The sequence below is a fragment of the Rhizobium sp. BK275 genome, assembly GCF_014193555.1.
Classification (GTDB): domain Bacteria; phylum Pseudomonadota; class Alphaproteobacteria; order Rhizobiales; family Rhizobiaceae; genus Rhizobium.
This window is the reverse complement of record NZ_JACHZL010000003.1, coordinates 674,665-719,714: the sequence shown is the minus strand read 5'-3', so window position 1 is coordinate 719,714 and position 45,050 is coordinate 674,665. Positions and strand designations below refer to the sequence as shown.

Genomic DNA, 45,050 nt, shown 5'->3' with positions numbered 1-45,050 from the left:
TGTCAGAACCAGTCGATCGACGATTCCAATGCCGATCTCGCCAAGGACCTGCGCCTGCTCGTGCGCGAGCGCATCACCGATGGCGACAGCGACGAGCAGGTGCTGAACTATATCGTCTCGCGCTATGGCGAGTTCGTGCTGCTGAAGCCGCGCTTCAGCCTGCACACACTGCTGCTCTGGGGTGCTCCCGTGCTGCTGATCCTCACCGGCGGGGTTTCGCTCGTCGTCTTTGCCCGCAGAAGAGCCGGCAAGCCGACCGGCAGCAAGCTCACCGCCGAAGAACAGGCCAAGCTCGAAGAATTGCTGAAAAAATAAAACCATTCCGCCGGCTGAGCAGCGGAATGGTCGATCCTCACGCCTTTCGATAGGGAAAAAGCGCCCGCACGGCCGGATCGCGCAGCCACAATCCACCCCACATGAACAGCCCCAGATAGATGCTGAACAATATATGGCTAAAGAGCGGGCTTCCGGCCCGGATCTGTGTCGCCATGGCCCCACCGAGCAGCCCCATCATCAGCACGGCACCGAAAACGCTCGTCTGCGGGATGAGGTAGAGCACGAGGCAGGTGAGCTCGATGAGGCCGATCATCAGCACATAGCCGTTCGGCCATCCAAGCTGCGTCATGATTTCCTCGGCGACCGGCATGCCGAGAAGTTTTGGCGCGATCGATGCGCCGAGCATGAAGAGCGCGAAGAGCCCGGTGAGCACGCGACCGGTCCAGAGCATGGCCTTTTCGTTCATGGCTGACCCGCCGGGATCGTGTTGACCATCCAGGGCGTGCCGAAGCGGTCGGTGAACATGCCGAAGCCCGGCGACCAGAAGGTGGCGTTATAGGGCATGGTCACCTTGCCGCCTTCCGACAGCGCCTCGAAGACCCGCTTCGTTTCCGCAGCGTCCTCGCTGTGATAGGTGGCGCTGAAGCCGCCCATATCCTCCTGATACCCGGGAGGGGCGTCACAGCCCATCAGGGACTGGTCGCCGACATCGAGCCAGGCATGCATGATCTTGTCCTTGAAGGACGGATCGATCGGCATGTCGCCGGGTGCTTCTCCGAAAGTGTGCATGCCGGTCAGCTTGCCGCCGAGCACTTTGGCATAGAATTCGAAGGCCTGACGGCATTCGCCTTTGAACACGAGATTCGTGACGAGTTTCATGATCCTCACTCCCTTTGATGTCCTTGCATTGCAATCCAGCTTTCCAGCCTGCCGAAAGTGCTCTCCCAGCCATATCTGTGTCCGGCAAGGCTCTCTTCGGACTTCAGGTCTGCATGGGTAAAATCCATCCGCGTGCGGCCATCGGCCAGTTCCTCGAAGAGGACGGTCACGAGTGTCACGACCGGTTCGCCGTCCTCATGCGAGCTCTCCCACTGGAAGGTGAAGGCGAGGCGCGAGGGCTCTTCTATTTCTCTGTAGACGCCGCTCTGCCACAACAGGCGGCCGTCCTTCGTATTCTTCAGGCAGGCCCTGTATGTGCCGCCGATGCGCAGATCCTGCACGACGCTGACCGCCGGCCACTCGACAGGGCCGAGCCAGGCGACGACCATTTCCGGCCGGGTCCAGGCGGACCATAGGAGCGCACGCGGCGCATCGAATATCCGCTGCATATGCAATGTGGGGCGCGATAGCTGATCGGCCATGATGATTTCCCTGTTTGATTGAAGATGCGCGTCGATCTTTTTAAGCATCGGATTCTCCGAAAACCGCTTCACACTTTTCGGTCCGATACTCTAGTTGCGCGAGCCGCGGTCATCCGCGCTTTGGATCTTCTGAAGGTAGCCGTCCAACCGGTCGAAGCTCGATTCCCAGAAGCGCCGGTATTGCTCCAGCCAGTCGGCGATGCTTTTCATCGTCTGCGGTTCAAGCCTGGCCGGTCGCCACTGGGCTTCCTTGCCACGGCTGATGAGGCCAGCCTTTTCCAGCACTTTGAGATGTTTCGAGACGGCCGGAAGGCTCATGTCGAAGGGGGCGGCGAGCTCGTTGACCGAAGCCTCGCCTTCGGCCAGCCGCGCGATGATTGCCCGGCGTGTGGGGTCTGCAAGGGCTGCAAAAGCGGCGCTCAGGGTGTCGGTCTGCATGATGTCCTCGTATGTAACTTTTTGGTTAAATACAGGGTGCCCACGCGCTTGTCAACCAATCGGTTAAATATGGATCGGCGAATTGGCATCGCCCCTCGCATGCAACCAAAAGAATGTCAGTACATTACGAATTTTTCATGGGCCGGACAGTTCGCAGTAAGGTCTGGCGTCCTATATCTCGATCATCAACGGATCCGGCATCGCCCGGAACGAGATCTGAACAAAAAGAGAAGGTGCTCTAATGCTCAAAAATTTCCGCGGACGTCCGTCCCTCAAAACGGTGCTTCAGGCATCCACCGTTGCCGGTCTGGCAGCCGCCGTGCTCGCAACCGGTATCCCTGTCGAGATCTCCCGTTCTTACGCCGAGGCTGTCAATGTCCAGTCTCCCTCGGTTCCGAGCTTCGCCAATGTCGTTGACGCCGTTTCCCCTGCCGTCGTTTCCGTTCGCGTCGAAAGCCGCGTGAAGCCCGCTTCCGATGACGGCAACGGTTTCTCCTTCGATTTCAACGGCCGCGGCTTTGACGATCTGCCGGACGCTCTGAAGCCGTTCTTCCGCCAGTTCGGCGAGCAGCAGAACCGTCAGGGCCAGAATCAGCAGCGCCGCTTCGGCCATCCGGGCGAGGGTCGCCTGCGCCCGGTCGCTCAAGGGTCGGGCTTCTTCATCACCGAAGACGGCTACATCGTCACCAACAACCACGTCGTGTCCGACGGCTCGGCCTTCGTTGCCGTCATGAATGACGGTACCGAGCTCGACGCCAAGCTGATCGGCAAGGACCCGCGCACCGACCTCGCCGTGCTGAAGGTCGATGGCAAGGGCCGCAAGTTCACCTATGTCAATTGGGCCGATGACAACAAGGTCCGCGTCGGTGACTGGGTCGTCGCCGTCGGCAATCCCTTCGGCCTCGGCGGCACGGTCACGGCCGGCATCATTTCGGCCCGCGGCCGCGATATCGGCTCCGGCCCCTATGACGATTACCTGCAGGTCGACGCCGCCGTGAACCGCGGCAACTCCGGTGGTCCGACCTTCAACCTCAACGGTGAGGTCGTCGGCATCAATACCGCGATCTTCTCGCCGTCGGGCGGCAGCGTCGGTATCGCCTTTGCAATCCCGGCTTCCACCGCCAAGGATGTCGTTGCCGATCTGATGAAGGACGGTACGGTTTCGCGCGGTTACCTCGGCGTGCAGATCCAGCCGGTCACCAAGGACATTGCCGACTCCCTCGGCCTCTCCGAAGCAAGTGGCGCTCTGGTCGTTTCCGCGCAGGACGGCACGCCGGGCCAGAAGGCCGGCATGAAGACCGGCGACGTCGTGACCGCCGTCAACGGTGAGCCGGTCAAGGATGCCCGCGATCTCAGCCGCCGCATCGGCGCGATGACACCGGGCAGCAAGGTCGAGCTTTCGGTATGGCGTTCCGGCAAGGCCCAGTCCGTCACCGTCGAGCTCGGCACGCTGCCGGCTGATCAGCAGGCTTCCGCAGGCGACGACAATGACCAGCAGGGACAGGCTCAGCCGCCGGCATCCGAAAAGGCGCTTGCTGATCTCGGCTTGACGGTCGGCCCCTCCGATGACGGCAAGGGTCTTGCCATCACCGGCATCGACCCGAACTCCGATGCTGCCGACAAGGGCATCAAGGAGGGCGAGACGATCACCTCGGTCAACAACCAGGAAGTCTCCAGCGCTGACGATGTCGTCCGCGTCATCAACCAGGCCAAGAAAGACGGCCGCACCCGCGCGCTGTTCCAGATCCAGTCGAAGGACGGCAGCCGCTTCGTCGCCCTCCCGATCAACGGCCAGGGCTGATCTTCTGGCCTCAGAAGGCAGGAGCCGCGCAGGTACACATGCTGCGCGGCTCCAAATTTTCCAACTTTGTCAAATTCTTCAAGTCCGCTGAATTCTTCAATTATGAAGGACGCCCGCAATGACCTCCGCACAACAGGAAGACGCTTTGAGCCTTGCCGAAAAGCAACCGGCGGGTAATGTCGGCCGCATGAAGATTCTCATCATCGAAGACGATCTCGAAGCGGCGGTTTATCTCACGAAAGCCTTTCGTGAGGCGGGCATCGTTGCCGACCATGCAAGCGACGGCGAAAGCGGTCTCTTCATGGGGTCGGAAAATACCTACGACGTCATCGTCATCGACCGCATGCTGCCGCGCCGCGATGGTCTCTCCGTCATCAGCGAGCTGCGCCGCAAGGGCATCCACACGCCCGTTCTCATTCTCTCCGCTCTCGGTCAGGTCGACGACCGCGTGACGGGTCTGCGCGCCGGCGGCGACGACTACCTGCCGAAGCCTTACGCGTTCAGCGAGCTGCTCGCGCGCGTCGAAGTGCTCGGCCGCCGCAAGGGCACGCCGGATCAGGATGTCGTCTACCGCGTCGGCGATCTCGAACTCGACCGCCTCTCGCATGAGGTCCGCCGCGGCGGCAAGGAGATCCCGCTGCAGCCGCGCGAATTCCGCCTGCTGGAATATTTGATGAAGAATGCCGGCCAGGTCGTGACCCGCACCATGCTCTTGGAAAATGTCTGGGATTACCACTTCGATCCGCAGACCAATGTCATCGACGTGCATGTCTCGCGCCTGCGCTCCAAGATCGAGAAGGACTTCAGCCAGCCGCTGCTGAAGACGATCCGCGGCGCGGGTTACATGATCAAGGACGAGGGATGAGCCGCTTCTGGGTTCTTTTCAAATCCACAGCAGTCCGCCTTTCGGCCCTTTATATCCTGCTCTTTGCCATCTGCGCCGCAACGCTCGTCTTCTATGTGACGGCGATGTCCGAGCGGCTGCTGTCCGGCCAGATCCGCGATTCGGTCGCCCAGGAGGTGACGCAGGTCCAGCGCGCCTATGATGCCGGCGGCATGAACCTGCTCCTGCGCACGATGGAGCGCCGCGCCCGTCAGCCGGGCGCCAATCTCTATCTCATCGCCGGTCCCTCGGGCGATATCCTTGCCGGCAACGTCGCTTCCGTGCAGCCAGGCGTTTTCGAGGAGCAGGGCTGGACCTCGGTACCCTTCATGTATCAGCGCTATACCGATAGCGGTCTGGTGCGGCATATGGCGATTGCCAACATCTTCGTTCTCGACAACGGCCTGCGCGTACTGATCGGCCGCGACCTTGGCGAGCCGGAACGTTTTCGCGTGCTGGTGCGCCAGGCCCTGATGATCGCGCTCGCTATCATGGGTCTCGGCGCCATCATCATCTGGTTCGGCATCGGCCGCAATGCGCTGAAACGCATCGACCGCATGTCGGACGCCGGCAAGAAGATCATGGCCGGCGATCTCTCGCAGCGCCTGCCGGTCGGCGGCTCGGGTGACGAGTTCGATCGTCTTTCCGTCTCGCTGAACACCATGCTGGAACGCATCGAAAAGCTGAACGAAGGGCTGCGGCAGGTCTCCGACAATATCGCCCATGACCTGAAGACGCCGCTGACGCGCCTGCGCAACAAGGCCGCCGATGCGCTCGACATGGAGGACCGCGAGCTGCGCCGCGGCGCTCTCGAAGGCATCATCTCCGAATCCGACCAGCTCATCCGCACCTTCAACGCGCTGCTGATGATCTCTCGCGTCGAGGCGGGTTCCGTCGCCGCCGAAATGTCGCCGATCGAGCTTTCCGCCATCGTCGCCGACAGCGCCGAACTCTACGAGCCGGTGGCCGATGAGGCAGGCATGGCGCTGACGTCCGAGATCGAGCCTGGCATCGAGATACAGGGCAACCGCGAACTGATCGGCCAGGCGATCTTCAATCTGCTCGACAATGCGATCAAATATTCCGCCGATACCCAAGGCGCAGGCGCCGTCTCGGTGAAGCTCCACCGCCGCCCCGACGGCATCTGCCTGTCCGTTGCCGACCACGGGCCGGGCGTCCCGCCTGATCGGCGCGAGGACGTGCTGAAGCGCTTCGTGCGCCTGGATGAAAGCCGCTCGAAGCCTGGCACCGGCCTTGGCCTCTCGCTGGTCGAGGCGATCATGGAGCTGCATGGCGGTACACTGGAACTGTCCGATACCGAACCCAACAATGCCGAGCGCCCCGGCCTCACTGTCAGCATGGTTTTCCCTGCTAAGGCAGTCTGATTTTCCGGATCATTTTCATATTGGCGCTTTCGTTTCGACACCCTAGTTTAAAGTCGCATTGCGGCATGGCAGGGAGAGCGAATGCTGACGAAATCGAAGCACGGCCTGAAGGATGTCACTGAGGGACTTCTGCGGCCGTTGAACCAGACGGAACTGAAAGCGGCGTTGGTTGACCTGCAGGATATCGGCAAGAGCGAGCCTGCTGTCGCCGATATGCTGAAGGCCGAGGGGCCGCTCCGCGATTTCATCGCCGCCGTTCTGACCCTCTCTCCCTACCTGCGTGAGATCGCCAATCTCGATCCGGCCATCCTTGCCTCCGCCATCAGCGATCCGCTGGAACCGCAGATCGAGGCGCTGATATCAGAGGCGCGCGATTGCTGGAAGCCGAACAGTGACGGAAACGCGCCGGGCGAAGGCCAAGTGATGACCAGGCTTCGCATCGTCAAGCGCAGAGTGGCCTTCCTCGTCGCCCTTGCCGATCTCGCCCGCATCTTCGACGGCCGGGCGACGACCGGCTGGCTCAGCGAACTCGCCGAGGCCTCGGTGACGGCCGCCATCAATCACCTGCTGCTGTCGACGCATGAAAGCGGCAAGCTGAAACTGAAGAATATTGCTGCACCGAGCGAAGGTTCCGGCCTCATCGTTCTCGGCATGGGCAAGCTCGGCGCTTCCGAGCTCAACTATTCCTCCGATATCGATCTCGTCGTCTTCTTCGACGAAGAGGCCGGCATCGTGCCTGATCCGGACGATGCGATCGAGATTTTCCCGCGTATGATGCGGCGGCTGGTGCGCATCCTGCAGGAGCGCACGGCGGACGGTTATGTCTTCCGCACCGATCTCAGGCTGCGGCCGGACCCCGGCTCGACACCGCTGGCAATGTCAGTCGATGCCGCCATGATCTATTACGAGGGCAGGGGGCAGAACTGGGAGCGAGCCGCCTTCATCAAGGCCCGTGCCGTCGCCGGCGATATTGCCGCTGGCGAGCAGTTCCTGCGCGGCCTTGCTCCCTTCGTCTTCCGCAAATATCTCGATTATGCGGCGATATCAGACATCCACTCCATCAAGCGGCAGATCCACGCCCATAAGGGGCATGGCGCCATTGCCGTGAAGGGCCATAACGTCAAGCTCGGCCGCGGCGGCATCCGCGAGATCGAATTCTTCGTGCAGACCCAGCAGCTGATCGCCGGCGGCCGGATGCCGGCACTGCGCTCGCGCGTCACCGAGGAGACGCTGGCGGAGCTCACCAAGGCAAAGTGGATCGATGCGGAAACCCGCGACGAGCTGACGGAGGCCTACTGGTTCCTTAGGGATGTCGAGCACCGCATCCAGATGGTGCGCGACGAGCAGACCCATCTCCTGCCGGAAACCGATGCAGAGCTGAAGCGCATCGCCTTCATGATGGGCTTTACCGATACGCCGAGCTTTTCCGAGCGGCTGGTCGAGGTGCTGAAGACGGTCGAGCGGCGCTACGCCGACCTTTTCGAGCAGGAAACGAAGCTCTCCGTTGGAACCGGCAATCTCGTCTTCACCGGTCAGGGCGACGATCCCGATACGCTGGAGACGCTGAAGAAGCTTGGCTTCGAACGGCCATCGGATATTTCACGCGTCATCCGCACCTGGCACTACGGCCGCTACCGCGCCACGCAATCGGTCGAGGCGCGCGAACGTCTGACGGAACTGGCGCCCGAGCTTCTGCGCGTCTTCGGCGAAAGTAAACGGGCGGACGAGGCGCTGCTGCGCTTCGACAGCTTCATTTCCGGCCTGCCGTCAGGCATCCAGCTCTTCTCGTTGCTCGGCAGCAATCCGGCGCTGCTTTCCCTGATCGTCAACATCATGTCCTCGGCGCCGAAGCTCGCGGAAGTCATCGCCGCCCGCCCGCATGTCTTCGACGGCATGCTCGATCCCGGCCTGATGGCCGAGCTGCCGACGCGCGACTATCTCGGCGAGCGGCTGAAGGGCTCGCTGGCGCAGGCCCGACACTATGAAGAAGTGCTGGACCGGCTGCGCATCTTCGCCTCCGAACAGCGCTTTTTGATCGGCATCCGCCTGCTGACCGGCTCGATCAACGGTGACATGGCCGCGCGCGCCTTTACCCATCTCGCGGACCTCATTATCGAGGCGGCACTTGATGCTGTCATGAAGGAGATCCGCGTCGCGCACGGCGATTATCCCGGCGGGCGTATCGCCATCGCCGGAATGGGCAAGCTCGGCAGCTTCGAACTGACGGCGGGTTCCGATATCGACCTCATCCTGCTCTACGATTACGACGATGCGGCCTCCGAATCCGACGGGCCGAAGCCGCTCGATGCGACACGATACTTCACCCGCATTACCCAGCGCCTGATCGCCGCCTTCTCGGCCCCGACGGCCGAAGGCGTGCTCTATGACGTCGACATGCGCCTTCGCCCCTCCGGCAACAAGGGACCGGTCGCCACCCGCATCAATGCCTTCGGCAAATACCAGCGCGAAGAGGCCTGGACCTGGGAGCATATGGCGCTCTCCCGCGCCCGGCTGATCTGCGGCGACCAGAGCCTGGTCGGCGAGGCGGAAGGCATCATTGCAGATGTGCTTTCGGTGAAGCGCGATGTCGCCAAGGTGACCCATGACGTGGCTGAGATGCGCGAGCTGATCGAAAAGGAAAAGGCACCGGAGAATGGCTGGGATCTGAAGCTCATTCCGGGCGGCGTGATCGATGTTGAATTCATCGCCCAATATCTCGCCCTGATCGCGCCGGCCAAAGGTGTCGAGATCAGGATCAACGGCCTGACAACGGGCGCGGCACTGAAGGTGCTGGGCGAGAAGCTGATGGGTTCGGCAGACCTCGATACCTGCCTTGAAGCTTTTACCCTCTATACCGAGCTTTCACAGCTCATCCGCCTCTGCATCGATGGAATGTTCGATCCGAAGGAGGCGCCTGCGGGCCTGACCGAGCTCGTCTGCCGGGCCGGAGACTGGCCTGACATCAAGACTTTAGAGGGTGAGGTGAAGCGGCTGTCCAAGGCTGTCCGCAAGGTCTTCCAGACAGTTGTAAAGGCCTGAGCCTTTCCGCGTCAGCCGTGATCGGGAATACGCAGCGAGATGACCGTTCCGACCGACTCGCGCGAGCGGATCTTCATGCTGCCGCCGTGGAGATTGGTGAGCGAGCGGGAGATGGAGAGGCCCAGGCCGGAGCCGCCCTTGCTCTTGGCATATTGGCTCTGCACCTGCTCGAAGGGCTGGCCGATCTTGGTCAGCGCCGAGCGGGGAATGCCGATGCCGGTGTCGGCGATGGTGACCATGACGCCATCGGCGACGCGGCGGGTGCGCACGGCAATGCGCCCGCCCTCGTTGGTGAACTTCACGGCATTGGAAAGCAGGTTCAGCAGCACCTGCTTCATGGCGCGGCGGTCAGCCATCAGCGTCATGCCCGAGGAGATGCGCTGCTCGATGACGATGTTCTTTTCAGCGGCCGGAATGGCGGTGAAGCGCAGGCTTTCCTCGATCAGCGGTGCAAGGTCGGTGCGCTCGCGCGACAGCAGCATATGGCCCGCCTCGATCTTCGACATATCCAGGATGTCGTTGATGACGTTCAGGAGATGTTTGCCGCTGTCATGGATATCGCGGGCATATTCATTGTACTTGGCTGAACCGAGCGGGCCGAACATCTGGTTCTGCAGGATCTCCGAGAAGCCGAGGATGGCGTTGAGCGGTGTGCGCAGCTCATGCGACATGTTGGCGAGGAATTCCGATTTCGCCTTGTTGGCTGCTTCCGCGCGTTCCTTCTCCACGAGATAGTTGGAGTTGGCGGTCGAAAGCTCGGCCTTCTGCGTTTCCAGCGTCTGGCGCGAGGCGGAGAGATCGTTGATCGTCGCCATCAGCCGCCGCTCGGAGTCGCGCAGGCGCTCCTGGTGACGCTTCAAAGGCGTGATGTCGGTGCCGACGGAAACGCGACCGCCGTCGCGGGTGCGCCGCTCGTTGATCTGCAGCCAGCGTTCGTCGGCAAGCTGTACTTCCGTCGTGCGCGAATAGCCGGAGCCGTCTGCATCGGCGATGCGCCGCTCGATGACGGGACGGGCCGCAGCGGCATGGACGACCGTGCGCTCCGTGCCGGGCACGAGCACGCTGTCGGGAAGGCCGTAGGCCTGCTGGAAATGCGCGTTGCACATGACGAGCCGGTCGTTCTTGTCCCATAGCACGAAGGCTTCCGAAGTGCATTCGATGGCATCGGCCAGACGCTGGTCGGCCTCGGCATAGCGCTGGGCAAGGCGATGCTGCTCGGTCACGTCCATGGCAATGCCGATCATGTGCACGCGGCCGGAATGGCTACGGATCACCTGGGCGCGGGCGCGCATCCAGACGTAGTGGCCGGCCGCATGGCGCATACGGAAGATCTGGTCGACCTGGCCGGAATCGCCCTTGGCGACGGCCCGCGCGATCTCATGCAGGCCGTTGTCTTCGGGGTGCATCAGTCGTGCCGCATCGGCAAAACTCATCGTCTTGTCGGAACCGGCAAGCCCGAGCATGTCGTACATCGAGCGCGACCAGAAGAATTCACGGCTGTGGAAATCGAAATCCCAGAGGCCGCAGCGGCCGCGCGAAAGCGCGGTCTCGACCCTGAGATTGGATTCCAGGAAGATGTCGTCGGCATCGCGTGCCCGCTTCACCTGCATGTAATAGGCGTAGAGGATGACCAGCAGAATGGAGGAAATGCCGGCAAACAGCGTGACGTTGAGCGTCAGCTCTTCGCGCCAGAGGCGGTTGATCTCGTTGAGAGAGGTGGCGGAAATGATATAGCCGCCGGCCGTGCCCATCAGGGCGATCTCGGCATAATGCAGCTCGCCGCCGATGCTCGTCTCGATGACATCGGTGCGGTCGCCGAACCGGCGGATGGCGGATATCTCGGGAAAGAGCGTCGAGACATCGGCGCCGACATAGGCGGCACCCGCCGCCGTTGCCGCGAAGACCTTGCCGCTTGCCTGCACCAGCAGCACGAAGGCACCGTTTTCCAGCCGGTCCTGCGGCAGGAACTTCGCAAGACGCGCCTGCGCTTCCGCAGCGTTGCCGCCGTCGAACACATCGGTCGCATCGGAAAAGACGGCAGCAGCAGTCGCAGCGGAAAGCGCCGTCGCATGGCGCGCGGAGGCGGCCATGCGGCTGTATTCGCTGACCATGCCGAAGAAATGCGAGGTTGCCACCACGGCAAGGAAGGCGACGATCAGAACGGGGATGGCGCGCTTCAGCAGAAGCTCGGCCTTTGGCAGGTGGCGCAGCAATGGCTCAGGAGCTTTTGCAGTCTGTCCGGACAGGCTGTCGCGCCAGGCTTTGAGCCCGCCAAAATCGACACGCAGCCGTCCTTCGGCCGCGGTTGCCCGCCGCACGTCCATCATCTCTGAACCTAATCCCTCGTGTGATTCGCGCGCCGCTCGCTCGAACTACACGTAGAGAATCATGCGTGATTCGCCTTGTCCAGAGCCGATGGTAAAATTTTGTTAACCATTTGTGATTGCTGGTTTTTCAAAGAGATTCGCAGATGGCACAGCCTGGCTGCTTCATCCGATGAAGGCAGCCAGGCGGCAAATCACTTGCGCAAGTCAGCCCTTGAGGGTGCGCTCGACGATGTCGCGGACATCGGTCGAAAGACTGGCTGCCTTTTCGATTTCCATCAGGGCCGAACGCGCGTGATCGGCGCGGGCCGATTCCAGCGAGCGCCAGGAGCGCATCGAGGTCAGCAGACGTGCGGCAAGCTGCGGGTTGCGCTGGTCGATATCGAGGATCTCGCCGGCGAGGAAGCGGTAGCCTTCGCCGTCGGCGCGGCCGAAGCCGGTCGGATTGCCGAAGGCGAACGTGCCGACCAGCGAGCGCATGCGGTTCGGGTTCGTGCGCTTGAAGAGCGGGTTTTCCATCAGCGCCTTGACGCGATCGAGCGCGCCCGGTCCGGGAATGCCGGCCTGGATCGCAAACCACTTGTCGACGACGAGCGCGTTTTCCTGGAAACGGCTGCGGAAGGTTTCGAGCGCCGCCTTGGCCTCTGTGCTGTCGGGGAAACGATGGGCGAGGATCGTCAGCGCATGGCTGAGATCGGTCATGTTGTTGGCGCCGTCGAAGGCGGCCCTGGCGCGAACGGGGCTGCCCTCGGCATAGGAGAGGTAGGTCAGCGCAGCGTTGCGCAGCGCACGGCGGCCGGCGCTCTTGGCATCCGGGCTGAAGTTGCCGGGTGTGGTCATCGCGTCGTAGAGGGCCGCGAAGGTGGCTTTGCCGGCTTCGGCGATCTGCTTCATGACCGCCTGGCGGCCGGCATGGATGGCATCGGGGTCGATATTGCTGCCGAGTTCGCGCGCGATGTCGGATTCGCTCGGCAGAGCCAGCGCCTGGGCGCGGAAGGCAGGCTCGAGGCCCTCATCGGCAGCCGCCGCAATCAATGTGTCGACGAAGGTCTGTTCGCAGACGATCGCGGTGCCCTCGCGTGCATCGCGGGCAGCCTTCAGGAGGTTCGGCAGCGCGAGATCCGTCAGCGCCTGCCAGCGGGCGAAATGATCCGTCTCATAGCGGGCAAGCAGGGCGAGATCCGCCGGGCTCTGGTCGAAATGCAGGTTGATCGGCGCGGAGAAGCTGCGGTTGATCGAAACCACCGGGCGCGAGCCGATGCCGTGGAAGACGGCCGTCTGCGTGCGCGCCGTCAGGTGCAGCACCTCGCCGGCATATTCGGCGCCTTCGACGGTAACAGGCTCGATCTTGGAACCGTCCTCGGCAAAAAGCGCAAGGCTCAGCGGAATATGCATCGGCTCCTTGGTCGGCTGACCTGGGGTGGCCGGGACCATCTGTTCCAGCGACAGGCTGAAGCTCTTGGCGGCTGCATCATAAGTGCCGGAGGCGGTCACCAGCGGCGTGCCGGCCTGATGGTACCAGAGCGAGAACTGCGAAAGGTCACGGCCGCTTGCATCCTCGAAGCATTTGACGAAGTCCTCGATCGTAACGGCCTGGCCGTCATGGCGATCGAAATAGAGGTCCATGCCCTTCTTGAAGGTCTCGCGCCCGAGCAGGGTCGCGATCATGCGCGTGACTTCGCTGCCCTTCTCATAGACCGTCGTCGTATAGAAGTTGTTGATCTCGCGATATTTGGTCGGGCGCACCGGATGGGCGAGCGGGCCGCCATCTTCCGGGAACTGCTCGGATTTCAGGTGGCGCACCTCGGCAATGCGCTTGACCGGGCGCGAGCGCTGGTCCGACGAGAATTCGTGGTCGCGATAAACAGTCAGGCCTTCCTTGAGGCAGAGCTGGAACCAGTCGCGGCAGGTGATGCGGTTGCCGGTCCAGTTATGAAAATACTCATGCGCGATGATCGCCTCGATATTGGCGTAGTCGGCATCCGTCGCGGTCTCGGGATCGGCGAGCACATATTTGTCGTTGAAGATGTTGAGGCCCTTGTTCTCCATGGCCCCCATATTGAAGTCGGAGACGGCGACGATCATGAAGATGTCGAGATCGTATTCGCGGCCGAACACCTCCTCGTCCCACTTCATCGAGCGCTTCAGCGCATCCATCGCATAGGCTGCACGCGGCTCCTTGCCATGTTCGACATAGATCTTCAGCACGACCTCGCGGCCGGACATCGTCGTGAACGTGTCTTCGACGACACCGAGATCGCCGGCGACCAGTGCGAAGAGATAGCTCGGCTTCGGATGCGGGTCGAACCAGGCGGCGAAATGCTTGCCCGGGCCGTAGCCGGCGCCGCCGAGGAAATTGCCGTTCGACAAGAGCAGCGGATTGGCATCCTTGTCGGCGATGATATTGACCGTGTAGGGCGCCAGCACGTCCGGCCGGTCAGGGAAATAGGTGATGCGGCGGAAGCCTTCGGCCTCGCACTGCGTGCAATAGATGCCGCTGGTGCGGTAAAGGCCCATCAGCTGAGTATTGGCTTCCGGATTGATGATCGTGGTGACGGTGACTTCGAAGGGCACCGTTTCCGGCAGGTCGCGGATTGTGAGGCTCTCGGGCGTAACCGTGTAGCGCTCCGGCGCCAGTTCGTTCTGGTCGAAGAGAAGGCTGGAAAGCGTGAGTTCGTCGCCGTCGAGGATAAGGGGGGCGGAAGGATCGGCGCCTTCGCGGCGGTGGAAGATCAGCCGCGCTTCCACCTTTGTTTCTGTCGGATCCAGTTCGAAAGTCAGGTCGACGCGTTCCAGTACGAAATCTGTTGGGCGGTAATCTGCCAGATTGATGACCTGACCGGTATCTGTTCGCATGTTGCCTGAAGACCTTTATTAGACAATGGCCGACTACAGAGGCGGGCGCACTCTGCTGAAATTTGGCCGCCATGATTACATTAAAGTCTGAACTAAAGTTAAAGCAAATCGGCTGCGAACGCGAAGTTCATAGCCAAATTATTATGGTCAAATTGTCGTGCATATGCAGCCGAAAGCGGAAAACTGCTATTTGAGATTGAGTGCAATCTTGATCTCGGCATCGCTTTCCGTCTGCTGGATGACGACGCCATACCAGCCGAGCCCGTCATAATCCTCGTAGCCGAGCGTGCGGGCAAAGGCGACGATCGAGCCGCTATTGTCGTAATAGCTGCCCTTCGGCTGGCCGGTCTGGTTGGCAAGCGCGAAATGAGTGAAGAGCATGGCCGGATTGGTGCTGGCAATCACCCGGCTTGCGCCGTCGAGCAGCATGACGGTGGTCTTTTCCGCAAGCTGCGGCGGCAGGTTGGCTTCCTTCTCGACGATCGCCTGACCCTGGTTCTGCCAGTCGAAATAGACGCCCAGCGTGCCGATGAGCTTGCCGTCAACCTTGCCGCCTTCGCGGATGCCGGTCGCATAGACGAGTGCATGCCTTTGGTCGTGAAGCGGGCTCGGCTTCACCTGGTCGACGATATAGTCGTCGCCGGATGCGCAGCTCGCTGCGGCCCGGAACCAGGGATCGGCGGCAAGCGACGAGCCTGATATCTTGCGCTGGAAGGTCGGATTGGCCGATGCGATCACCCGGCCGGAGAGATCGGTCATCACGAGATCGAGATAGACGGTATAGAAGCGGTTGATGGTGCCGAGCCGTTCGGCAGCGAAGGCGACGCTGTCTTTATCCGGCTCCTGCAATGCCTGCCAGAGCGCCGGATCCGTCGCCCACCAGCGCACGTCGGCGGTGCGCTCGAAGAGGTTGCGCACGATGAGCTGGACCAGCGTCTGCGCGAGATCGGTCAGCCGCACGCCTTCCATCTCGGTAACGAGCGAATCCGCCATCGCACGGCTGAGGCCGATGCGTCCCAGCACATTGCTCTCGAACTTGTTGGTGATCTCGGTGGCGATCTGCGCCAGCCGCTGCACTTCATTGGCGACGACGGCAAAGCCCTTGCCGGTTTCACCGGCACGCGCCGCCTCGATCAGCGCGTTGATGGCAAGCAGCTTGATCTGCTTGACGATGCTGGTGTTGTCGGTGCTGAAACGCTCCAGATCCGTGCTGATGCCGTCGGTGACGACACGCATCGAGCGGGGCGTTGCGTTCTGCGACTGGGATATGATCTCTGCGCTGAGCGGCTTCATTGAAAAAGATCCTGAAAATAATCTGACGCGGCTGGCTGCGGAACGAATGCTGGTCTTTTGTATGACTAATTAACTGGAAACGATGCGGCGGCATGGTTTGCAACCGGTTAACGCAGTGGGCGCAGATGTGAACATTTTCGGGGGAATGAGCGTAAAAAGTGAAGTTTTTTCACCAGAGAGTGGGGTTGCATGGAAAATAGGCAAATAAAAGCAGGTAAATACTTGCTTCCTGGTGGGTGCAGATTTTTTCCCACCGGCGCATTTCTTCGGTTACGATGAAAAAATCGTCCGTTGCGTTCGAGTCGAACGCGTCTCCCCCGCTCGGCATACCCGCATAAGAGCCTGGATCATGGAATCGGTTCTCAGAAACCCGATGAGAGGCATTGCGCTGAAAGTCTCGTCGGTCGTGGTCTTCCTGGCCATGCAGACATTCATCAAGCTGGCTGGGTCGGAGATCCCGCCGGGGCAGGTGACCTTCTGCCGCTCCTTCTTCGCGTTGTTTCCGATCATGGCCTATCTCGGCTACCGGCATCAACTGCGCTCCGCCTTCTACACCGCCAATCCTGTCGGCCATCTGAAGCGCGGCACGCTCGGCATCATCTCGATGGGGCTCGGCTTCTACGGGCTTCTGCATCTGCCGCTCCCCGAAGCGATCGCACTCGGTTACGCGACGCCGCTCGTCGCCGTCATTTTCGCAGCCGTCTTCCTGGGCGAGACGGTGCGTGTCTATCGCTGGAGCGCCGTCTGCTTCGGCATTATCGGTGTTGCCATCATCTCCTGGCCGAAGCTCACGCTGTTCCGGGAAGGCGGCATGGCGGCCGAACAGGCGGTCGGCGCGCTTTGCGTGCTGCTCTCGGCCGTGCTCGGCGGAATGGCGATGATCCAGGTTCGCCGCCTCGTCGAGGAGGAGAAGACGGCGACGATCGTGCTCTATTTCTCGATCACGGCTTCGGTCTTCTCCCTGGTGACCGTGCCGTTCGGCTGGCTGCTGCTCGGCTGGTCATCGGCTCTCTTTCTGATCGCTGCCGGTTTCTGCGGCGGTGTCGCACAGATCCTGCTCACCGAGAGCTACCGGCACGCGGACGTTTCCACCATCGCCCCCTTCGAATACAGCTCGATCCTGCTTGGCGGCATCGTCGCCTATTTTGTCTTCGACGACGTTCCGAGCAATACGATGCTTTTCGGTACCGTTATCGTCGTCGCTGCCGGCATCTTCATCATCTACCGCGAGCATCAGCTTGGCCTCGAACGCCGCGAAGCACGAAAAGCCGGCACACCGCAGTCCTCCTGAGCGGCCAGGAAGGCTCCCAAGGGGGCATCACAGGTCGTGTTTTTTATCGCATTGATTGAATAATTCAGGCATTCGCCCCTCAAAAGAAAATGAGATGGCGAAATCTTAGGATATCGCTTTTCGCAAAAATATGGTTATGAAAGTGAATTACTTTCATTTATTCAAAGCTGTGCATATTCGATAGGCCATGGATGCCGGGGGAGTTTCGGTATCGCTGCTCCGAACGCTGGCTTGCGAGCGGGGGTTGAGGAAAAGCATCATGGCGTTCACGGCGGAACAACTGGCGCAGCACCCCTCTTTCGTCGTGAGCATTCGCTTCCTGGCCGGGCAAATGCGTAGCATGTTTGATGCGGGGCCGCGGCTGGCGCGCCTGCTGGCCTCGCATCAACGCTGGCTCTTGACGCAGACGGCATATGCGTTGCATCTGGAATACGATCCGCAGGACGTGACTTCGGGCCTCACCGCCGTTCGGCTGACCGGCAAGATCACCGCGCACAAGATCGCCAGCCGCAACACGGTGCTTGCCTTCATCGAAGAGCTCTTCACCTATCGCTTCATCACCCATACGCCCGGCGATGAACGCCGCCGCCCGCGCCATTTCGAGCCGGCCGAAGTCAGCCACCAGGCAATGTTCGGCTGGTTGCTCGCCAATCTCGGTGCGCTTGATCTCATCGATGGTGGAAAGCGGGCGGCATTCCTGCAGGAAAATCCCCTGCTTTTCCGCCAGATCCAGCCACGTGTCGCCTATAATTGCCTCGAGGATATCAACTGGCGCGAACCGCCTGAACAGGTGGCGCTGTTCCTGTGGACGGAAGCGGGCGGAATGGTCATCGATCATTTCATGTCCCGGCTCGATCTCGAAGGAACCGATCCGGCACGGCTGTTGATCGGCAAGGTGGAAACCCGCCCGCTTGCCGGTGATTTCATGATGTCGCGCACACATCTCCAGCGGCTGCTCGCAAAGGGCGCGCAGCGCGGTTGTCTCGGCTGGTACGACGAGCCGAAGAAGTCGCAACTGTGGCTGTCGCGCGATTTCCTGAGGGAATATGTCGGCTGGCAGGCGATCAAGTTCGCCTATGTGGACGAAGCTTTCGAATGGGCAAAGGCGCAGTTCGAAGCCGGGAATGCCTGACTAAAGCGCGATGGCGCAAGCCGGGGTCTTGACCTCGGATGGCGTATCGCAAAGCTCACGACGATATTCGTGCGCGGCGCAGACGGCAGCACGGATATGCTCGAAAGAGTCGAGGTGACGCAGCAGTGAAATGAGAATTGTTGACATCGGTCGTTACTTTTTGAAATGCGAAAAGGCAGGCGAACCGCCTGCCGGATCATCACTCCGGAATTTTCAATATTCCTGGAAATCGGCGAAAATCGCGGCCGGACGCGAGGTGCGGCTGCTGATACCAGTACCGCGGGCGATCATCTGTTCGTTCGTGGCAAAGCCGAAACGGCTGTAGCCCTGGGTGCTGCGAACCTGATCGCTTGCTTGGCGCAGGGTTTCAAACCCGCAATGTATAGGACGAAAACGCTTGCTCATGGCCTTGGTTCCTGTTCATTCCTCCCAAGACACGCCTTCTATATTGCAGTGCAGCATTGATTCTTCAATGCACCCTTGCAGGATGCAGCCATGCGTATATTGCATGGACCAATTCATAATATTTTCAAACTTGGCTAATTTGTAAGCAAGGAAAGCGACCTAAGTCTAGCCTGGAAGGCCAGAAGATCGCTCCAGGCGAGCCGCTTATTGACGGGTGCGGTTAACAGGTCCTGCGGATGCAGGCTGGCGATGGCCGGAATGACCTGATCTGCGACAGCGATCTCCTTCCACCGGCCGCGAAGCCCGTGAATCGTGTCATTTTCGCCGAAGAAGAATCGCGCCGTGTAATTGCCGAGCAGCAGAATGGCACGCGGCTCGGCGAGCGCGATCTGCCGCTCGATGAAGGGACGGCAGATCTCCGTTTCGGCCGCCGAAGGCATGCGGTTGCCCGGCGGACGCCAGGGAATGATCTGCGTCAGGAGAATGGCTGATCGATCGAGGCCGATCGAGGCCAGCATCCGGTCCAGCAACTGGCCCTGACGACCGGCAAAGGCCGTGCCCTCGCGCTCGTCATCGGCACCCGGCGCCGGACCGATCACCATGATGCCGCTCGCCGGATCGCCGCTCGCGAAGATGGTCGAGCGGGCGCTGTTTTTCAGATTGCAGCCGTTGAAGGCTTCGAGCGCCGTCTTGAGTTCGGCGAGCGAACGTGCGCTCTCGGCCGCAAACCGCGCCTGCTGCACCGCTTCGCCGTCGGGGATAGCCGGCTGCGGGCGCGAGGCAGGGGCGGGGGTTGCTGCACGTTGCTGCGGGGCGGCCGGGCGCGAAGGCGCCTCACTTTGCGATTGTGCCAGTCTTTCCGGCTGCGCGGGTGCTGCCGCCCGGCGTGCCGCCTTCATCGCCTCGAATTCGGCGAACCGGTCGACCGCCTCGTCCTCCAGCAGCCAGTCCACGCCCGCTTCCGCATGGAAATGCAGAAGTGCGGCAAGTTCGGCCGGTGTCAGGTCGTTGGCGGAGATCATGGTGAGACTTTAGCGGAGCGAAAACGGCAATGAAAGGGCGGGCAGAGCGGCCCGCGCCCTTTCGGCCCTTATTGCACAGTCCATTGGTCGATGTCGTCGCGTTCGCCGATCAGCGCCAGACCGTGGGCGATGGAGAGCAGTTCGCCGCCGCTCTCGATCTTGTCGCTGTCGAAGCGCTCGGTGAAGATGCGCCGCAGCGCCGGCACGAAAGATGTGCCGCCCGTCAGGAACACCTTGTCGATGCCGGACGCATCCGTGTTGGTCTTCTCCAGCACCTCGTCGAGTGCGCCCTCGATGCGGGCAAGGTCATCGACGATCCAGCTTTCGAAATCGCTGCGCTTGATCGTCCGGTGACCGGCCCGGCCAAGCGGAGCGAAGTCGAAGGGAGCTTCCTCGGCGGCGGAAAGCGCCATCTTCGTTGCCGAGACCGCCTGGTAGAGCGGATAGCCTTCGTCGTGGTCGATGAGATCGATGAAGATTTCCAGCTTCTCCGGTTCCAGCGCCGTTCGCACCAGCTTCTTCAGATCCTCGAATTCCCTTGTGGTCTTGAAGATCGACAGCTGGTTCCAGCGGCTGAAGCTCGCATAATAATTTGATGGAACCTCAAGGATCTTGTCGAAGCTCTTGAAATGACTCCCTTTGCCGATCTGCGGCGCGACGATGTTGTCGATCATGCGCGCGTCGAAATGGTCGCCTGCCACACCGACACCCGAATGGCCGATCGGCGTTGCCGTCAGCTTGCCGGCCCTGGTCTCGAAGCGGATCAGCGAATAGTCCGTCGTGCCGCCGCCGAAGTCGGCGACAAGCACGGTCGCATCGGACTTCAGGTTCTGCGCGAAGTAGAAAGCGGCGGCAACCGGCTCGTAGACATAGTGAATTTCCGGAAAGCCGAAGCGCGTCAGCGCCTCGTTGTAGCGCTGGACGGCGAGCACCGGGTCCGGACTGGCGCCGGCAAAATGCACCGGGCGCCCGGCAATGATGCGGGTAACGTCCGCAGGCCAATTCTCGCCGGCATAGTGGCGCAGACGTCGTATGAAGATTTCCATCAGGTCTTCGAAGCTCTGCCGCTTGCCGAAGATGATCGTGCCCTGGAAGAGGGCGCTTGCCGCGAAGGTCTTGATCGACTGCAGGAAGCGGCAGTCGCCGGGATTGTCGATGAACTGCTGGATCGCCGCATGGCCGGCCTCCACCTTCAGCGCCGAAGCGCCGAGCTGCGCGTCCTTCATGAAGGAGAGCGCGGTCCGCATGCTGTCGGCTGTGCCGGCGCTGCTGGTGAGCGATATGGAATGAGTATCGGCGCCGCTATCTGCCAGCGCCAGAACAGTATTGGTCGTGCCGAAGTCAAGCCCGAGCGCCTGTGCCATGGCCGTGCTCCTTATCAGATCTGTCGAAAATGACTGAACCGGGGCAGGTGCCCCGAAATAGGAAAGGGCGCCTTATGGTGCGCCCCTGACATGTTGTGAGAGGCGCGTGATCGCACAGCAGGAGCCGGAAAGCAACCCGCCTTAACTAGTTTCCAAGCTGCGCGCGCGTCTCCTCGGCCATCTTGCCGATCCACTTGCGGAACATCTCCATGGCAGGCGTGACAGAGCGCGATTTGAGACGCGTCAGCCAGTAACTGCCCTTGGAAATCCAGATCGGGAAGGGTTGTTCCAGTTCGCCTGCCGCAAGCTGGCGAGAGAACATCAAGGGCGGCGCCAGCGCCACGCCCGCGCCCTGCAGCGCCGCCTCGATCATCAGCACGGAGGAATCGAAGACCATGCCGCGGATCGGCGGGGAGGTGACGTTAGCCTTCTCGAACCAGCCCGGCCATTCGTCGGCGCGGTAGGAGCGCAGCAGCGTCTGATGGGCGACGTCTTCGGGGGAGGAGAGCTGGCGGGCGATCTAGGGAACGCAGAGCACCGAAAGCGGCGCTTCGAACAGGGCTTCGGCCTCTATGTCGTGCCAGGCGCCGTTGCCGAACTTGATCGTATAGTCGAGACCCTCGGCGGCAATATCGACGCGGTTGTTATTGGTCGAAAGCCTGAGATCGATGAAGGGATATTGCTCGCGGAAATCGGCAAGCCGCGGCAGGAGCCAGCCGACGGCCAGCGTGCCGACCGCGCCGAGCTTCAGCACTTCGCGCACATGCCCGCCCTCGAACCGCTCCAGCATATCGGCCATGCGGTCGAAGGAATCCTGCAGCGCCGGTAAGAGGGCGAGCCCTTCCTCCGTGATCATCAGCCCGCGCGGCAGGCGGCGAAACAGGCTGGCCCCGAGCCGCTGTTCCAGAAGCTTCACCTGATGGCTGACGGCAGCCTGCGTGACGCAGAGCTCGATGGCCGCCCGGGTAAAGGAAAGATGCCGTGCCGCCGCCTCGAAGGCGCGCAGCGAATTCAGCGGCAAATATGGTCGAACCATGGCAATGGCCTAATCTGATTTATGCCTGACCGGAAATATCATCGTTTGATCGGGCCTTCCAGGCCGGCCTAGAAAGCTGAGGTCGAACCATATGGAGAACGAAAGTGACTTTCGAAAGACTTCTTCTTCTGGCATTTTCCATAAGTATTACAGCAATTTCCATCACTGCATCACCGGCCGATGCCGCCGATCCGATCCGTTGCATCGTCATCATCGATGAGAAGACCGGCGAGACGATTTACCGTCAGGGCAATTGCGATCAGGGCTTCTATCCGCAATCGACGTTCAAACTGCCTTTGGCCATGATGGGCTACGATTCCGGCATTCTCGTCGATGAGCACAATCCGCTCTGGACTTATGATCCGAAGCTCAAGCGACCCGAGCGCGAGCAGAAGGACACCGACCCGACCATCTGGGAGCGGGATTCCATCGTCTGGTTCTCGCAGGCGTTGACCCGCAAGCTCGGCAAGCGCGCCTTTGCCGATTACGTCAAGCGCTTCGGCTACGGCAATCAGGATGTCTCGGGCGGTCCTGGCAATACGGATGGGCTGACCGAATCCTGGCTCATGTCGTCGCTCAAAATCTCCGCCGAGGATCAGGTGCAGTTCCTGCGCCGATTCCGCACCGGCCGCCTGCCGATCTCGGAGCGCGCGCGGCAGATGACGGAGGCGATCGTCCCGCATTTTCAGGCGGCCGACGGCTGGGATATCCAGGGCAAGACCGGCGCCGGCTGGCTGCGCAATGCGGCCGGCAAGACCAATTACGAACGGCCGCTCGGCTGGTTCGTCGGCTGGGCGACGAAGGGCGACAGGCGGCTCATCTTCGCGAGGCTCTCCATCGCCAATCACCGCTACGGCGACAATCCGATCAGCTTCGAGACGCGGGATACGCTGGTCGCGGATTTTCCAAAGCTGGTCGAAAGCCGCTGATACGAAAAGGGCGCCGGAGGGCGCCCTTTCTGTCTCTTTATTCCGCAGCGATCGCCCGCGGTTCCTCTGCCACATGCACTTCCGTCTTCCTGCGGCTGAGCAGGCGGTGGAGGAAATTGCCGAAGCGGTCCATCTCGACGAAGATGACCGGGGTGATGAACAGCGTCAGCATCTGCGACACGATCAGGCCGCCGACGACGGCGATGCCGAGCGGCTGGCGCAGTTCCGAGCTCGCACCCGTGCCGAGCGCGATCGGCAAGGCGCCGAGCAGGGCGCAGAAGGTCGTCATCATGATCGGGCGGAAGCGTCGCACGCAGGCTTCGTGGATCGCTGCCGTCGCCTTCTCGCCCGTCGTTCGCATCGTCTCCACTGCCACGTCGATCATCATGATCGCGTTCTTCTTGACGATGCCGATCAGCATCAGGAGGCCGATGAGGGCGATGATCGACAGGTCGAAGCCCATGATCTTTAACGCCAGCAGTGCGCCGAAGGCCGCCGCCGGCAGGCCGGAGAGGATGGTCAGCGGGTGGATGAAGCTTTCATAGAGCACGCCGAGCACGACATAGATGGTCAGCACCGCCGCCAGGATCAGATAGGGCGTATTGCCCTGCGACTGCTGGAAGATCTCCGCCGTACCGCCATAGGATGTGAAGACGTCGGCCGGCATGTCGAGGTCCTTCTTGATCTGGTCGATCCTCGCCGTCGCGTCGCTGAGCGATACGCCTTCCGGCAGGTTGAAGGAAACGGTGGTCGAGACGAGCTGGCCCGTCTGGTTGATGGTGACGGGTCCGACCGTGCGCTCGACATGCGCGAAGTTCGAAAGCGGCACCAGGCTGCCATTGGAAGAGGCGACGCGGATTTCAGAGAGTTTCTGGTCGTCCCAGGGCTTGCTCGTGTCATATTCGACGATGACGTCGTAGCTGTCGCCGGTCGACTGGATTTCCGCGGCCGCAAAGCCGCTGAAGGATTCCTGCAGCGTCGTGCGCAGCGTGTCGTTGTCGATCCCGTAGGCGGCTGCCCGCTCGGTATCGATGACGATACTGGCCTGAAGGGCATTGTTCTGCGCATCCGAGGTCACATCCGTGAACAGGCGGTCGGCGCGCATCGCCTGCTGGATCTTGCCGGCCCACAGGTTGGTCTGGTCGGCGTTCAGCGCCTGTATGACCAACTGATATTGGCTGGCGGTCTGGCGCCCGCCGAAGCGCAGGCTCTGGTTCGGGGTCACGAAGGCCTGCAGGCCGGGGATCTTGTTGATGTCAGTGCGCAGCTCGCGCAGCGTCTGGTCAAGCGGTTCACGCTGATCCTTGTCCTTCAGTTCGACGAACATCGAGCCGTTGTTCTGCGGCTTGTTGGGGTTGCCGCCGATGGTCGACATGACGTGGTTGACGGCCGGGTTCGCCTTGACGACGGCCGCGGCCTGCTGCTGCAGGGCCTCCATCGCCGAATAGGAAATATCCTGCCGTGCCTGCGTGCTGATCGTCAGGCGGCCGATATCTTCCTGCGGGAAGAAGCTCGTCGGCAGCGTCATGAAGAAATAGACGGTCAGCGCGACGGACGCGAGAAAGACTCCAAGGATGAAGGGGCGATGGCGAAGGCACCAGCCGACCGCATTGTCATAACCGCGCAGCGTCCGCTCGAAACCGGCATCGAAGATGCGGATGACGAGTGGCGGACGGCTGTGATTGCTGGAAAGACGCGAGCCGAGCATCGGCGTGACCGTCAGCGACACGATCGCCGAAGCAATGATGGCGATCGCCACCACCATGCCGAATTCATTGAACACGCGGCCGACGACGCCACCCATCAAGAGGATCGGGATGAAGACCGCAATCAGCGAGACCGACATGGAGATGATGGTGTAACTGACTTCACCGGCACCCTTGATCGCCGCCTCGCGCACCGGCATGCCTTCCTCGACATGGCGCAGGATGTTTTCCAGCATGACGATCGCATCGTCCACCACGAGGCCCACCGCGAGCGTGAGGCCGAGCAGCGAGATATTGTCGATACTGTAGCCCAGCACATACATCATGCCGAAAGTCGAAATCAGCGACAGCGGAACGGCAAGCCCCGGAATGATCGTAGCCGTTGCATGGCCGGTGAAGAGGTAGATGACGAGAACGACGAGGCCGATCGTCAGGAGTAGCGTGAACTTCACGTCGGCGATGGCATCGCGGATCGGCTTTGCGGCATCGTTCATGACGACTGTGTTGACCGAGGGCGGGATTTCGGCGTGAAGCTGCGGCAGCTTGGCGTTGATCGCGTCGACGACGTCGACCGTATTGGCATCCGGCTGGCGCTGGATGGCCAGGATGATGCCGCGCTGGCCGTCATACCAGCTTCCCGTATATTGGTTCTCGACGCTGTCCTGCACGTCGGCGATATCGCCGAGATGGATCGGCGCACCGTTCGGATTGGCGATGACGAGCGAGCGGAACTGCTCGGCATTGGTGCGTTGCGTATTGGCCGTAATCGTCATGGCCTGCGAATTGTTCTGCAGCGTGCCGACCGGCTGCTGACTGTTGGCAGCCGCCAGCGCCTTGTTGACGGTATCGATGCCGATACCGCGGGTGAGCAGCTTGTTGGGATCGACCTCGACGCGCACGGCATAGGTCTGCGCACCGAAGACGCTGACCTGGGCAACACCTGGAAGCGTCGACAGCGACGGCGAGATGATGTCTTCGGCGATCTCGTCGAGCTTGCTGCGCGGCATGGTGTTGCTCTGCACCGAAAGCAGCATGATCGGCGCATCGGCCGGGTTCGTCTTCCGATAGCTCGGCGGTGTCGTCATGTTGTCGGGCAATTGCCGCGTCGCATGCGAAATGGCCGCCTGCACGTCGGCGGCGGCCGCATCGATATCGCGGTTCAGGTCGAATTGCAGCACGATGCTGGTACTGCCGAGCGAACTCGACGCGCTGATCTCGCTGATGCCGGGAATCGTCTCGAACTGTTTGATCAGCGGTGTCGCGACCGAGGTCGCCATCGTCTGCGGCGAGGCGCCGCTCAACTGCGCCGAAACGTTGATGGTCGGAAAATCGACCTGCGGCAGCGCCGCCACCGGCACGAGCCGGTAGCCCGCAAGACCGGCCAGAATGACGCCGATCGCAAGCAGCGTCGTTGCGACCGGGCGCTGGATACAGAAATTCGGGATCATTGCTCAGTCCCCACCGCGATCGTTTCGGCCTGCTGCTGTTGCCGAGGCGCCTCGGCGGAAGCGACATCAAGCGTCTTGTCGTCGAATTGCTCGCTGACCGCCTGCTGGTCGTTGAGCTGGCCCTGGCCTTCGACAACCACGTGATCGCCTTCCGCGATGCCGGACGCAATGGCGGTGAAGCCGCCATTGGCGCGGGCGACGGTCACCGGCGTCAGGTGCGATTTGCCGTCCTTGGCAACGAAGGCGAAGAAGCCGTCGGGACCGGGGCTGACGGCAACCGTCGGCACGACCACCTGCTGCTCGTCATTGTTGAAATGCACGACGATATTGACCGACTGGCCGGGCCACAGAGCGCCGGAGGCGTTTTCGAACTTCGCCTTGGCAAGGATCGTGCCCGATGCCGTATCGACCGTATTGTCGTAGAAGCTGATCTCGCCTTTGCGCACTTGCCCTTTGGTGGAATTGGGTGCCGTGCTGACCTCGACCGGGCCGGCGGCCAGCGCCTTCTTCAGCACACGCAGGTAGCGTTCCTGCAGATGGAACTTCACGTAGATCGGATCGTATTTGGCGATGGTGACGATGGCCGCACCCGCATTGACGAAGGCGCCCTTGCTGAGGGTGATATCGCCGAGCCTGCCGTCGAAAGGCGCACGAATATCGGTATGCTCGAGGATGACCTGGTCGGAGGCGAGCGTGGCCTTGTCGGCTTCGACGGTCGCGGCGGCGGTATCGCGGGCAGCCTTGGCCTGATCGAGGCTCTGCTGGGTTCCGGCCTTCTGGTCGAAGAGGTCTTGCGCCCGGGTCAGCGCCGTCTCGGATTCTGCGAGCGTCGCCGTATCGCGCACGATCATCGCATTGTCCTTGTCGACGGCGGCCTTGGCCGTCCGGTCGTCCAGCTTGGCGATCAGATCGCCTTCCTTGACCGTCGCACCGTCCTGAGCCTCGATGCTGACGACGAGGCCCTGTTCCTGCGCGGCGATGGTCGTATTGTCCTCGGCATCGGCCCAGCCGGTCGCCGTCACATCCATCGGCAGCGTCGCCGTCACGGCTGCCACGGTCTTGACCATGGTCGGGCCTGTCGCGCCACGCCGCCGCCCACCACTCTGCTGCCCACCACCCTGGGCCTGATCGCTTTGCGCCTGCTGATGGCCGCCATTGCGGGTGCCCTCAGGCTTCCTGATGAACTGCGACAGGTAGGGGATATCAGAGGCATAGGGGATCCTGTCCCCGAACTGCCAGACGCCAACGGCGGCCACGGCTGCAATACTGACGGTGATCCAAAATTTCTTCATGGGTGAGACCGGTCTTGTCTTGGAAAATTGCGTGATTTCTGCCGTGATTGAGCCGCCTGTATTGCGGCGCAAAAAAGACATAATCACCCCGGCGGCGATCACTAAGCGGTTATGGCGGCTTAAATTTTCGTAATGAACAATCTGTAATATTCAGGTTATTCTAATATATAGTCAGGTAGGCAGCGTCGTCGATCGTAGAGACCTGCCAGCGCAGGCTGTACCGGCGAAACACTATTTGATCCGCATGGCAGATCCTGCGCGGGATAGACCCTGGAAAATGCAGAGGCAGGCAGCCATGGCCGAGTTGAATGCTGGTGAACTTCGCTCACTCATCACAACCACTTTTCCCGAACTGACGGGCTCCGTCTTCAAGCTGGCGACCAAGGGTTGGGATTCGGTGGCCGTCGATGTCGACGACCGGCTGATCTTCAAGTTTCCCCTTAATCCGCATGCCGAAAGGGCGCTGGTGAGGGAAGCGGCGTTCCTCGGCGTCATCAGGCCATCTTTAACGATGGCCGTCCCCGACATGCGCATCCACGACGGCCCATCGATCTTTTCGAGCCATTCCAAGCTGCGCGGCGAACATCTCATGACGGAGGATTACGAGGCTCTGCCGGAAGCAGCCCGTCAGCGCCTTGGCGACGATCTCGCCCGTTTCTATGCCGAACTGCATGACCTTGATGCCGACCGTATGCGCGCGCTGGGCGCCGGGCCGATCCTGCCCTGGCAATTGCCGGAGACTGTCAGAGACAAGGCCCTGCCGCTGCTGCCGTCCGAACTGACAAGCTATGCGGAAACCGTCATCTCGGATTTCCAGTCCCTACCGCCCGACCCCTACGGCATCACCTTCGGCTTCTTCGACGGCCACGGCTGGAACATGGCCTTCGATCACGGGCAGGGCAGGCTGAACGGCGTCTATGACTTCGCCGATTCAGGCTTCGGCCCGCTGCATCAGGAGTTCATCTATTCGAACTTCATCTCGCCCGATCTGACGGCGCGCATCGTCTCGGCCTATGAGACGCTGACGGGTCGCCAGCTCGACCGCCGGCGCATCGCGATCCTGACGGGCTTCCATCGCCTGTCTGAACTCGCCGAACTTGCCGACGATCCCGCCTATATCGGCTCGAAGATCGACAGCGTCGCGGCATGGGCCGCTGCCTCGGCCCATACTGGATGATGCCGGCGATCAGACGGAGCGCGCAGCACCGCCGTCGCAGCGGATCAGCGAGCCGGTGATGTAGCTCGCCGGCTCACTGCAGAGGAAGGCCGCCGTTGCAGCGAATTCCTCGACCTTGCCGTAGCGCCCGACCGGAATGCGCGCTTGCTTTTCCACGCGGATGTCTGCGACGCTTTTGCCGGTCCGTTTGGCGGCGGCACTATCGAGATCGACGAGGCGCGCTGTCAGGATGCTGCCGGGCAGCAGCAGGTTGGTGGTGACGCCGTGGCTTGCCACTTCCGACGCCAGCGTCTTGCTCCAGCCGGCCAGCGCCGGGCGCAAGGTGTTCGACAGTGCAAGATTGGCGATCGGCTCGATCACGCCCGACGAGGCGACCGTCAGGATGCGGCCCCAGCCCTGCGCCTTCATGCCGGGCAGCAGCGCATTGGTCAGCGTGATGACGCGCGCCACCATGGAAAAGAAATAGGTCTCCAGCTTGTCGGCAGTCATGTCCTCGGTCGTGCCGGGCGTCGGGCCGCCGGTATTGTTGACGAGAATATCGAGCCCGCCGAATTTCTCCTGCACGGCAGCCGTGACGGTGCCGACGAAATTGTCATCGGAGAGGTCGGCCCAGATCCAATCGGCCTTGCCCTTGCCTTGCGCATTGATCGCCTTGCAATTGGCTTCCAACTCGTCGCCGCTGCGTCCGCAGAGAAGAACATTCGCACCCTCCTGTGCCAGGGCCTTGGCGATGCCGAGCCCAAGACCGCGCGAGGAAGCCAGTACCAGTGCGCGTTTTCCCTTGATGCCGAGATCCATGATTTTTCTCCATTTCCTGTTGCTCTTTTTATAGGGCGCAAGCCGTGCGGAAGAAAAGGACGAAGGTGAACCCGATCGGCTTCAATAATTGACGTTAACGTAAGCGTCATATAATCTTTTGTGTGGAGGACACTCATTGTGCGAATTGGAGGATCGCCTGTCGCTTCCCGGCTCGACAATGTTTTCTGATTTTGACAAGACAGTTACCCTGATTAAGGAAAAACGGCCGTCAAACGGCCGAGCGGAGACGGATGGATGACCGAAATGACTGAGCTGCCGGAACGCGAGAGCATGGAATTCGACGTGGTGATCGTCGGCGCCGGTCCGGCCGGCCTTTCGGCTGCCATTCGCTTGAAGCAGGTCAATCCGGAACTATCCGTCGTCGTGTTGGAGAAGGGTTCCGAAGTCGGCGCCCATATCCTCTCCGGCGCCGTCGTCGATCCCATCGGCATCGATCGCCTGCTGCCCGGCTGGCGCGAAGAGGAAGGTCATCCCTTCAAGACCGAAGTGACGGACGATCACTTCCTGCTGCTCGGTCCAGCCGGCTCGATCCGCCTGCCGAACATCATGATGCCGCCGCTGATGAGCAATCACGGCAATTACATCGTCTCGCTCGGAAATGTCTGTCGCTGGTTGGCGACGAAGGCCGAAGAACTCGGCGTCGAGATCTATCCGGGCTTTGCCGCAGCGGAAGTCCTCTACAATGACGAAGGCGCCGTCATCGGTGTCGCGACCGGCGACATGGGCGTCGAGAAGAACGGCGAGCCCGGCCCGAACTATGCGCGCGGAATGGCGCTGATGGGCAAATATGTGCTGATCGGCGAGGGCGTGCGCGGTTCGCTCGCCAAGCAGCTGATCGCCAAGTTCGATCTGCAAAAGGACCGCGAACCGCAAAAGTTCGGCATCGGCATCAAGGAACTCTGGGAGGTCAAGCCGGAGAACCACCGCCGCGGCCTCGTGCAGCATTCCTTCGGCTGGCCGCTCGGCATGTCGACCGGCGGCGGCTCCTTCCTCTATCACCTGGAAGACAATCTCGTCGCCGTCGGCTTCGTCATCCACCTGAACTACAAGAACCCCTATCTCTACCCCTTCGAGGAGTTCCAGCGCTTCAAGACCCATCCGGCAATCCGCGGCACCTTCGAGGGCGGCAAGCGCCTCTCCTATGGCGCGCGCGCCATCACCGAGGGCGGGTATCAGTCGGTGCCAAAACTCTCCTTCCCCGGCGGCGCGCTGATCGGCTGTTCGGCGGGCTTCGTCAACGTGCCGCGCATCAAGGGCAGCCACAATGCCGTGCTCTCGGGCATGATGGCGGCTGACCGCATCGCTGACGCCATTGCATCAGGCCGCGCCAATGACGAAGTGGTCGAGATCGAAGCCGACTGGCGCAAGAGCGATATCGGCAAGGACCTGAAGCGGGTGCGCAACGTCAAGCCGCTCTGGTCGAAGTTCGGCACGGCGCTCGGTGTCGCTCTCGGCGGCCTCGACATGTGGACCAACCAGCTCTTCGGCTTCTCCTTCTTCGGCACGCTTGGTCACGGCAAGACCGACGCCGCCTCGCTGGAGCCCGCCTCGCAGCATAAGCCGATCGCCTATCCGAAGCCCGATGGCGTGCTCACCTTCGACCGCCTGTCCTCCGTTTTCCTGTCCAACACCAATCACGAGGAGGACCAGCCGGTCCATCTCCAGGTGAAGGACATGGCGCTGCAGAAGTCGTCGGAATTCGGCATCTATGCGGGCCCCTCGACGCGCTACTGTCCGGCCGGGGTCTACGAATGGGTGGAAAAGGATGGCGAACAGACCTTCGTCATCAACGCCCAGAACTGCGTCCACTGCAAGACCTGCGACATCAAGGACCCCAACCAGAACATCAACTGGGTGCCGCCGCAGGGCGGCGAGGGGCCGGTCTATCCGAATATGTGACACGAGATGATCGTTCGGTGCCGCGAATTCGGCGCCGAACCGGTCGCAGGGAAAATTTGCCGCAGATCAATAGGTCGCGCTGCTTGGCAGACTTGAGCCTATAGCCGAGTAAAGCGTCGCCTATACCTGATAACGCATTCGTTATCTCTATTCGCAACGTCGGTTTAGCGTTTCATTAACCATAATCTCCTTAGCTTGCGACATCTTCTTGACGCACTAAGGACACGTTCATGACGATCTCGCGCCGGGGCTTCCTGATCGCTCTGCCTCTTTTCGTTGCCGGCTGCTCTTCGACAACCCTGAACAGCCAGACGAATTACGCCGCACTTCCGGATGAGAGGTTTCCGCTGAGGCAGGTGCCGATCGATCAGATCAAGCCGGAGCTTCGCCGCACCGAAGTCGCTTACGAGGGCAGCTATGCGCCGGGAACGATCATCATCGATACGCCGGCGCGGCGCGCCTATTTTATCCTCGGTGATGGCAGGGCGATGCGTTACGGCGTCGGCGTCGGCCGCGAAGGCCTCACCTTTGCCGGCAATGCCTATGTCGGCCGCAAGGCGGAATGGCCGAGCTGGACGCCGACCGAAAACATGCAGCGCCGCGAGGAGCGTTATCGCAAGCTCGCCGGAGGCATGCCGGGCGGCCCGAACAATCCGCTCGGTGCCCGCGCCATGTATCTTTATCGCGGCGGCAACGACACGCATTTCCGCATTCACGGCACCAACCAGCCGCAATCGATCGGCCTTGCCATGTCGAGCGGCTGCATCCGCATGATGAACCACGACGTCATCGACCTCTACAACCGCGTCGAAGTCGGCGCCAGGGTCGTCGTCATCCAGGCGACAGCCTGATGTAAAGTCACACAAAAAAGCCGCCGCAGCGGATCGCTGCCGGCGGCTTTTGTTTTTGGCGAATGTTCAGCGGCGCTTGGCGGCAATGCCGGTCGAAAGCGCCACGCCGATGCCGGTGATCACGGCCGCACTGATTTCGGCAAAGCCCATCTGCTCGCCGAGCAGGAGGCCGCCGCCGACCGTTGCCAGCACCGGCGTCAGCGCGGTAAAAGCCGCAGCCTGCGTGCCGCCGAGGATGCGCACCGCCGTGCCATAGGCGACCATGGCGACAAGGCCGGAAAGAATGCCCTGGCTCAGCACCTGCAGGCCGATGTCAGGAAGCGACGCCTGCGGCAAGGAGATGCCGAAGACCAGCGCCAGTACCGCCATGATCAGGAAGGACCAGACAGCGATCAGCGCACTCGCCTGGACGGCCGTCAGGCCGGAGCGGCGGAAGGCGTGGGTATAGCTCGCCCAGAGCATGGCGCCGGCCGGCAGCAGCACGAAGCTCGTCCAGGGCAGGGAGGCATCGGCAAGGCTGCGGACGAGGAGGATCAGCACACCGGCGACGATCGCCAGCAGCCCTGCAACCCGCGTGGCATCCGGCCGTTCGCCGAACAGCAGAACGCCGATCAGGGCAGTGGCAAGCGGCATGGAGCCGCCGAGCAGGATGCCCGACGAGGCGGCCGGTGTGGAGTGAATGGCAAGCGTGGTCACCAGGAAGAAGATCGCACCGCAGCCGGCGACCATGATCGCCAGCAGGTGTAGCGGGAGACCTTTTGGGAGCAGGCCTGTACGCAGCCAGACAGGCGAGAGAGCGAGCGCCGGTATGCCGAAGCGGATCAGCCCGATATCGATCGAGCCCAGCGGCGTTGCAGCACTATGGCGGGTTGCCAGAAACCATGTCGACCAGATCAGTACGGTGATCGTGCCAGCGGCATAACCCAGTGTCTGCGAAGGCGATTTCTCGTTTGAAAATGCGATCGTGCTCATCGTCCTGTCCTCTCTTCCGTCCGGATGTCATCCGATTGACAAGAAGATTAGCGCCGGAGGCCGAGGCATGTCCTTGCTATCTGTGGCGCAGAAATCGTGCTATGCGCAATGATCTGCCAATTCATGCTGATGGATTTCGCAATTATGCCAAATCTCGATAAATTCGATATCGCCATCCTGAAATGCCTTCAGGAGGATGCGCGTGCCACCAATGTCGAGATCGCAGAGAAGGTGAACCTCTCGCCGTCGCCCTGCCTGCGCCGCATCCGCAATCTCGAAAAGCTCGGCGTCGTCAGGCGCTACACGGCCGATATAGACCGCAAGGAGGTCGGGCTCGGGCTTACCGTCTTCGTCGAGTTCAAGGTCGCCCGTCACAGCAAGGAGAATTCCGAGGCGCAGCAGGCAGCACTGCTCGCCATTCCCGAGATCGTTTCCTGCTTTCTGATTTCAGGCACGGCGGATTTCCTGGCCGAAGTCGTGGTCGAAGATCTCTCGGCCTATGAACGGCTGCTGACGGAGACATTGCTGACGCTCCCGAATGTCACCGATATCCGCTCGAATTTCGCCATCCGCAGCATCAAGACGCATGGACCGCTGAAGCTGCCGGAGCGCAATTGACACGCCTTAGGACACCAGAGGCGGATGGTTTTAGCCCAGCCTAAATCATCCGCCTCTGATCAAAGAACTACAGCAGCGTCCCGCTGAGGATGAGCAGCGCCACCGAGAAGTAGATGACGAGCCCGGTGACATCGACCAGCGTGGCGACGAAGGGAGCCGATGCCGTTGCCGGATCGAGCCGCAGTTTCTGCAGCAGGAAGGGCAGCATCGAACCCGAGATGGAGCCGAAGGTGACGATGCCGACCAATGCGGCAAAGACCGTCAGGCTGACCAGCTGCCAGTGCGGACCGTAATCATAGAGCCCGGCCGTCTGCCAGAAGATCACGCGGATCATGCCGACCAGCCCGAGGATGGCGCCGAGCGTGATGCCCGTCGGCAGTTCGCGCAGCAGCACCCGCCACCAGTCGGTCAACTTCAACTCGCCGACAGCAAGCGCCCGGATGATGAGCGAGGTTGCCTGCGAACCGGAATTGCCGCCGGAGCTCATGATCAACGGAATGAAGAGCGTCAGCACGACGGCCTTTTCCAGCTCGCCTTCGAAATGCTGCATGGCGCTTGCCGTCAGCATTTCGCCGAGGAAGAGGGCACAGAGCCAGCCGGCCCGCTTGCGGATCATGCCGCCGAAGCCGATCTTCATATAGGGCTTGCCGAGCGCTTCCATACCGCCGAATTTCTGCGCGGCTTCGGTCGTATCGGCAATCATCGTGTCGATGACGTCATCGACGGTGACGATGCCGAGGATCAGGCCATGATCGTCGATCACCGGCAGCGCCAGCAGGTCGTGCTTGCGGATCAGCCGTGCGACATCTTCCTGCTTCATCAGCGCATTGGCCGAAACCGGCATGCCTTTCTGCGCGACCGAGAGGATCGAGGCGTCGGGCTCCCCGGTGATGAGGCGGCGAAGGGTGACGACATGCATCAGCGCGCCGGAATTATGGTCCAGCACATAGATGGCATAGACGGTCTCGCGCGAACGTTCGACCTGACGCACATGGTCCAGCGTCTGGGCAACGGTCCAGTCGTCGGGCACGCTGACGAATTCCGTCGTCATGATGCTGCCGGCCGTGCGCGGCGGATAGCCCATCAGATGCTGGATGGCGATGCGGACCGGTTCTTCCAGGCTGGAGAACAGGCGCACGCGGTCGTCGACGCCGAGCTCCAGCAGGACGTCGGCGACGCGGTCGTTCGACATGCCGTGCAGCAGGCGGGCCGAATCCGTGCCGTCCATCAGCGCCAGTATGGCCGATGCGTTGCGCAGCTCCGGACGGTCGAGAATGTTGACGGCATGGTCCTGCGGCATCCGCGAAAGGATGCGGCCGGCTTCAGCCGGGGCGAGCCCGTTCAGCGATTCCACGCGCTCGGCAATGGTCGCGACACGGCTGTTGTTCATGAAGGCACGGGCGGCATAGCCGGCCCGCAGGGGGAAGCGATTGATATTCATTGGCTCGCCTTTCCGTCGATCCGCCGTAGCGTCCGAACGGGCGAGCCTGGAGCATCCAGGTCAGCGCGCGACGGCCGCGTACGGCAAAGGCAATCGACTGCTACTGTCGCTTGGCATCGTGATGATGGCTCCGTTGATATCCGTGCATGACGTACGTCATCCACGTGTCATAGTAGGTGGTCTCGAATGCGGAAAAAGTCAAGTTGCTTAAATGCTTAACGCCAGAATGCCGCACCCTCGGCGCGGCATTATAAGTCAGCATCGTTTACGCAATATTTCGAGCATCGGAAAAGGCGGATTTTCGACCTCAGAAGCCGGCGAGAACGACCTTGCCCCTCATCCTGCCGCTTTCGACCATGGCATGCGCCTTTTTCAGGTTCGTGGCATTGATTGAACCGACCGTTTCCGACAGCGTCGTGCGGATCTTGCCGGCGTCGACCAACTCAGAAATCCTGTTCAGGATCTTGTGCTGCTCGATCATGTCGGGCGTGCCGAAGAGCGGGCGGGTGAACATCAGTTCCCAGTGAACGGACGCCGCCTTGCGCTTGAAGGGAACGATATCGAAGGTCTTGGGATCGTCGATCAGCGCGAAGCGGCCCTGCGGCGCGAGCGCCTCGACGATATCGGCGACATGCTTGTCCGTGTTGGTGGTCGAGAAGATGAAACCCGGTGCGCCGATACCAAGCGCTGCGACCTGCGGCGCGATCGGCTGCGAATGGTCGATCACGTGATGGGCGCCGAGTTCCCTAACCCAGTCCTGTGTTTCCGGGCGTGAGGCCGTGGCAATGACCGTCAAATCCGTCAGCGTCCGGGCGATCTGGATAGCGATCGAGCCGACGCCGCCGGCGCCCCCGATGATGAGCAGGGCAGGAGCGGCACCCGGAACCGGATCGGTCACGCGCAGCCGGTCGAACAAAGCTTCGTAAGCGGTGATGGATGTCAGCGGCAGGGCGGCGGCTGCAGCGAAGTCGAGAGTCTTCGGCTTCCTGCCGACGATGCGCTCGTCGACGAGCTGAAATTCGGCATTCGAGCCAGGGCGGTTGATGACGCCGGAATAGAAGACTTCATCGCCTGGCTTGAACAGCGTTACATCGGATCCGACAGCCTTGACGACGCCGGCGGCATCAAAGCCAAGCACTTTCAACTCGTCGACGGGCGGCGCCATATGGGCACGAACCTTTACGTCGACAGGGTTGACGGAGACCGCCTTGATCTCGACGAGCAGGTCGTGGCCCTTGGCCTCAGGTGTGGGCAGTTCGACATCGATCAGCGAGGTTTCGGCAGCGATCGGCTGCGGGGTCTTGTAAGCGACGGCGCGCATCTTGGTAACTCCTGTGTCTGTTGTGCAAGAGCTAGATGCGACCTATGTTCCAGCAACGCAAGAATGCACAAATTCTGTACGTAGTACCAAAAAGGATACCGTAAATGTCACGCCCGCGCGCCAAACTGGTCACGAATTTTCCGGGTTGCCCGGTGGAGGCGACGCTGAGCTATCTCGATGGAAAGTGGAAGGGCGTGATCCTTTTCCACCTGATGGACAAGACCTTGCGCTTCAACGAGCTCAGGCGCCATCTGCCTGCCATCACCCAGCGCATGCTGACCAAGCAGTTGCGGGAGCTGGAAGGCTCCGGCCTGATCTCACGAACAGTTTACCCGGTCGTGCCGCCGCGCGTCGAATACGCGCTGACACCGCTCGGCTCCACGCTGAAACCGGTCATCCGTGCGCTTGCCGCCTGGGGTGACGAATTCGTCTTCTGCAGCCCGGAAGGCCGCGAACTGCGTATCGCAAGGGCCTTAGGCAGTTCGGCTGCGGAGCTCCAGGCGTAGCGAAGCGGCAAAAACGAAGAGGCCGAGGAAAGACAGGACGGCGCCGACATAGCCAGTCGCCGCAAAGCCGTAACCCCAGGCAATGACCAGACCGCCGAGCCATGCGCCGAGCGCGTTGGCGATGTTGAAGGCCGAATGGTTGGAGGCGGCAGCCAGCGTCTGCGCATCGGCCGCGACATCCATCAGGCGCGTCTGCAGCGCCGGACCGGCGGCAAAACCGCAGCCGACCAGGAAAACGCAGAGCCCGAGCATATAGGGGTTGGAAGCCGTCAGCGAGAACATCGTCAGCACGACGATGTTATAGACCAGCGAGCCGCCGATCGTGCCGAGCAGCGATTTGTCTGCAAGCCAGGAGCCGATGACATTGCCGGCATTCATGCCGACGCCGAACAGCACGAGCATGAGCGCAACGGCCGTCTCCGGCAGCATCGCCACCTGCGTCGTCGTCGAAGCGATATAGCTGAACATCGCGAACATGCCGCCATAGCCGACAGCGGCAATGGCAAGCGTCAGCAGGATCTGCGGACGGCGGAAGGCGCTGAGTTCGCGCAGCGCGCTTGCCCCTTCCGAGACCTTGTCATGCGGAACGTAGAACCAGATAAGCGCGACCGTCACGAGGCCGATGATGCCGACGGTCAGGAAGGCCACCTGCCAGTCGAGCGCCTGGCCGAAGAAAGTCGTCAGCGGCGTGCCGAGCAGGGTGGCGATGGTCAGGCCGAGCATGACACGGCCGACGGCCCGAGCACGGCGATGCACCGGCACCATGGAAGCGGCGACGAGGGCGGCCACACCGAAATAGGCGCCATGCGGCAGGCCGGTGATGAAACGCAACACCGTGAAGCTCTCGAAGGTCGGTGCGACGGCGCTTAGGATATTGCCGACGGCAAAGAGCAGCATGAGGCAGAGCAGCAGCGTGCGTCGCGCCATCTTGGCAGCGAGCACGGCAATGACCGGTGCGCCGATCACCACGCCGAGCGCATAGGCGCTGATGACATAACCTGCCTGCGGGGTCGTGACCGAAAAAGTATCGGCCACGTTCGGCAACAGACCCATGATCGCGAATTCGCCGGTGCCGATGCCGAAGCCGCCGGCGGCAAGTGCCAGCTGCACCAGCGCGACGGTCATGGAAGAGGGAAGCTCTGCCTCTGGCCCGGAATCGATAGAATCATCGATGGAATCGTTGACGGCAACCTGGCTCACGGGCGGTCCTCGGAGAATCTGGGCTTGGTGACGGCCGCTGGCGGCACGCGCCGGGCCGGTCATTTGCAATTGGTGGGCAGAAATGGCGGGAGGCGGAGATATGATCTCCAATATCCCATCTATTGAATGCGAAGTCGGAAGCGTCGAGTGCTTTTTTTGCAGTGCAGCGTCCTGCTATCTGCATACGTCCATTGCAATATTTGCGTTTCGGCGATGTGACCGGGCAAACCATCCTGCTTGAAATCGCAGGCGCGCCAACCATTTCTTGAGGGCAGGGATAGATAGGAACAGACACCTCATGAAGCTCGTCGGTTTTTTCAATCGCGACGGCGGTACCTTCAGAACGACGGACATGCAGGCTTACGAGAAGCGCGCGGAGCAGGTCTTCCGCGATGCCGGGCATGATTTCGAAGCGATCGTCTTTTCCGGCAGCGAGATCGTTCCGGCCATGGAGCGTGCCGCACGGCGCGACGATATCGACGGCATCGTCGCCGGCGGTGGTGACGGCACAATTTCGGCGGCCGCATCGATTGCCTGGAGGAACGGCGTGGCGCTCGGCGTCGTGCCGGCCGGCACCATGAACCTCTTTGCCCGCTCGCTGAAAGTGCCGCTCGATATCTGGCAGGCGCTCGACGTGCTGGCTTTCGGCGAGCTCGACAATATCGATATCGCCAGCGCCAACGGCCGGCCCTTCATCCACCAGTTTTCCGCCGGCATGCATGCGCGCATGGTGCGCTATCGCAATTTCTACAGCTATCGCTCCCGCATCGGAAAGTTACGGGCGAGCGCCCGTGCGGCTTTCGGCGTCGTTTTCAATCCGCCGGAATTCGAGGTTGAGTTCGAGGCGGCCGGCATGAAGGAAACCCGCCGCGTCTCCGCCATCTCTGTCTCCAACAATCCCTTTGGCGAAAACGCGCTGCTCTATGCCGACAATCTGCGCAGCGGCGAGCTCGGCTTCTACACGGCAAAACCGCTGAAACCGCTCGGCGTCGCACGATTGGCGATCGACATGCTGCGCGGCAGGTTCCGCGAAAACGATGCAGTCATGGTCTTGCATCCGGCCGAGGTGCACTTGCACTTCCCGAAGCTGCGCGCCAAGGCGAACTGCGTGATGGATGGCGAGCTTCTGCCGCTGGAGCGTGATGTCACCGTCAAGCTGCATCCGGGCGAACTAAAGGTATTGGTCAAGCAAGGTCTCGCCGCAGAGGAAGGCGAACGGGAACGGCGCGAGCCGGCAGCCTGACGCTCAGAGCGAAGCGGCACGCCTGGCCCTGAAAGGAATGAGAGCGCTTTCGACGATATCCCGGTCCGCCTCGTCGCCGAATACACAGGTGCGATTGCGTCCTTTCTTCTTGGCGCAGTAAAGCGCCTCGTCGGCCGATGCGATGAGTTGGCGCCACCCGCTTGCACCGCACGCGCCGGAGGCGACGCCGACGCTGACGGTGATAGAGAGATCAATACCGGTTTCAGCGTCACGGATGACATGCGCCTGAATGCGGCTGCGAAGTTCTTCGGCAAAATCCAGGGTGTTCGAAAGATCCGATGTGGAAACGAGAACGGCGAATTCCTCGCCGCCATAGCGCGCGACGATGTCAGTCGAGCGCATCGCGCCCTGCAGCAGGGTGGCGATTTCGATGAGCACGGCATCGCCCGTCAGATGGCCATAGGTGTCGTTCACCGCCTTGAAGTGATCGATATCGATCAGCATCAGGCAGACATCTTCCCCGCGCTCCGAAGGGGCATTGCCGAAGCCTTCCAGCGCCCGGCGGTTCCAGACACCGGTCAGCCCGTCCTTTTCGGCCTGCATCTTCAGCCGCGCTTCATATTCGGCCCGTTCGTCAAGCTTGCCGCGCAGCAATTCCAGCGCCTCGAACAGGCTGCGCATCTCCGGTGCCTTGGAGATCGTCTCCATGTCGGTCACGGGACTGCCGTCTGCGAGCGCGATGATCTGGCGTCGTGCCGTCAGCAGCGGACCGAGTATGTGAAGGCGGATGGAGCGGAAGAGCGTAAACAGCACCGCAAGAGCGGAGGCCGTGATCATAGCGATAACCGCCAGGCGATAGGAGGCGGCGTAATGCTGGGTCCTGTAGCGCTTCACCACATCGTCGAGAAAGACCGTACGCAGCCGTTCGAGCGGCTGCAGCGTCGGAACGTAGTCGCGCGTCAGGTCAACGGCGGAAACCGAATAGTCCCCCGAGATCTTGCCTTGCTCGATCAATATCTTAACAAGTTCGAGGCCAGATCCGAAAAAGATCGTATCGACATCCTTCATGAGCTGCTGGGACAGCGCATCGCGATCGCTGACGATTTTCTGGCCCTGCATCAGCTTGCGCAGCTCGAGAAGCCGGCCAATGGTGCGGCTTGCATCGGTGATATGACTGTCGCGCAGGGGCTGGCGCGTGGCAATCGGACCCATGATCTGCGAGGCAGCCCGGCCGCCATATTCACGCATGTCGCTGATCATCCGCCCTGTCAGGAATGGTGCAGTCAGTTCCGATCGCTGGGTGGTGAAGGCGGCTATGTGCCAGTCCACGACATGCTGGAATGTTTCGATCACCTCGATCATTTCGCGGATGGCGTTCTGCACATCGTCTGGGTCGCGGTCGGCGAGCGGTGTTGCGGCAACGCGGTCGACGGTTTGGCGAGCCCTGCGAAGCTGCGCTCGTGTCTCGGCGAGCGCCGCCTGGAGATCGGGGAGGGAGGAGGATACATCGATTTCGGGCGGCTCATCGAGCGCCTCGAGCGAGAGATCGCTGATGCGCCGGAAGACCTTCAAACGCTCTGTTGCGGGCGCGCTGCTATTTGGCTCGATCGCCATGATGTCGTTGGCCGGTCCGCGTTCCGCCGACATGCGGCTCGCCGCTTCCAGAACCTGGCGGAAGCGCTCGACAGCCAGCAGATTGTCATTGGTCGAGCGGTAGCTTTCATAAGTCGGAATGAGAGCGCTGGCTGTCAGAATGAGGGTCAGAAACGCCACGATGACGGTCGCAAACAGCAGCTTTCCCTCAAGAGTGATGCGGTTCATCAAACCGATCCCTTTCAACACGTCATCCAATCCGGCCCCGTTGCCGGTTTATTGAGAATGCTGATATCGGGCATATATTACCGATTTCGAGTATAGATCATCGATAATGCCAACAGGGTTAAGAAAAGCGTTGAAGTGAAAGTTATGTGACGGGCTCTATTAACTAGAGGCGCGCCAGATAGGTGCGATAGTCGAAATCCGATACAGTGCGCAGGTACGCTATTGCTTCCTTGTGCTTCGTATCGCCATACAACTTCCGATACTTGTCACCGAAGATATTGGCGATGAAGGCCGACTGCCGGAAGGTCTCGACCGCCGTCAGGAAATCATGCGTTAGACGCTTCACGCCCGGTGGTGTGTAGGCGGGTGTCGTTTCCTCGCCCGGATCGAGATCTCCGTCGACGCCGAGCAGCATGCCGCCGAGAATGGCCGCCAGCAGCAGATAGGGATTGGCATCCGCACCCGCCACGCGATGCTCGATGCGCGCCGCCGGCCCGTTGCTGTCAGGAATGCGGATTGCCGTGCCGCGATGCCCGCTGCCCCAGGTAAGGTCGGTCGGCGCGAAGGAACCCGGCTGGAAGCGGCGATAGGAGTTGGCAAAGGGAGCGAAGATGAGCTGCGCCTCCTGCATGGTCTGCAGCAGGCCCGCGGTCACCGATTTCAAAAGCCTGGGTTCGCTGCCCTTCGCATCGAGGATATTGTTGCCATCCCTGTCGATGATGCTCGCATGCACATGCAGCCCTGATCCGGCATGGTCCGAATAGGGTTTGGCCATGCAGGTCGATTTCAGCCCGTGCTTGCGCGCCGCCTGCTCGGCAATCCGCTTCAGGTAGAGGCAGTCGTCAGCCGCAGCCAGCGCATCGGGCCGGTGCAACAGGTTCACCTCGAACTGGCCGGGGCCGAACTCCGCCGTCGTCGCCTCCGCCGGCAGGTTCATCGCCTTGGCATAGGCGCGCAGCGTCTGGAGATAGCTGTCGAGCGCATCGACCGCGCTCATGTCGTAGAGCTGGAAACCGTTCGGATCGCCGCGATAGGTAAGGCTTGCAGGCGGGGAGGGAATGCCCGTCTCGCGCCAGTTCTCCTCGACCAGATAGAATTCCAGCTCGGTCGCCACCACAGGCGTCAGCCCGCGCTCGGCATAGCGTTCAAGCACGGAAGCGAGAATGCCGCGCGGATCCATGAAGCTGCGGCTGCCGTCGAATTCGTGCATCGTGGCAAGCACCTGCCTCGATCCCTCGGGCGCCCAGGGCATCGGCGTCAGGCTGCGCTCATCGGGAATGACATTGCCGTCGGGGTCGCCGATCGTCAGCGACAGGCCAGTGATGTCGTCGTTGTCGTCGCCCCATATATCGAGCGACTGCGTGGAGGTCGGCAGGCGGATGTCGCCGGCCCAGACCTTCTTTTCGGCCGAAAGCGGCAGTTGCTTGCCGCGCAGATCGCCATTCATACCGACAACCAGGATCTCGAAACGCGGATCGCCCTCTCCAGCCTGTTTGCCGTTGCTCGCCATGACCTTGAAAATCCTCTCGCAGAAGGCCAAGGTCGTAAACCATCACCGAAAGCCTTTCAATCCGAAGGTCCAATCATGTCCGATACTTATCCGCTGTCGAACCTCGCCGCGATCGATGCCGCCCATCACCTGCATCCCTTCTCCGACATGAAGAAGCTGAATGCCGACGGCACGCGCATCATCCAGCGCGGCGAGGGCGTGCATATCTTCGATAGCCACGGCAAAAAGTATCTCGATGGCTTCGCCGGCCTCTGGTGCGTCAATATCGGTTACGGCCGCAAGGAAATCGCCGATGCCGTGGCGCGCCAGATGAACGAGCTTCCCTATTACAACACCTTCTTCGGCACGACCTCGCCGCCGACCACGCTGCTGGCTCAGAAGGTGACGTCGAAGGCCGGCCAGCGCTTCAACCACATCTTCTTCACCGGCTCCGGCTCGGAGGCCAACGACACCTGGTTCCGCATGGCGCGAGTCTATTGGGCAGCCGTCGGCAAGCCCTCGAAGAAGACGGTCATTGCACGGCGCAACGGCTATCACGGCTCGACGGTCGCCGGCGCCAGCCTCGGCGGCATGAAATACATGCACGAGCAGGGCGACCTGCCGATCCCTGGCATCGTCCATATCGGCCAGCCCTATTGGTATGGCGAGGGTGGCGATCTCTCGCCTGCCGAATTCGGCCTGAAGGTTGCCCGCGAGCTCGACGCCAAGATCGATGAGTTGGGCGAGGAGAATGTCGCAGCCTTCGTGGCCGAGCCGATCCAGGGTGCGGCCGGTGTCATCATTCCGCCGGAGACCTACTGGCCGGAGATCGACCGCATCTGCAAGGCGCGCAACATCCTGCTGGTGACCGATGAAGTCATCTGCGGCTTCGGTCGCCTCGGCGAATGGTTCGGTCATCAATATTTCGGCGTCGAGCCGGATTTTGCTCCGATCGCCAAGGGGCTATCCTCGGGTTACCTGCCGATCGGCGGCGTGCTCGTCAGCGATCGCATTGCGGACGTGCTGATCAACGAGGTCGGCGATTTCAACCATGGCTTCACCTATTCCGGCCACCCGGTCTGCGCTGCCGCCGCGCTCGAAAACCTGCGCATCATCGAGGAGGAGAAGCTGGTCGAGCGCGTGCGTGACGATATCGGCCCCTATTTCGCGAAGAAGTGGGGTGCGCTTGCCGAGCACGATCTCGTCGGCGAGGCGCAAAGCGTTGGCCTGATGGGCGGCCTGCAGCTTGCCGCCGACAAGAAAACCCGCACCCGCTTCGAAAAGCCCGATCCGATCGGCGCGCTGGTGCGCAATCACGCTCTCGCAAACGGCCTCGTGCTGCGCGCCACCGGCGACCGTATGCTGGCCTCACCGCCGCTCGTCATCAGTCACGAGGAGGTCGACGAGATGGCGCGCATCGCCAAGCTCGCTCTGGATGCCGCCTGGAAGGAGCTGCGTGGCTAGCGACGATGCGACGGCGGAAGCCCTGCCGTCATTGAACGTCGATCATTTGGGGGAATCTCGACCAATGAAGCAGATTTACACCACTCTGGGACCAAAACGCCGCGAAGAACTCGGCATGATTCTTCCGCACGAGCATGTGTTTGTCGATCTCCGAACCCCCGACCAGCCCGGCTACGCCAAGGCTGATGTAGACGATGTCGTGGCGCTGATGGTCCCACAAATAGAGGCAATCAGAAGACAAGGCATTTCACTGCTCGTCGAGTGCACGACAGGGGGCGTTGGAAGACGCGCAGATATTGATCTTGCCGTATCGAAGGCGGCCAACTTTCCGATCGTCGTGCCGACCGGCAACTATCGCGAACCATGGATACCCAGGTGGGTAGCACAAGCCAGCGAAGTCGATCTCGAACAATGGATGGTGGCTGAACTTACCGAGGGCATCGAAGATACCGGCGTGCTCGCCGGATGGATAAAACTGAGCGCCGGCGACGATGGCATTACGCCATTGGAGGCCCGCATCCTGCGCGCAGCCGCAAGAGCATCCGTGCGAACCGGTGCGATCATCGGCTCGCACACGATCCGGGGAAGGGTCGTGATGGAGCAGCTGGACATCCTTCAGTCAGAAGGTTGCGCAGCCGAGCGGTTCATATCCATTCATACCCAGGAGGAAAAGGACTTCCAGCTTCACAAGGCACTGGTGGAACGCGGCGCGTGGATCGAATACGACCATGCCGGCAGGGCACCGGATGAAGACGTGGTCGCGCTGATAATGGACGCCCTTGAAGCAGGATTGGGCAAGCGGCTTTTGATAAGCCACGATCTCGGCTGGTATGATCCGGCGCAACCGGGTGGCGGAGCCCCGAGGCCTTATACGCACCTTGTCGAGAGCCTTCTGCCAATGCTTCAGATCGCGGGCGCGAGCAGGGACACAGTGCGCCAACTCACAGAGGTCAATCCTTTCGACGCATTCGCACGCTAGAGCAATTC

The 45,050-nt window shown here is 61.5% G+C and carries 36 protein-coding genes and 1 pseudogene; 16 read left to right on the top strand and 21 right to left on the bottom strand.

What is annotated here, in order from left to right; genetic code table 11:
* Positions 1 to 315, top strand: a 315-nt coding sequence (locus tag FHT82_RS13450) for a cytochrome c-type biogenesis protein (RefSeq protein ID WP_183730977.1), incomplete at its 5' end; no start/stop codon positions are given.
* A 37-nt stretch (positions 316 to 352) separates the two neighbouring features.
* On the opposite strand, the gene FHT82_RS13445 is transcribed toward FHT82_RS13450, so the two are convergent.
* From FHT82_RS13445 to FHT82_RS13430, 4 genes are all read right to left on the bottom strand, one after another.
* Positions 353 to 742, bottom strand: a complete 390-nt coding sequence (locus tag FHT82_RS13445) for a DoxX family protein (RefSeq protein ID WP_183730974.1) — start codon at positions 740 to 742, stop codon at positions 353 to 355.
* Entirely contained in the window at positions 739 to 1,155 is a 417-nt protein-coding gene (locus FHT82_RS13440) for a VOC family protein (protein ID WP_183730971.1), read from the bottom strand. The genes FHT82_RS13445 and FHT82_RS13440 overlap by 4 nt, the downstream gene beginning before the upstream one ends.
* Before the next feature lie 5 nt (positions 1,156 to 1,160).
* The gene (locus FHT82_RS13435) at positions 1,161 to 1,637 is read right to left on the bottom strand and encodes an SRPBCC domain-containing protein (protein ID WP_183730968.1); all 477 of its coding nucleotides are present in this window, start codon (positions 1,635 to 1,637) and stop codon (positions 1,161 to 1,163) included.
* A 90-nt stretch (positions 1,638 to 1,727) separates the two neighbouring features.
* Complete coding sequence (locus FHT82_RS13430; protein WP_183730965.1) at positions 1,728 to 2,075, bottom strand: metalloregulator ArsR/SmtB family transcription factor; 348 nt, start codon at positions 2,073 to 2,075, stop codon at positions 1,728 to 1,730.
* 241 nt (positions 2,076 to 2,316) lie between these two features.
* Here FHT82_RS13430 and FHT82_RS13425 point away from each other — a divergent pair, with 241 nt between their 5' ends.
* The 4 genes from FHT82_RS13425 to FHT82_RS13410 all read left to right on the top strand — a co-directional run bounded on the left by FHT82_RS13425 (position 2,317) and on the right by FHT82_RS13410 (position 9,183).
* Complete coding sequence (locus tag FHT82_RS13425; protein WP_183730962.1) at positions 2,317 to 3,876, top strand: Do family serine endopeptidase; 1,560 nt, start codon at positions 2,317 to 2,319, stop codon at positions 3,874 to 3,876.
* Positions 3,877 to 3,994: 118 nt separating this feature from the next.
* Positions 3,995 to 4,741 carry a response regulator transcription factor gene (locus FHT82_RS13420; RefSeq protein WP_007825278.1) on the top strand — a complete coding sequence of 249 codons (747 nt, stop codon included), beginning with the start codon at positions 3,995 to 3,997 and terminating at the stop codon, positions 4,739 to 4,741.
* The gene (locus FHT82_RS13415; protein WP_183730960.1) at positions 4,738 to 6,144 is read left to right on the top strand and encodes a HAMP domain-containing sensor histidine kinase; all 1,407 of its coding nucleotides are present in this window, start codon (positions 4,738 to 4,740) and stop codon (positions 6,142 to 6,144) included. The genes FHT82_RS13420 and FHT82_RS13415 overlap by 4 nt, the downstream gene beginning before the upstream one ends.
* Before the next feature lie 81 nt (positions 6,145 to 6,225).
* On the top strand, positions 6,226 to 9,183 hold the full coding sequence (locus tag FHT82_RS13410; protein ID WP_183730958.1) for a bifunctional [glutamine synthetase] adenylyltransferase/[glutamine synthetase]-adenylyl-L-tyrosine phosphorylase: 2,958 nt from the start codon (positions 6,226 to 6,228) through the stop codon (positions 9,181 to 9,183).
* Between the two features lie 11 nt (positions 9,184 to 9,194).
* Here FHT82_RS13410 and FHT82_RS13405 read toward each other — a convergent pair whose 3' ends face one another.
* The 3 genes from FHT82_RS13405 to FHT82_RS30555 all read right to left on the bottom strand — a co-directional run bounded on the left by FHT82_RS13405 (position 9,195) and on the right by FHT82_RS30555 (position 15,656).
* Positions 9,195 to 11,510 (bottom strand): PAS domain-containing sensor histidine kinase, encoded by a 2,316-nt coding sequence (locus FHT82_RS13405; protein ID WP_183730955.1) that lies wholly within the window; start codon positions 11,508 to 11,510, stop codon positions 9,195 to 9,197.
* Between the two features lie 204 nt (positions 11,511 to 11,714).
* A complete protein-coding gene (gene pepN / locus FHT82_RS13400) occupies positions 11,715 to 14,363 on the bottom strand; it encodes an aminopeptidase N (protein WP_183730952.1) in 2,649 nt (882 codons plus the stop codon).
* Between the two features lie 186 nt (positions 14,364 to 14,549).
* Positions 14,550 to 15,656 carry a methyl-accepting chemotaxis protein gene (locus FHT82_RS30555; RefSeq protein ID WP_183730949.1) on the bottom strand — a complete coding sequence of 369 codons (1,107 nt, stop codon included), beginning with the start codon at positions 15,654 to 15,656 and terminating at the stop codon, positions 14,550 to 14,552.
* 349 nt (positions 15,657 to 16,005) lie between these two features.
* Here FHT82_RS30555 and FHT82_RS13390 point away from each other — a divergent pair, with 349 nt between their 5' ends.
* Both FHT82_RS13390 and FHT82_RS13385 read left to right on the top strand, forming a co-directional pair.
* Positions 16,006 to 16,947: a DMT family transporter gene (locus FHT82_RS13390; RefSeq protein WP_183730947.1), complete on the top strand. Its 942-nt coding sequence runs from the start codon at positions 16,006 to 16,008 to the stop codon at positions 16,945 to 16,947.
* A 259-nt stretch (positions 16,948 to 17,206) separates the two neighbouring features.
* The gene (locus tag FHT82_RS13385; protein WP_183730944.1) at positions 17,207 to 18,079 is read left to right on the top strand and encodes a hypothetical protein; all 873 of its coding nucleotides are present in this window, start codon (positions 17,207 to 17,209) and stop codon (positions 18,077 to 18,079) included.
* Here FHT82_RS13385 and FHT82_RS13380 read toward each other — a convergent pair whose 3' ends face one another.
* The 5 genes and pseudogenes from FHT82_RS13380 to FHT82_RS13360 all read right to left on the bottom strand — a co-directional run bounded on the left by FHT82_RS13380 (position 18,080) and on the right by FHT82_RS13360 (position 21,906).
* On the bottom strand, positions 18,080 to 18,226 hold the full coding sequence (locus tag FHT82_RS13380; RefSeq protein WP_183730941.1) for a hypothetical protein: 147 nt from the start codon (positions 18,224 to 18,226) through the stop codon (positions 18,080 to 18,082).
* Between the two features lie 66 nt (positions 18,227 to 18,292).
* Positions 18,293 to 18,484: a hypothetical protein gene (locus tag FHT82_RS13375; protein ID WP_183730938.1), complete on the bottom strand. Its 192-nt coding sequence runs from the start codon at positions 18,482 to 18,484 to the stop codon at positions 18,293 to 18,295.
* A 134-nt stretch (positions 18,485 to 18,618) separates the two neighbouring features.
* Positions 18,619 to 19,506, bottom strand: coding sequence for a uracil-DNA glycosylase (locus FHT82_RS13370; protein ID WP_183730935.1), 888 nt, complete (start codon positions 19,504 to 19,506; stop codon positions 18,619 to 18,621).
* Positions 19,507 to 19,574: 68 nt separating this feature from the next.
* On the bottom strand, positions 19,575 to 20,870 hold the full coding sequence (locus FHT82_RS13365; RefSeq protein WP_183730932.1) for an Hsp70 family protein: 1,296 nt from the start codon (positions 20,868 to 20,870) through the stop codon (positions 19,575 to 19,577).
* A 145-nt stretch (positions 20,871 to 21,015) separates the two neighbouring features.
* Positions 21,016 to 21,906 (bottom strand): annotated as a pseudogene (locus FHT82_RS13360) (LysR family transcriptional regulator).
* Positions 21,907 to 22,010: 104 nt separating this feature from the next.
* Between FHT82_RS13360 and blaOXA the strand changes: the two are divergent.
* Positions 22,011 to 22,835, top strand: a complete 825-nt coding sequence (gene blaOXA, locus FHT82_RS13355) for a class D beta-lactamase (protein WP_183730929.1) — start codon at positions 22,011 to 22,013, stop codon at positions 22,833 to 22,835.
* Positions 22,836 to 22,872: 37 nt separating this feature from the next.
* Here blaOXA and FHT82_RS13350 read toward each other — a convergent pair whose 3' ends face one another.
* Positions 22,873 to 25,989, bottom strand: a complete 3,117-nt coding sequence (locus FHT82_RS13350; protein WP_183730927.1) for an efflux RND transporter permease subunit — start codon at positions 25,987 to 25,989, stop codon at positions 22,873 to 22,875.
* Positions 25,986 to 27,281 (bottom strand): efflux RND transporter periplasmic adaptor subunit, encoded by a 1,296-nt coding sequence (locus FHT82_RS13345; protein WP_183730925.1) that lies wholly within the window; start codon positions 27,279 to 27,281, stop codon positions 25,986 to 25,988. The genes FHT82_RS13350 and FHT82_RS13345 overlap by 4 nt, the downstream gene beginning before the upstream one ends.
* Before the next feature lie 295 nt (positions 27,282 to 27,576).
* Between FHT82_RS13345 and FHT82_RS13340 the strand changes: the two genes are divergently transcribed.
* Positions 27,577 to 28,458 (top strand): aminoglycoside phosphotransferase family protein, encoded by an 882-nt coding sequence (locus tag FHT82_RS13340; RefSeq protein ID WP_183730923.1) that lies wholly within the window; start codon positions 27,577 to 27,579, stop codon positions 28,456 to 28,458.
* A 9-nt stretch (positions 28,459 to 28,467) separates the two neighbouring features.
* On the opposite strand, the gene FHT82_RS13335 is transcribed toward FHT82_RS13340, so the two are convergent.
* Positions 28,468 to 29,256: an SDR family oxidoreductase gene (locus FHT82_RS13335; protein WP_183730921.1), complete on the bottom strand. Its 789-nt coding sequence runs from the start codon at positions 29,254 to 29,256 to the stop codon at positions 28,468 to 28,470.
* 255 nt (positions 29,257 to 29,511) lie between these two features.
* On the opposite strand from FHT82_RS13335, the gene FHT82_RS13330 reads away from it, so the two are divergent.
* Both FHT82_RS13330 and FHT82_RS13325 read left to right on the top strand, forming a co-directional pair.
* On the top strand, positions 29,512 to 31,176 hold the full coding sequence (locus tag FHT82_RS13330; RefSeq protein ID WP_183730919.1) for an electron transfer flavoprotein-ubiquinone oxidoreductase: 1,665 nt from the start codon (positions 29,512 to 29,514) through the stop codon (positions 31,174 to 31,176).
* Positions 31,177 to 31,406: 230 nt separating this feature from the next.
* Positions 31,407 to 32,027, top strand: a complete 621-nt coding sequence (locus FHT82_RS13325) for a L,D-transpeptidase (RefSeq protein WP_183730917.1) — start codon at positions 31,407 to 31,409, stop codon at positions 32,025 to 32,027.
* A 66-nt stretch (positions 32,028 to 32,093) separates the two neighbouring features.
* On the opposite strand, the gene FHT82_RS13320 is transcribed toward FHT82_RS13325, so the two are convergent.
* Complete coding sequence (locus FHT82_RS13320) at positions 32,094 to 32,999, bottom strand: DMT family transporter (protein ID WP_183730915.1); 906 nt, start codon at positions 32,997 to 32,999, stop codon at positions 32,094 to 32,096.
* 144 nt (positions 33,000 to 33,143) lie between these two features.
* On the opposite strand from FHT82_RS13320, the gene FHT82_RS13315 reads away from it, so the two are divergent.
* Positions 33,144 to 33,617 carry an Lrp/AsnC family transcriptional regulator gene (locus FHT82_RS13315; protein ID WP_183730913.1) on the top strand — a complete coding sequence of 158 codons (474 nt, stop codon included), beginning with the start codon at positions 33,144 to 33,146 and terminating at the stop codon, positions 33,615 to 33,617.
* 67 nt (positions 33,618 to 33,684) lie between these two features.
* Here the strand turns inward: FHT82_RS13315 and mgtE are convergent, their stop codons facing one another.
* Together mgtE and FHT82_RS13305 are read right to left on the bottom strand one after the other, a co-directional pair.
* Entirely contained in the window at positions 33,685 to 35,058 is a 1,374-nt protein-coding gene (mgtE, locus tag FHT82_RS13310; protein ID WP_183730911.1) for a magnesium transporter, read from the bottom strand.
* 307 nt (positions 35,059 to 35,365) lie between these two features.
* Positions 35,366 to 36,379 (bottom strand): zinc-binding alcohol dehydrogenase family protein, encoded by a 1,014-nt coding sequence (locus tag FHT82_RS13305; protein ID WP_183730909.1) that lies wholly within the window; start codon positions 36,377 to 36,379, stop codon positions 35,366 to 35,368.
* A 104-nt stretch (positions 36,380 to 36,483) separates the two neighbouring features.
* Between FHT82_RS13305 and FHT82_RS13300 the strand changes: the two genes are divergently transcribed.
* Entirely contained in the window at positions 36,484 to 36,885 is a 402-nt protein-coding gene (locus FHT82_RS13300; RefSeq protein ID WP_183730906.1) for a helix-turn-helix domain-containing protein, read from the top strand.
* On the opposite strand, the gene FHT82_RS13295 is transcribed toward FHT82_RS13300, so the two are convergent.
* Positions 36,853 to 38,085: an MFS transporter gene (locus tag FHT82_RS13295; RefSeq protein ID WP_183730903.1), complete on the bottom strand. Its 1,233-nt coding sequence runs from the start codon at positions 38,083 to 38,085 to the stop codon at positions 36,853 to 36,855. The two genes, FHT82_RS13300 and FHT82_RS13295, sit on opposite strands and share 33 nt — an antisense overlap.
* Positions 38,086 to 38,383: 298 nt before the next feature.
* Between FHT82_RS13295 and FHT82_RS13290 the strand changes: the two genes are divergently transcribed.
* Positions 38,384 to 39,328, top strand: a complete 945-nt coding sequence (locus tag FHT82_RS13290) for a diacylglycerol kinase family protein (RefSeq protein ID WP_183730900.1) — start codon at positions 38,384 to 38,386, stop codon at positions 39,326 to 39,328.
* A 3-nt stretch (positions 39,329 to 39,331) separates the two neighbouring features.
* Here the strand turns inward: FHT82_RS13290 and FHT82_RS13285 are convergent, their stop codons facing one another.
* Positions 39,332 to 41,110 carry a diguanylate cyclase gene (locus FHT82_RS13285; protein ID WP_183730897.1) on the bottom strand — a complete coding sequence of 593 codons (1,779 nt, stop codon included), beginning with the start codon at positions 41,108 to 41,110 and terminating at the stop codon, positions 39,332 to 39,334.
* 163 nt (positions 41,111 to 41,273) lie between these two features.
* Positions 41,274 to 42,620: a glutamine synthetase family protein gene (locus FHT82_RS13280; RefSeq protein WP_183730894.1), complete on the bottom strand. Its 1,347-nt coding sequence runs from the start codon at positions 42,618 to 42,620 to the stop codon at positions 41,274 to 41,276.
* A gap of 75 nt (positions 42,621 to 42,695) precedes the next feature.
* Between FHT82_RS13280 and FHT82_RS13275 the strand changes: the two genes are divergently transcribed.
* Positions 42,696 to 44,063: an aspartate aminotransferase family protein gene (locus FHT82_RS13275; RefSeq protein ID WP_183730892.1), complete on the top strand. Its 1,368-nt coding sequence runs from the start codon at positions 42,696 to 42,698 to the stop codon at positions 44,061 to 44,063.
* 64 nt (positions 44,064 to 44,127) lie between these two features.
* Positions 44,128 to 45,042 (top strand): esterase, encoded by a 915-nt coding sequence (locus tag FHT82_RS13270; RefSeq protein WP_183731038.1) that lies wholly within the window; start codon positions 44,128 to 44,130, stop codon positions 45,040 to 45,042.
* Positions 45,043 to 45,050: the final 8 nt, after the last annotated feature.

Excerpts from the sequence above, each read along its gene's own strand:
- FHT82_RS13270 (WP_183731038.1), top strand. The coding sequence starts at position 44,128 with ATGAAGCAGATTTACACCACTCTGGGACCAAAACGCCGCGAAGAACTC.
- FHT82_RS13405 (WP_183730955.1), bottom strand. The coding sequence starts at position 11,510 with ATGATGGACGTGCGGCGGGCAACCGCGGCCGAAGGACGGCTGCGTGTC.
- mgtE (WP_183730911.1), bottom strand. The coding sequence starts at position 35,058 with ATGAATATCAATCGCTTCCCCCTGCGGGCCGGCTATGCCGCCCGTGCC.
- FHT82_RS13365 (WP_183730932.1), bottom strand. The coding sequence starts at position 20,870 with ATGGCACAGGCGCTCGGGCTTGACTTCGGCACGACCAATACTGTTCTG.
- FHT82_RS13320 (WP_183730915.1), bottom strand. The coding sequence starts at position 32,999 with ATGAGCACGATCGCATTTTCAAACGAGAAATCGCCTTCGCAGACACTG.
- FHT82_RS13445 (WP_183730974.1), bottom strand. The coding sequence starts at position 742 with ATGAACGAAAAGGCCATGCTCTGGACCGGTCGCGTGCTCACCGGGCTC.
- FHT82_RS13305 (WP_183730909.1), bottom strand. The coding sequence starts at position 36,379 with ATGCGCGCCGTCGCTTACAAGACCCCGCAGCCGATCGCTGCCGAAACC.
- FHT82_RS13420 (WP_007825278.1), top strand. The coding sequence starts at position 3,995 with ATGACCTCCGCACAACAGGAAGACGCTTTGAGCCTTGCCGAAAAGCAA.
- FHT82_RS13415 (WP_183730960.1), top strand. The coding sequence starts at position 4,738 with ATGAGCCGCTTCTGGGTTCTTTTCAAATCCACAGCAGTCCGCCTTTCG.
- FHT82_RS13440 (WP_183730971.1), bottom strand. The coding sequence starts at position 1,155 with ATGAAACTCGTCACGAATCTCGTGTTCAAAGGCGAATGCCGTCAGGCC.
- FHT82_RS13350 (WP_183730927.1), bottom strand. The coding sequence starts at position 25,989 with ATGATCCCGAATTTCTGTATCCAGCGCCCGGTCGCAACGACGCTGCTT.
- pepN (WP_183730952.1), bottom strand. The coding sequence starts at position 14,363 with ATGCGAACAGATACCGGTCAGGTCATCAATCTGGCAGATTACCGCCCA.
- FHT82_RS13280 (WP_183730894.1), bottom strand. The coding sequence starts at position 42,620 with ATGGCGAGCAACGGCAAACAGGCTGGAGAGGGCGATCCGCGTTTCGAG.
- FHT82_RS13380 (WP_183730941.1), bottom strand. The coding sequence starts at position 18,226 with ATGTCAACAATTCTCATTTCACTGCTGCGTCACCTCGACTCTTTCGAG.
- FHT82_RS13390 (WP_183730947.1), top strand. The coding sequence starts at position 16,006 with ATGGAATCGGTTCTCAGAAACCCGATGAGAGGCATTGCGCTGAAAGTC.
- FHT82_RS13330 (WP_183730919.1), top strand. The coding sequence starts at position 29,512 with ATGACCGAAATGACTGAGCTGCCGGAACGCGAGAGCATGGAATTCGAC.
- FHT82_RS13285 (WP_183730897.1), bottom strand. The coding sequence starts at position 41,110 with ATGAACCGCATCACTCTTGAGGGAAAGCTGCTGTTTGCGACCGTCATC.
- FHT82_RS13340 (WP_183730923.1), top strand. The coding sequence starts at position 27,577 with ATGGCCGAGTTGAATGCTGGTGAACTTCGCTCACTCATCACAACCACT.
- FHT82_RS13315 (WP_183730913.1), top strand. The coding sequence starts at position 33,144 with ATGCCAAATCTCGATAAATTCGATATCGCCATCCTGAAATGCCTTCAG.
- FHT82_RS13345 (WP_183730925.1), bottom strand. The coding sequence starts at position 27,281 with ATGAAGAAATTTTGGATCACCGTCAGTATTGCAGCCGTGGCCGCCGTT.
- FHT82_RS13290 (WP_183730900.1), top strand. The coding sequence starts at position 38,384 with ATGAAGCTCGTCGGTTTTTTCAATCGCGACGGCGGTACCTTCAGAACG.
- FHT82_RS13430 (WP_183730965.1), bottom strand. The coding sequence starts at position 2,075 with ATGCAGACCGACACCCTGAGCGCCGCTTTTGCAGCCCTTGCAGACCCC.
- FHT82_RS13275 (WP_183730892.1), top strand. The coding sequence starts at position 42,696 with ATGTCCGATACTTATCCGCTGTCGAACCTCGCCGCGATCGATGCCGCC.
- FHT82_RS13435 (WP_183730968.1), bottom strand. The coding sequence starts at position 1,637 with ATGGCCGATCAGCTATCGCGCCCCACATTGCATATGCAGCGGATATTC.
- FHT82_RS30555 (WP_183730949.1), bottom strand. The coding sequence starts at position 15,656 with ATGAAGCCGCTCAGCGCAGAGATCATATCCCAGTCGCAGAACGCAACG.
- FHT82_RS13300 (WP_183730906.1), top strand. The coding sequence starts at position 36,484 with ATGTCACGCCCGCGCGCCAAACTGGTCACGAATTTTCCGGGTTGCCCG.
- FHT82_RS13375 (WP_183730938.1), bottom strand. The coding sequence starts at position 18,484 with ATGAGCAAGCGTTTTCGTCCTATACATTGCGGGTTTGAAACCCTGCGC.
- FHT82_RS13325 (WP_183730917.1), top strand. The coding sequence starts at position 31,407 with ATGACGATCTCGCGCCGGGGCTTCCTGATCGCTCTGCCTCTTTTCGTT.
- FHT82_RS13410 (WP_183730958.1), top strand. The coding sequence starts at position 6,226 with ATGCTGACGAAATCGAAGCACGGCCTGAAGGATGTCACTGAGGGACTT.
- FHT82_RS13335 (WP_183730921.1), bottom strand. The coding sequence starts at position 29,256 with ATGGATCTCGGCATCAAGGGAAAACGCGCACTGGTACTGGCTTCCTCG.
- FHT82_RS13425 (WP_183730962.1), top strand. The coding sequence starts at position 2,317 with ATGCTCAAAAATTTCCGCGGACGTCCGTCCCTCAAAACGGTGCTTCAG.
- FHT82_RS13370 (WP_183730935.1), bottom strand. The coding sequence starts at position 19,506 with ATGATCTCCGCCAACGACCTGACACCGGCCGAACTTGCCGCACTTCTG.
- FHT82_RS13385 (WP_183730944.1), top strand. The coding sequence starts at position 17,207 with ATGGCGTTCACGGCGGAACAACTGGCGCAGCACCCCTCTTTCGTCGTG.